Consider the following 57,671-nt stretch of genomic DNA (forward strand, 5'->3'; position numbering starts at 1 on the left):
TGCGCAGGTCCAGCACCAGGCCGCGCAGCTTCTTGCCGTTGTCCTTGCGCAGCTTGGCCAGGGCCTTGCCCACTTCCTCGCCGGTCTTGACCTGGAACTGGGTGATGCGGATATAGCCATAGCCGCTTTCCAGCAACTGGCTCTTGACGCTCTTGACCTGGATCACGGCGCGGGCCAGGGTCACGTCGAAGGGCGTGCCGCCGTCGCGCACCAGGGTCAGGGTGATTTTCTGGCCGATCTTGCCGCGCATCTTGTCGACGGCCTCGGTCATGGTCTGGCCGCGAGTCGGCGCACCGTTGATCTTGACGATCAGGTCGCCCGCCTCGATGCCCGCGCGTGAAGCCGGCGTGTCGTCGATGGGGGAGACCACCTTGATGAAACCGTCCTCCTGGCCGACCTCGATGCCCAGGCCACCGAACTCGCCGCTGGTGCTCTCCTGAAGCTCCTGGAAGTCTTCCGGACCCAGATAGGCCGAGTGCGGATCGAGGTTGCTGAGCATGCCCTTGATGGCGTTCTCCAGCAGGGTCTTGTCGTCCACCGGCTCGACGTAGGCGGCCTTGATGCGGTCCATGACCTCGGCGAACGTGCGCAGTTCGTCCAGCGGCAGCGGCGCCTTGGCCGTCACCTCGGTGGCCGGCACGGCCGCCGGCTTGGCGGCCTTGACCGGCTCGGCGGCGGTGGCCATGGGCGCACCGACGACCAGGGCGATGGTCAGGGCCAGCTGGGTGAGGCGAGACGAGTGCAGCATGTCGAACGAACTCCTGATCCTGTAGGCGCTCCCGCTGGAGCATCGACGCGGCCCTGGGCGGGCAGCGCCGTGATGTTGTCGATGCCTAGCCTCGGCACCATTGCGCAGGGTCGGTAGGCCGGCCCTGCTGTCGAATCGCGAAGTACAAGCCCGCGCTGTCCTGTCCGCCGCTGTCGCCGACGGTGGAAATGGCCTCACCGGCCTTGACGATGTCCCCGGCACTCTTGAGCAGGCTCTGGTTATGGCCATACAGGCTCAGGTAACCATTGCCGTGGTCGAGAATGACCAGCAGCCCGGCGCCACGCAACCAGTCGGCGAACACCACGCGCCCACCATGCACGGCGTGCACCTGGGTGCCGGCGGCGGCAGCGATCATCACCCCGTCCCACTTGGCCCTGGCATCGCCGCCACGGGTATCGCCGAAGCGTGCCAACAATCGACCGTTGACAGGCCATGGAAGTTTTCCGCGGGCTGCGGAAAAGGCGCCGCCGTAGCTGGCGCCATCGCTGGAAACCAGCGGGCCGAGCACGGTACGGGCCTTCTTCGGTGGCGGCTCGGGCGCTTCGGGCGCCTCGCGGCGAGCATCGGCCAGGGCCTGTTCGCGGCGCCGCTTCTCCTCTTCCTGGCGTGCCAGCAGGGCTTTGCGCCGGGCTTCCTCGGCTTCACGGGCCTGCCGCGCGAGGGTTTCCTCGATGGTCTTGAGCACCTGGGCGAGGTCGGCCTGGTCCTGCTCGCGCGCTTGCAGCTTCTGGTCGCGGGCCTTCAGGTCGCTGTCGAGCTTGGCCAGCACCTGCTGACGCTTGCCGCGCTCGGCTTCGAGTGCCTGGCGACGGGTGTCGAGTTCGCCGCGCTGGGCCAGCAACTGCTCCTGCTGGCCGGAAATCTCCAGCTCCACGTTGGCCAGCTGGCGCAGAGTCTCGTTGAAGGTGCGCAGTTGCTCCAGGCGCGCCTTGCTCAGGTAGTCGTAGTAGGTGAGGGTGCGGGCGAACTTTTCCGGGTTCTGCTGGTTCAGCAGCAGCTTGAGGTATTCCTCGCGACCGCTCTGGTAGGCCGAACGGGCCTGGATGGCGATCAGTCGTTGCTGTTCAGTGCGGGCGGACTGGAGTTTTTTTTTCTCGTGGTCAAGGCGCTCCAGTTCGCCCTCGGTCTTTTTTAGCGCTTGTTGCAACGCCTCCACCTGCTTCTCGAGGTTGCCGATATCGGTCTCGGTGGACTTCAGGTCTTTCTGCACGCCGGCTTTCTCTTCCTGGAGCTTGCCCAGGGTCTTCTTGAGCTCGGCGATGTCCTGGCGAGTGGCGTCCAACTGTTGCTGGGTCTGGGCCCGCTCGTCGGCGACGGCCGGACCTAGCAGGCATGACAGGGCGAGGAATATGAGGGCGCGGCGCATGGATCGGGCGTACCAGGGATGGAGACTGGGCTAGTATGCCCGCCTGGGCCTGCAAAAAAAACGCCTGGCGTCGACCTCGATCGCTCCTGCGTCAGGAAAGACAGGTCCACCGTGAGGTTTTTCCTGGCCGTGTGTCAGAAACCACCTCTTATTGAGGGGGGAGTCGCTTGCTTACCCTTTCAGGCCTGCCGCTTGGCAAAAACCTGTGACTTCTCCATTCCCCTCAAACGTCGTGCGAGACGCTCCATGTCGCTATGCGCCCCCCTGGCCGTGTCAGCCCGCTGGCTGCTGTGCTTCGGCCTGCTCCTGATCGCCATCAGCCCTTCCTCTGCCGCGTCCACCGGGCAGGACAGTTGGTACCTGCAAACCAGTGTCTACACTCGACATTTCAGCCACGACCCGACCCACAACGAACGTCAGGAACTGATCGGCCTGGAGCGCGATCGGGCCGACGGGCTGCTCTACGGCGTGGCCACCTTTCGCAACTCGTTCCGCCAGCGCTCGGTCTACGCGTACGGCGGCAAGGCCTGGGAGCATGAACGCTGGCCGGTCTACGCCAAGCTCAGTGCCGGCCTGCTGCACGGCTATCGCGGCAAGTACCGCGACAAGCTCCCGCTCAATCGCTTCGGCGCGGCACCGGTGATCATTCCCGCGGCAGGTGTGCGGCTGGGGCCGGTGGGCGTTGAGACGGTGCTGCTGGGGGGCAACGCGATGATGGTCAATGTCGGTTACAGGTTTCGCTGAAGGCTGGAGATGCAAAAGCCCGATGCCAGGCATCGGGCTTCGCGGCACTGCTTGCGCTCGCGGCCGTCAGGCGTCGAGCAGGATCGACGTGCCGGTCATTTCCTCAGGCTTCTCCAGGCCCAGCAGCTTGAGCATGGTCGGCGCCACGTCGGCCAGCACGCCACCCTCGCGTACCTTGACCTTGCGTTGGCCGACATAGATGAACGGCACCGGCTCGGTGGTGTGCGCGGTGTGCGCCTGGCCGGTGGATTCGTCTTCCATCTGCTCGACGTTGCCGTGGTCGGCGGTGATCAATGCCTCGCCCCCGACCTTTTCCAGCGCGGTGACGATGCGTCCCACGCAGTTGTCCAGGGCCTCGACCGCCTTGACCGCAGCGTCGAACACGCCGGTGTGGCCGACCATGTCGCCGTTGGCGTAGTTGACCACGATCACGTCGAAGCGCTGCTGCTCGATCGCTTCGACGATGCGGTCGGTGACTTCCGGCGCGCTCATTTCCGGCTGCAGGTCGTAGGTGGCCACCTTCGGCGATGGAATCAGGATGCGCTCTTCGCCTTCGAACGGTTCCTCGCGCCCGCCAGAGAAGAAGAAGGTCACGTGGGCGTACTTCTCGGTTTCGGCGATCCGCAACTGGGTCTTGCCATGCGCGGCCAGGTATTCGCCCAGCACATTGTGCAGGCTGGCCGGGGCGAAGGCCGCCGGGGCCGGGATCTTCGCCGAATACTGGGTAAGGCCGATGTAGGCGGCCACCTTCGGCAGGCGCGCGCGGGGGAACTCGTTGAAGTCGGGCTCGACGAACACCCGCGACAGCTCGCGGGCACGGTCGGCGCGGAAGTTCATGAAGATCACCGCATCGCCGTCTTCGACCCTGACCGCCTCGCCAATGCGCGTGGCCTTGACGAATTCGTCGCTCTCGTCACGGGCGTAGGCCGCTTGCAGGCCCGCCACTGCGGTGTCGGCGCTGTAGTCGGCGGTGCTGTCGACGATGAGGTTGTAGGCCGCGCTGACGCGGTCCCAGCGGTTGTCCCGATCCATGGCGAAATAGCGCCCGATCAGGCTGGCGATGCGTCCCTTGCCCAGCCGGGCGAAGGTCGCATCGAGCAGTTCCAGGGACGACTGGGCGCTGCGCGGTGGCGTGTCGCGGCCATCTAGGAAAGCGTGCAGGTAGATCTTCTCGGCGCCGCGTTGCGCGGCCAGCTCGGCCATGGCGACGATGTGGTCCTGGTGGCTGTGCACACCGCCATCGGACAGCAGGCCGAGCAGGTGCACGGCCTTGCCGGCCGCCACCGCCTTGTCCACCGCGCCGGTGAGCACCGGGTTGTGGAAGAACTCGCCGTCGCGGATGGCCTTGGTGACCCGGGTGAAGTCCTGGTACACCACGCGGCCGGCGCCGAGGTTCATGTGACCGACTTCGGAATTGCCCATCTGCCCGTCCGGCAAGCCCACGTCCATGCCGGAGCCCGAGATCAGACCATGGGGCTGGGTGGCGCGCAGGCGGTCGTAGACCGGCGTGTCGGCGGCGAGGATGGCATTGTATTCGCGGCTTTCGCTGTGACCGAAACCATCCAGGATGATCAGGACCAGGGGCTTGGGGACGTTCGTCATCGATCAAACTCACGGTTGTTCAAAGAGGATAGAAACCCGCATTTTAGGGGAAATCCGCCAGAGGCGGCGAATATTCCTCGGGCCAGGCGACCGGCGCGCCGCGCAGATGCATTTCGCGCCGGCCGGGCGGGCTTTGGCGGGCCTGGGTGGCTGTGTATACTGGCCGGCATTTTCAATCGCCTGGAACACCCCTGATGGTTGCTCACCTGATTCAATTTGCGACAGATCACTTCATCCTGGTTGCGATCTTCTTCATTCTGCTGATTCTGCTGCTGGTCAACGAGATCCGCCGCGGCGGTCAGAGCCTGAGCAATGGTCAGCTGACCGCGCTGGTCAACGCCGACAAAGGCGTGGTGATCGATATCCGTGCCCCCAAGGACTACGCGGCCGGGCACATCGTCGGCGCCGTGAACATCCCCCAGGACAAGGTCGCCAGCCGCATGGGCGAGTTGGACAAGCACAAGGACAAGACCCTGATCATCGTCGACGCCATGGGCCAGCATGCCGGCACCGTGTGCCGCGACCTGCTCAAGGCCGGCTACACCGCCGCCAAGCTCAGCGGCGGCGTGTCCAGCTGGAAAGCCGACAACCTGCCCCTGGTGAAGTGATATGCAACCGGTCATCGTCTACTCCAGCGACTACTGCCCCTACTGCATGCGCGCCAAGCAACTGCTGGCGAGCAAGCAGGTGGCCTTCGAGGAAATCCGTGTCGACGGCAAGCCACAGCTGCGCGCCGACATGACACGCAAGGCCGGCCGCACCTCGGTGCCGCAGATCTGGATCGGCGACACCCATGTCGGCGGTTGCGACGACTTGTTCGCCCTGGAGCGTTCGGGCAAGCTCGACGCCCTGCTCGCGGGCTGATTCACGCCCCTTTCCACCCATTTCAGAAAAGGATCTGCCATGACTGACCAACAGACCAACGGCGCTGCCGAAGAGAACAGCCCGCAATTCTCGCTGCAGCGCATCTACGTGCGTGACCTGTCGTTCGAGGCGCCCAAGAGCCCGCAGATCTTCCGCCAGCAGTGGGAGCCGAGCGTTTCGCTGGACCTGAACACCCGTCAGAAAGCCCTGGAAGGCGACTTCCACGAAGTGGTGCTGACCCTCTCGGTCACCGTCAAGAACGGTGACGAGGTGGCGTTCATCGCTGAAGTGCAGCAGGCCGGCATCTTCCTGATCTCGGGCCTGGACGCGCAATCGATGAGCCACACCCTGGGCGCGTTCTGCCCGAACATCCTGTTCCCGTACGCCCGCGAAACCCTGGACAGCCTGGTCACCCGTGGTTCGTTCCCGGCGCTGATGCTGTCGCCGGTGAACTTCGACGCGCTGTACGCCCAGGAGCTGCAACGCATGCAGGAATCCGGCGAGGCGCCGTCGCTGCAGTAACCGCTGCGCTGGCCCACGAAAAAGCCCCTCGGGTCGATCCCGAGGGGCTTTTTCGTTTGCGCCGTGTCGTCTCAGCCGAACTGCTTCTGCTGTTGCTGCTGCCTGGCCACCGCTTCGGAGGCCGACACGTAGGCGTCCTGGAATTCGTCGCTCTCCAGCCAGGCCATGGTGGCGGCTTCGTCGGCACCGTCGAGCCAGGCGCGGTAGGCGGTGAACACCAGCACGATGTAGTCGGTGGCGTGCTCTTCCTTGTGGCCCTTGAGCACCAGCGCCAGCAGCGGGTCGACCAGGAACACCGAGATCATCGCCACCAGGCCGGTCTCCTGGGCTTCTTTCATCTTCTCGAACAGCGCGTCGTAGCTGCCCGACTCCATGGCCTTGCTGTACACCTGCTCGACGCTGGTGCTCTCGCCGGTGCTGGCCTTGACCGCCTGGCCGCTGCGCACCATGCGGTTCTGCTTGGCCTTGGAGGCGGCGCGCTTGGCGCGTTTTTGCTGCTTGGTGTTCGAAGCCATGCTGTGAATCCTTGGGACGAGTTGGCAAAAACGCGTATTGAAGCCTAGTGCCGGCGTTCTGGATAGAGCCTGGGTGTATCAGAAACTGTAGGTGCCACTCACCACCAGGCTGCGCGGGTCGCCGAACTGGATCTGCGCGGCGCTGGTGGCCGAGGCGTAGTAGGTCTTGTCGGTGAGGTTGTACAGCGCCGCGCGTACGTCCCAGTCACGGGTACGGAATCCGCCCAGGGCGTCCCAGCGCGCATAGCCCGGCAGCAGGGTGGTGTTCTGGTTGTCGGCATAGCGCTGTCCCACCAGGGTCACGCCGGTTTCGCCATACCAGCCCAGCTCCGGTTTCCAGGTGAGGAACAGGCTGGCGTTGCGCCGGGCCACGTTGCTGACGCGGTTGCCTTGCAGGCCGTTGTTGTCCTTGACGATGGTGGCGTCCTGCACGCCGATGCCGCCACGCAGGTACCAGTTGCCCACCACGTTGCCCTGGGCAGTCACTTCCACGCCACGCGAACGCTGCAGGCCGGTGAGCACGGTGAGACCGGGGTCGTTCGGGTCGCTGGTACGGCGGTTGTAGAGTTCCAGCTCGTAGACGGCCAGGGTGGTGCTCAGGCGGTCGTCGAGCCAGTCGCTCTTGAGGCCCACTTCCTTCTGGCGGGTATTCTCCGGCCCGGTCTCGTTGGCGTTGCCGGCTGCACCAGGGGTGATGCCGATCAGGCCGCCGCCCACGGGCGAGTAGGTCTTGCTCCACGAGGCGTAGAGCGAGTGGTCCTGCCAGGGCGAATAGACCACGCCGAGTCGGGGGCTGGTGCTGTTGTCGTCCTGTTTTTCGGAAATGCCGCGCAGCCGGTTCTGGGTCTGCACCTCGAACTGATCGAAGCGAAGGCCGGCCAGGACCTGCCACTGGTCGTTCAGGCGAATCTGGTCCTGAAGGTAGACGCCACGGCTGTCGACCTCGGTGTGGTTGTAGCTGGACGCCACCATGGGACCATTGTGCTGCAGGTGGCGGTTGGGACGGTTCAGGTCCAGGGCGGGTACGGCCTGGCCGCCGGCGGCTACGGTGCGGGCGGTGTACAGGCGTGGGTCGCGGCGCTGGTTGCCGAACTCGACCCCCAGCAGCAGCTTGTGCTCCAGCCCCCAGGTGCTGACATCACCTTCGGCCTCGAGGTTGTTGAACAGGTTGCGGGTGTTCATGTCCTGCTGCCAGCGCTGGCGGGTGACCCGGTTGGTGCTGGCGGTGTAGCCGGTCAGGTAGGTGTTGTCGAATTCGCTGTCCAGGGTGAACAGGCTCAGGGTATGGCGCAGTTGCCAGTTGTCGCCGAGCTGGTAGTTCAGTCGCGAGCGCAGCGACTGGGCGCGGTCGTCGATGAAATCGCGCTGCGTGTCGCCATAGGTGGTGCTGCGGCCGACATCCGCCGGGCGCCCCGCGACGCCGGGGACGCCGCGGTCGGGCGTGCGGTTGTAGCGGCTGTATTCGTATTGCACCAGCCAGTTCAGCTCGGGGCTCAGCTGCCAGCTCAGCGAGGGCGCGAACAGCTGGCGACTGCCATCGACGCCATCGCGAAAGCTGTTGCTGTCCTGGTTGCCCAGGTTCAGGCGCACGCTGATGTCATCGTTGAGGTCGGCGCTGAGGTCGGCGTACAGGCTGCGCAGGTCTTCGCTGCCGCCCTGGACTTCGACGGTGGAGCGGCGACCATGCTCGGGAGCCTTGCTCACCCGGTTGACGATGCCGCCCTGGCTGCCGCGGCCATACAGCACCGCTGCCGGTCCCTTGAGCACCTCGATGCGCTCGATGTTGTGCAGGTCGCGCACGTACTGGCTGTCGTCGCGCACGCCGTCCAGGTAGAAGTCGTTGCTGGCATCGAAGCCGCGAATGCGCAGACTGTCGAAGCGCGTGTCGGCACCGCTGCTGACGTTGGGAATGCCTTCGAGGGCCTTGCCCAGGCTGTTGCTGCCGTAATCCAGGACATTGGCAGCCTTGACCGTGTCGATGGCCTGGGGCACGTAGCGCACGGGCGTGGAGGTGCGTGTGGCGGTGCTCACCTCCTTGACGCGGGGGTTGTCACGTTCGCGTTCGCCGTCGGCCGAAATGGAAATGTCCGGCAGGGTGGTGGCGGCGCTGGCCAGGCTGGCGCTGAACAGGAGGGAAACGCCCAAGGGCATGGAAGGCAGGTAGCGAGGGGCACGCATGCAGTGGCATCCGACAAGTGGTCGATAAAGGGATGCGAATGGTAATGCTTGCTATTTGCTATTGCCTGGCTATTTGTAAAGACCCGGGACGACGTATGTATCAATTTGTAACTAAGCGTTCAGGTGTACCCGACCTGAATGCGGGATCCACTTGGCAGATGTTTCAATCGCTACCGCCTGCGTTGAAACAGAAGGAATACCTGGCAACGCCGCCACCCGCACTGTTTTACACCAGCGCGCAACGAGAATTTGGTTATATCAACCTGCATTTCACGTTTTTTTGACATCCCTGCGGACTCGCAGCTAGGATTCGGCCTCTACGCCTGCCGGCCATCCCTTGGCCGAGCGCCGGACGGGGTGCGCGACCTGTGAAAGGCGCGTCGCCTGCGGTTTGGATACACGCGTCGAACCTACGAAGGGGCGTTGGTTCCTGGCGTTTACATCGCAGAGCGTTCTGATTCAGTAATAAGGAAAACAACATGTTGAATACAAGGATCAGCCTGGTTGCGCTGGCACTCATCGCCGCCACCCAGGCCCAGGCCAACGACCAGGCCGAGAGCAAGGGTTTCATCGAGGACAGCCACGCCAACGTCCTGCTGCGCAACGCCTTCATCAACCGTGACAAGAAGCACGGCGACAACGACCAGTCCCAGTGGGGCCAGGGTGTGATCGCCAACTTCTCTTCCGGCTTCACCCAGGGCACCGTGGGTGTCGGCGTCGATGCCTTCGGCCTGTACGCCCTGCGCCTGGACGGCGGCAAGGGGCGCAACGGCGGCGGCGGTATCGACTTCTTCAAGCGTGAGAACACGCCGAACGCCGAAGGCCGCAGCGACGCGGCGAACGACCTGGCCCGTGCCGGCGGTGCGGTCAAGTTCCGCATTTCCAACACCGTGCTCAAGTACGGTGACCAGATGCCGGCGCTGCCGGTGCTGCAGTACGACGACTCGCGCCTGCTGCCGGAAAGCTTCACCGGTACCCTGATCACCTCCAAGGAGATCAAGGGCCTGGAACTGAACGCCGGCCGCTTCACCCAGGAAGCGCGCAAGAGCGCCCAGCACCGTGACAGCGGTGGCCTGAAGTCGATCAACGTGCTCGGCGGCAGCTACAAGTTCACCGACAACTTCACCGCGTCGCTGTACACCGCCGACAACGAAGACGTCATGAAGCGCCACTACCTGGGCCTGAACTACGTCTTCCCGATCGCCGCCGACCAGTCCCTGACCCTGGACTTCAACGGCTACAAGTCGGACATCGACAGCAAGTACGTGCGTGAAGCGGGCCTGAACGGCGACCGCAACACCATCTGGAGCCTGGCAGCCACCTACGCCTACGGTCCGCATTCCTTCACCCTGGCGCACCAGCGCAGCACCGGCAGCACCGGCTACAACTACGGCTGGTACCAGAACCAGGGCGGCGTCGGCGATGGCGGTTCGACCATCTACCTGGCCAACTCCTACTGGTCCGACTTCAACGCCGAGGACGAGCGTTCCTGGCAGCTGGGCTACGGCCTGGATTTCAGTGCCTTCGGCATCCCGGGCCTGACCTACAAGGTCGCCTACGTGGTGGGTGACAACATCAACACCCGTACCGTCGACACCCCGCAGGGCTGGGGCGAGGGCAAGGAGCGCGAGATCTTCAACCAGGTGCGCTACGTGGTCCAGGAAGGCCCGGCCAAGGACCTGTCGATCAAGCTGCGCGGCTCGTTCCTGCGCACCAACGACGCGGTTCGCCGGAACGGCTACAACGACGACGGCAACGAAGTACGCGTGTTCGTCGAGTACCCGATCAGCATCTTCTGATCTGGCCTGGCGTCACCCGCAGCCCCGGCATTTGCCGGGGCTGTTTCGTTTTACGGCCAAGGTTGCGAGGGGGCGAACCCACCGCTACGGGTTTGGCAACGTCAGGGCCAGTGTCTTCCAACTGCCCTTGCGCTTGCGCTCGATCAGTGAGGTCAAGGCCTTGCCGGTCGGACACTTGGTGAAGGCCACCGGGGCCAGTGTCAGCAGGTAAACGCTGTCCGGTGTGGGTGTTCGACTGTCCGCCGCTTTGTTCCAGGGCTTGTCGACCGTCAGCAAGGCGTCGGCCTTCTCGGGCCAGGCCAGGTCGGCGAATCGCGGGTCGCTGCGCAGGATCAATGTGCCTTCACTCAGCGGCGCCTCCTCGAAGGTAAGCGCAGCCAGGCGCTCCAGCAGGCTGACCGGGAAGCGACGGGCCGCATCGTCGGGGATTCCGGCCTGAGGTAGGGGCCACTCGCCTGGCAGGCAAAGGCACAATTCGGTCATCGGCGTGGCCTGGTACAGGCCAGTGGTGAACAAGAGCTTGTGGGTGGTCTTGCCGTCGATCAGGCTGATGTGCAGGTCGATGCGCGAGTCGTCGGTCGGGGGCGAAAAGGCGGCGGGCAGCACCTGCCCAAGGGTCTGGTCGACGAAGTTGACCAGGGTATGCGCTGCACTGTCTTCGACGGTGGTCTCGGGATCCTGCGTGCCGTGGGCGCCGTTGTCTTGCAGCAGCCGCTCGGTGCTTGGGTGGCCCCACACACGCGTTGCGTCCAGAGGGCTTCTGTTGAGGTAGAGGTGCAGCCGATCAGGGCGTGCGCCTCGCTCAAGCAACAGCGTCACCACTTCGTCGTGGCCACCTTGGGCGGCTGCGTACAGGGGCGGGCGCACACTCCAGGGCGAGCCGTCTGGCCAGGCACCTGCGTCCAGTAGGCATGTGCACGTTGCCAGATCGCCCTCGCTGGCTGCCAGTGCCAGCGCGGTTGCGTGGCCGCCATCGATGAAGGTTCGATTCGGCTCCAGGCCTGCGTCCAGCAATAGCGCGCAGATTTCGTGCTGGCTATTTCGGGCCGCGATGTGCAGTAGGCTTTGCTCGTCGTCCTTGCCGTAGCGGGGCAGGGTCAGCAGATCCGCATGTTTCTGCACGAAGGCACGTACTTTCGAAACCTTGCCCTCTGCGATGTCCTCGTACAAGCGACGCAGTTCGGCTTCGTGCTGTTCGAAGAGTGGCTGGGCGTCCCTCATTTGCTGAGTTCTCCTGCTGTAAATACTTTGCTCAACTCGGAAATTTACAGACGCTCGAAGACTTTTTTGGCCAAAGCGACGCTGTGGGTCACATGGCCTGAATCGACCGCTATGGGTTTGGCAACGTCAGGGCCAGTGTCTTCCAGCTGCCCTTGCGCTTGCGCTCGATCAGTGAGGTCAAGGCCTTGCCGGTCGGACACTTGGTGAAGGCCACCGGGGCCAGTGTCAGCAGGTAAACGCTGTCCGGTGTGGGTGTTCGACTGTCCGCCGCTTTGTTCCAGGGCTTGTCGACCGTCAGCAAGGCGTCGGCCTTCTCGGGCCAGGCCAGGTCGGCGAATCGCGGGTCGCTGCGCAGGATCAATGTGCCTTCACTCAGCGGCGCCTCCTCGAAGGTAAGCGCAGCCAGGCGTTCCAGCAGGCTGACCGGAAAGCGTCGTGCCGCATCGTCGGGGATTCCGGCCTGAGGCAGGGGCCACTCGCCTGGCAGGCACAGGCACAATTCGGTCATCGGCGTGGCCTGGTACAGGCCAGTGGTGAACAAGAGCTTGTGGGTGGTCTTGCCGTCGATCAGGCTGATGTGCAGGTCGATGCGCGAGTCGTCGGTCGGGGGCGAAAAGGCGGCGGGCAGCACGTGCCCAAGGGTCTGGTCGACGAAGTTGACCAAGGTCTTCGCTGCACTGTCTTCGACGGTGGTCTCGGGATCCTGCGTGCCGTGGGCGCCGTTGTCTTGCAGCAGCCGCTCGGTGCTTGGGTGGCCCCACACACGCGTTGCGTCCAGAGGGCTTCTGTTGAGGTAGAGGTGCAGTCGATCGGGGCGTGCGCCTCGCTCAAGCAACAGCGTCACCACGTCGTCGTGGCCACCTTGGGCGGCTGCGTACAGGGGCGGGCGCACGCTCCAGGGCGAGCCGTCTGGCCAGGCACCTGCGTCCAGCAGGCATGTGCATGTTGCCAGATCGCCCTCGCTGGCTGCCAGTTCCAATGCAGTGGAGTGACCATCGTCCAGGCAGGTCCGGTTGGCATCCAGACCTGCGTTGAGCAGTAGGGCGCAGATTTGGGTCTGGCGGGCACTGGCGGCCATGTGTAACAGGCTTTGCTCATCGACTTCGCCGTAGCATGGCAGGGTCAGCAAGTCGGAATACTTCTCCGCAAAGGCGGCCACCTTTGCCAGTTTGCCTTCAGCAATGTCTTCATACAGTCGATCAAGTTTGGTTTCATGCTTTTCGTAGAGTTTCTGCGCTTCGTTCATTTGTTGATCGTTCCCCCTCTGAAGGCTTTGCCCAATCTGGCGAGCGCTCGCTCCACGGCTGGCGTCCCTTTTGCATCGGCTTTCTGAAGGCGCTCGTAGACTTTCCTGGCCGAAGCGACGCTGTGCGTCCCACGGCCATTCTCCGCCCAGGTGAAATTCTTCAAATCCGTATTCAGGTCGATCTTGTGCTTCTTCATGATCGCCTGGGCATTGAGGATGTAGTCGCGATTTTCCTGCTTCCAATTTCGCGGTGCATATTCGCGAACGATATGGTGGCGATGCGGCCGGACCATGTTGGTCGGTTTGGTCGCATCCAGCTTCGCCATGTCCTTTTGGTTCAGCCTGCAGACCTCCAACCCTAGCGGATCGATCCAGGTCGCGGGTGTCGGAGCGTACTGATACAGATTCAAACCGCCCGCCAGACCAATCGGATCAGGCTGTGTGAAACGGCCGATATCCGGGTCGTAGAAGCGGAAGGTGTTGTAGTGCAGGCCTGTTTCTCGATCCAGATATTGGCCTTGCATGCGCAGGTTCTGTTCCTGGGCGAGGCCGTCCTGGCGAACCTCCTGCACGGTGTTGCCCCACACCTGGTAGCGGGCCTGCCACAGCAGCTGGCCGGTGTCGTCGCTCAGGCGTTCCGGCAGGCCGTTGAGGTCATTCTGGTAGTGGTGCACCCGCTGGTGAGGGCCTGTGCCCTCGATGCGCGCCAGAGGCTCATGACTGTCCTGGTCGTCATAGAGATAAAGGCTGTGCTGGCCATGACGGACTTCCTCCAGCAGGCGGTAGCCATCCCAGCCGAAGCGCGAAAGGCCCAACTGGCGCCCCGTCTCGTCGAATTCGCTTTTTTCGATACGCCGACCCAAAGGGTCGTAGGCCATGCGCACGATTCGCTCGCGGCCGTGGTTGCGGCTGCGCACTTCGATCAGGCGATTTGCCACTAAACCGGTCCACAGCGCCGCCCTTTTCATCTCCGCCAGAGATGTTCGCGACGGGTTTGCTTGCGCTCTTCGATGTGCTCAAAATCGGAAAAGCTCACTGGATCCGAGGTTGGCCTGTGCTGACTTGATCGGGGAATCCCTGGGCTTTAGTGTGTGGCTACTGCGCCAAAAGTTCGGGATACTCGCCGAACCAGTACGTCATAGCCTTGGAGTTCATGCCGTACTCGCCTCTCCAGAAGTCCACCGGATAGCTCCAGTCCGAGGAGCGCGAGCTGCTGGGCGATAGGCCCTGATTGGTGAAGCGCTGCAACAGCCCTGGGTGCTCAGGCGTTTGCAGAATGCCGCAATGTCCGAGCAACTCAATGAAGCTGCGTGCCTCTTCGTCGGTCATCTTCACGCCTTTGAGCTTGCGTAACGACTTGAGCAGGTCCTTGGGCCTGGCATTGTCAGGTAATTCGCGGATCATCTGAAAGATGCTGCTCAAGAGCGGTAGCGTGGCGGGGGGCGAAGCTTCGGTCGCTGCTGCCTGTTGCAGGAAGTACGCAATTTGAGCGATGTCCCCGCTGAGTACAGAGCCGCACTGATAACGGATTCTGTTCAATTTGACGAAGTCTACTTCCAGCGGATCGAATGCGCTGCATACCTGACAGTTGTACTGGTTGGTCACCGTGAATGGATGATCGGGAAAGTGCGTGGCACTGGCCAAGGCAGAGAGGGCCGCACGCAGCTCGGCTCGGTTGTTTTCCACGCCCTCCAGGAACATCCGCACAATATGTGCCTTGTCGGCCTCGGCACGTGCCTTGAGCAACCATTGGACGGCATCATCGTGGGAAATATCCCTGGCATCTGGTGCAAGACCTGCGTCCTTGAGTACCGGGTCGATCGGGCCGCCCTTCCTGTAGGCTTTCAAGGCCTGACGGATAGCAGCCAGTTGCTCGCTCTGGGTCATTTTCCACATGTCCTCGTATTAGGCTTCTTGGGAGCAGGTTTCTTGTCGAGTACCGCTAACTCACTGACATTTTCAACCCCTGCCTTTCGCAGGAAGGTATTGGCTGAGTCCCTCATCCCTTGACCGCGCTCGGTCAGGGCCTTGGCATCCGAGATGCCGTTGATCTTGTTACCACGTACTTCCGGGCTCTTGCGCCCCAAAAGCGTGTTCTCACGGATCCCCGCATCTTCGATTCCCCTGACCACGTCCTTAGGGGTGCCATGCGGCGTGACCTGGTTGATCTGATCACCATATTTGAAGCGAGCGCCATCGCTTCCCGTGGTCTTGCCATGTCGACGCATCACGTCTTCGAGGGTGGCGTTGTCTGACGCTCGTCCGTGATAGTAGGCCTTGCCTTCTCTGTCTGTGAGAATGTAGTTCCAGTCCAGGCCGTGCGGATCAATCCATGTGAGGGGGTTCGGCGCATACCGATAAAGGTTGATCCCGCCCTGCAGACCTATTGGGTCTGGCTGGGTGAAGCGGCCCGTCTGTGGATCGAAGTAGCGGAACAGGTTGTAGTGCAAGCCCGTCTCGCGATCCAGATATTGACCTTGAAAGCGCAGGTTCTGCTGCTCCGCGAACTGACTGTCGCTGCGCTCGGACAACGTGGCGCCCCACGCCCGGTAATCGCACTCCCATAGGGTATGACCATCGACATTGCTCAGTTCCACGGGCTGGCCATTGAGATCGTTCTGGTAGTAACGCACGCGCTGGTGCTCACCACTGCCGTCGATCCGGGCCAAGGGCTCGTATCCGTCCGCATACAAGTACAGCGTCGCCTGTCCATTGCGTGTTTCGCCTAGCAATTGCAGCCCGTCCCAGACGAAGGCCGTGCTGGCGAGCAATTGGCCCCGATCGTCGTACTCGTCCTTGCCCACGCGCCGGCCCAGCGGATCGTAGCGCATGCACACACGACGCTCGCGGCCGGGTGTCCCTCCACGCACCTCATGCAACCGGTCCTGTGCATCGTAGCGGCAGACCTGCAAACCGTGTTGAAGGCTGCGACGCTCGACCATGCGGCCGAACCCGTCGTACCTGTAGCGTTTGTCCTGATAGCTGAGCAACTGATTGTGGCGGATCAGTGCGCCTGGCGTGTCGCTCAGGTTGCCGGCAGGGTCGTAATGAAAGACCTCCATCTGTCCGGCAACGTCCGATTGGCAGGCCAAGATTCGACCGCTGGCATCATGACCCTGAAACATGTGCTGATCCCTGCCCGGGCGTTGGAAGTAGCGCGCTGCCAGGTTATCCAAGTCATCGAATTCGAAGCGTTGTTGCCATGACGCCGGGCCATGCCCTGCCATATGTGCATCGCGCCTGAGTCGGGCGCGAAGACGTCCGCAGCGGTCATATTGTAGCGTGGTGATGACGCTGCCCTGGCTGCGGCTGGTCTCGCGGTGCAGCCGATCACGTTCGAAGTCGCAGATCACCAGACCATCGAGATTGATCTGGTGCAAGTGCCCGCTCCCATAGTAGAGGCGGTTGATCGTACGACCGTCCGATAGCTGGGTCTGAATCAGGTTTCCCAGTGGGTCATAGCGATGCTGAAGTGCGCCGCCGTCGGACACCTCAGCGATGCGTTGGCCCACGGCGTCGTACTCGTAAGCCACCTGCTGCATCTCGCCGAGCGTATCGGTGAAGGTAATCGCCAGTAGTCGATCGAGCGCATCGTAGCGGTAGTCGGTGGACCCATCGTCGGTGTGGTAGCCCACTAGGCGTCCTGCGGCGTCACGCAGGCAGTGATGACGAATTGGCGCTTCTTGACTTCCGGGCGTGGGTTGCCAATCCAGTTCCAGCAGCGCGCCGAGGGCGTTGTAACGGTAGCCCTGGCTACTGTCGTCCAGGTTGTATTGACGAACCATGCGATCGCCCGTGTCCCATTCGAAGCGGTAGCGTTCACCGTTTTCGTTGATCAGGCTCACTGGTCGGGCGAAATCGTCGTACTCCAGCAACACGCGGCGCCCGATCGGATCGCGATGCTCGACCAACTGGCCGTGCGCATCGTAGCGATACAGCGTCTGGTGCCCGAGCGGATCGCTGTAGGTCGAGAGCAGGCCTGCATTGTTGTAGCTGTAGCGATGCACACGGCCGTCCGGTTCGACATGCTCGATCACCTGGCCCAGCAGATTGTGTCGATAGGTGCTAACGTCGCCACAGGCGTTGATGAGGCTTATCAAGTGGCCATAGGGGTCATATTCCAACCGCGTGCGGTATCCGGAGCAGTCCACCTGCTCCACTAACTGGCCCAATGTATTCCAGCGCTGCTGACGGACGTGCCCTAGTGCGTCCTCATGGGCGATGACTTGTCCGTGTTCGTCATAGTGATAGTGGGTGACGTGTCCGAGTGGATTGGTCTGGCTGATGCAGTTGCCCCGCTGATCGTAGCGGTATTGCCAGCGGTTGCCTGCGCGGTCGAGTTCCTCGCGCGGCAGGCTCCAGTGTTCCAGCCAGAGGGTCGATTCACTGCGGCCCAAGGGATCAACGGTTTCAGCCAGATTGCCAGATTCGTCATAGAAGAATTGCCAGCTACCGCCTAGCGGATCTGTGGCACCGAGCAGTTGGCGGTCATCATTCCATTCGAACGTCCAGCAGTTGCCCTGGGTATCGGTGTAGCGCAGTACTTGGTACTGCGCGTTCCACTGGCGGCTGCTTGTACGACTCAGGTGATCCGTCACTTCAGTGAGCCCGGCGGCAATGTCGTAGCGCAAGTGATAGCGCTCACCTTTGTCGGTCCAGTGGCATACGACCCGGTCGCCATCCTCGTACGTCGCCCATTCGTAGAAACAACGCAGTCCGGCGGGTGTCAGGTGCTGGGTCAGGCGTCGCTGCTGATCGTAGGCGAAGCGGCGCTGTACCTGGTCGAGCGAGTTGCGCACTTCGCTGAGGTCGCCGTAGTTATCGTAGTCGTAACTGGCAAGGATCTGGATGCTGCCGTCTTCTAGCACACGCTCAATGCGTCCGACCCTTCGTGGCCAGCGCGCGTGCGCAAGCAGCGAGATCCGTACGCGGTCGAAGGTGTCGCGCAACTGTGTCAGGCGGCCCTGATCGTCGTAATCGAGGTAGATTCGGTTGTCGTTACGATCGCCTAGCGTGCTCAGGCGCAGCAGGCTGGCGTCCTCCGGTGCCGGCTCGAACAGGCGGTACAAGCCGCTGCTGATGTCTTCGATCAGTAGCTCACCATTCTGGGCGCGTCGCACGCTTATGCCCTCTCCGGCGCTGAACACAGCATCGCCCAGCGCAATCTGCCCCATGTCGATGACCCGTGCCTGCTCGTCCTGATAGAGCAGGCGATCAGCTTGGATGCGCACCGAGACTTCGTAAGGCACGCTCCAACTTGCACCGAACAATCCGTCTCGACGCTCGTCCCGACTGTTGTAATAGCGTTGCCAGTCGATGGGCAGCAGAGTTGGCAGCGCAAAGTCCATGTCCATCGGGCCAGCCAGGATCTTGGCGCCGGTCGGTGCGTGTACCGGGTTGGGTGAGCCCGCCATGGCGCGGGTCAGGGCACTGGTCACTTCGCTGGTCACCAACGAAGTCACGCCGCCCACCAGCATGCAGCCAAAGCGGCTGTAGAACTTGCCGCCGCGGCCGCGCAGCATCAACAGGGCAGTGATCGCCAGGCCGATTCCAGGGGTCTTGCCGCTGCGGATTTCCCGAACCACGATAGGTTCGCCGCCAATGCGCACATTGTCGGAAATCGAGCCCGCATCGACGATAACTGCTTCGCAAGTGCTGCGGTCGCCACTGCGGCAGGCCGGATGACCGTTGATCAGTACCTTGCTCGAACCTTCCGCCAGATACTGGGGTGGCATTGACGGATGCTTGCTGCAGAGGACCTTGTCGTCCTCGGCCTGTTGCGTATTGGCCGCCGGACTGGCGACGGTCGGCCGCCATATCTGCGAGAAGAAGCCTTTGGCCATGTCGAGGAAAGTTTCTTCCTGCTCTGCGCCTGCCTCAGCCTCGGGGGCCGCTGCCATTGGTTGTGCAGGGCCGGTGACGATACCGGCTGCGCGCGCGGCGCGTTTGCCATTGGTCCTGGTATTGATCGATCCTGTGAGAATCTCGGCTTGTACGCTCGGCGGAAACAGGGCGTTGCCGATGCCCTCGCATAATCGGCTCAGCCCTGTGTCGGCCCCAGTCTTAGCCATGACCACCCCGACTATCAGACCCACCACGGCCCCCAGCACGAAGCATCCAAGCCCTCCGGTGGCGACGGTAATGCCCAGCGCTGCCGCCACTGCAGCGGTCGCCAGCGCCCCGATGGCCACGTTGGCCGCCACTTCCAGCACGCCCCCGACGATGTCGGCCATCATCGAGGTGTGCATCAGCGCGTCGCCCTCGCGCGCGGCCCAGAATGCGTCCGACATGCCGGTTCAGCCCAGGTTGTCGAAGTCGAGCGACTGCTTGATGGCGGCCCAGTGCGACGCCTCGGCCTCACCCAAGGGCGAGGGTTTGACGTAGCTCAGGGCGAACATTTTGCGCGTACCCGGCAGCACCAGCGCCAGTTGGTACTGGTAGACCTTTTCCTGACCCTTGCTGAACTGGCTGCTCAGCTCGATGGCCTCGATGTCCTGCGCAGCGCCCACCTTCACTGGCTGAGCTGGCTGGAATTGCAGGTCCTTGACCTGCTGTTGCAGGCGCTGCAACTGACCGTCGAAGTTGCTGTGCAGGGTTTCTCCGTCCTCTAGCAGGCTGCGGCTGATGACCAGCGAGGTGCCCAGCGCCTCGAAGCGCAGGATGTTGATGCTGGTGTCGCGGACCTCGGTGTTGGGCAGCGCCAGGCGGAATTCGTTGAGGCGGTAGTTCATGAAAGGTCTCGTTACTTGCCTGAGTTCGGAAAGAGGGCTTTGACCGCGTCGTCGATGTCCTTCTTCACACCTTGTTTGTCCGGTGAGGTCTGGGCGCCGCTTCCGACATTGAGATCCAGGGTGCCATCTGTGTTGATTTCCCCGTCTTTACTCGCGTGGAAACTGAATTGCTCGCAACTGATGTTGATTTGGCCGCTGGCGTTGAGCTCGATCACGCTTTTGCCACACACAAGGCGCAGGTTTTCGCCCACCTCGATCAGATAGCGGGTGCTGACGCTATCGGTCTTGCTGGCGCCCACCATCAGCATGTCGTCACGGCGCACCGCCCTGATTCGGTCCATGCCGATGGTGATGGTTTCCATCATGGCCACCGTCTGCACCCGGCTGGCACCCACCGACAGCGTCTCGTTCTGTTCCACCACCGTGTCCATGTTGCGCTCGGCGTGCACGTACAGCTGCTCCTGCCCGCGCTTGTCTTCCATGCGAATCTCGTTGAAGTTGGCCGGGCTGCCGCCTTTGCTCGAACGGCTCTTCATGCCGCTCTGGGTGGCACTGCCGGGCAGGTCGTAGGGCACGGTCTGCTCGGCGTTGTACACCCGTCCGGTGATGATCGGCCGGTCCGGGTCGCCCTCGAGGAAGCTCACGATCACTTCCTGGCCGATGCGCGGGATCTGCATCGAGCCCCAGTTCTTGCCGGCCCAGGCCTGGGAAACGCGGATCCAGCAGGAGCTGTTCTCGTTGGACTGGTCGTGGCGGTCCCAGTGGAAATGCACCTTCACCCGGCCATACTGGTCGGTCCAGATTTCCTCGCCGGACGGCCCGACCACCACGGCGGTCTGCGGTCCCTTGACCAGGGGGCGCAGGGTGCTGCACACCGGGCGGTAGCTCTGCTGCGCATCGATGCAGCTCAGGGTGCTCTCGAACTGCGCCGCGCCGCTGCCGCCACCGGTTTCCAGGCGCTCCTGGACCACGTAGTAGCGCGCGGCGACGATCAGGTATTCGCGGTTCTGGTCCTGGCGCGAGAAGCCGCTGAGGCTGAACAGGTGGCCACTGCCCAGACCACGGGCGTTGCCACGCAGCTCGACGCGCTCGTGCAGGCTCTGCAAGGATTCCAGGCGCGTGCGCGCGTAGTGCTCGCCATCCTGGGTCTGCTCGTAGGCGCCCGGGTAGTCGTACAGCGGGTAGTCGCCGGCCTGGTGCGGGCGTGGCATGGCCGAGCGCACGTCGATGCGCGCGCTAGGGCGCTGGAAGTCGTAGTCGTTGAGCTCCAGCGAGCCGGGCTGTACCTCCTGCGCCAGGTGCCAGTCGTTGATGTGGTCGCGTTCGCGGTGCTGGCCATCGGGCGGATAGAACGGCACCGACTCGTAGCCGGGCGCCTTCTGGTGCGCGCCGTAGGCATCGGCCAGCACCAGCACGTGACGCTCCTGCTCGTGGCGGAAGTAGTAGTAGATGCCTTCTTCTTCCATCAAGCGGCTGACGAAATCGAAGCTGGTCTCGCGGTATTGCACGCAGTATTCGCGCTCGCGATAGCTGCGGCTCAGGGCGTCCTCGAAGTCCGAGAAGCCTAGGTCGCGGAACACCTGCTTGATGATCTGCGGCGCGCTCAGGTGCTGGAAGATGCGGCAGTCGCTGGTGCGTGTCAGCAGCCACAGCCAGGGCCGCAGGGTCACCCGATAGCTGGCGAACTGGCCGCGGTCGACCGACTGGCTGCAACGCGCGACGATGCCGTGGAAATGCCGCGCGCCCATGCCGCTCAGTTGCAGCGACAGGCCCATGGGCTTGCCCAGCAACTGGTTCAGGTCGATGGCCGGATCGTCGCTGGTCAGTTGCAGTTCGTAGTCGAACAGCCGCCCCAGTTCCTCGCTGCCGCCCATCTCGGCGAGGATCAGCACGTTCGGCCCCAGCGGGCTGTTGATCTGCGCCAGGCGCGTGGTTTGCGTGAACAGCATGATGGATCCTGTGGGCGCGGGCCCTAGTGGGCCGCGCCGAAGTCGTAGTGCAGGTCGTTGTCAGGCGCGCTGATGTGCACACTGGCCAGTGGCTTGCCCTCGAGCAGGCGCGTGAGGAACTCGCGGCTCATGTCCGGCAGCAGGCCATTGGTCAGGATGGTATCGATCATGCGCCCGCCGCTTTCGGTTTCGGTGCAGCGCGAGACGATCAGTGCCACCACCGCGTCGTCGTAGCTGAAGCCGACCTTGTGGGTGGCCTCCACGCGCTTGCGGATGCGCTCCAGTTGCAGGCGGGTGATGGCCTGGAGCATGGCGTCGCTGAGCGGGTAGTAGGGAATGGTCACCAGGCGGCCGAGCAGCGCGGGTGGGAAGATTTCCAGCAGCGGCTTGCGCAGCAGGGTGGCCACGGCATCGGGCTCGGGCAGGGTCTGCGGGTCCTTGCAGATGTCGGCGATCAGCTCGGTGCCGGCGTTGGTGGTGAGCAGGATCAGGGTGTTGCGAAAATCGATCTGGCGGCCTTCGCCGTCTTCCATGACCCCCTTGTCGAACACCTGGAAGAAGATCTCGTGAACGTCCGGGTGGGCTTTCTCCACCTCGTCGAGCAACACCACGCTGTACGGGCGTCGGCGCACGGCCTCGGTCAGCACGCCACCTTCGCCGTAGCCCACATAGCCGGGCGGCGCACCCTTGAGGGTGGACACCGTGTGCGCTTCCTGGAATTCGCTCATGTTGATGGTGATCAGGTTCTGCTCACCGCCATACATGGCCTCGGCCAGCGCCAGGGCGGTCTCGGTCTTGCCCACGCCGGAGGTGCCGGCGAGCATGAACACGCCGATCGGCTTGTTGGGGTTGTCCAGCCCGGCACGGGAGGTCTGGATGCGCTTGGCGATCATCTTCAGCGCGTGGTCCTGGCCGATGATGCGCTTGGCCAGGTGGCTGTCGAGGTTGAGCACGGTCTCGATCTCGTTGCGCGCCATGCGCCCGACCGGGATGCCGGTCCAGTCGGCGACCACCGAGGCCACCGCCTGGTAGTCCACGGTGGGCAGGATCAGCGGGCTCTCGCCTTGCAGGGCGCTGAGGCGGCGTTGCAGGTCGACCAGGGTGGCGCGCAGTGCATGGCTGGCCTGGGTGTCCACGTCCTGGTCGACCACGCCCACCTGTTCGCGCAGGGTGGCGCGGGTGGCCAGCAGTTCATCGACCAGGGCCTTTTCCTCGGCCCAGCGGCCTTCCAGGCCCAGCAGCCGCTCGCGTTCCTCGGCCAGCAGGCCGTCGGCCTGGGCCTGGCGCTGCGCAGTGTCGACGCCGATGGCCGCCTCGCGGGCGATGATCTGCAACTCCACCTCCAGCGCCTCGATGCGCCGGCGGCTGTCGTCCACCTCGGCGGGCACCGCATGCAGGCTGATGGCCACGCGCGCGCAGGCGGTGTCCAGCAGGCTCACCGACTTGTCGGGCAACTGGCGCGCCGGAATGTAGCGGTGCGACAGCTTGACCGCCGCTTCCAGCGCCTCGTCGAGGATCTGCACCTGATGGTGTTTCTCCATGGTCGAGGCCACCCCGCGCATCATCAGCAGCGCCTTGGGCTCGCTCGGTTCGTCGACCTGCACCACCTGGAAGCGCCGGGTCAGCGCCGGGTCCTTCTCGATGTGCTTCTTGTACTCGGCCCAGGTGGTGGCGGCCACGGTGCGCAGGCTACCGCGAGCCAGCGCCGGCTTGAGCAGGTTGGCCGCGTCGCCGGTGCCGGCCGCGCCACCGGCGCCCACCAGGGTGTGGGCTTCGTCGATGAACAGGATGATCGGCTTGGGCGAGGCCTGGACGTCTTCGATGACCTGGCGCAGGCGCTGTTCGAACTCGCCCTTCATGCTCGCGCCGGCTTGCAGCAGGCCGACGTCCAGGCTGCGCAGTTCGACGTCCTTGAGCGCTGGCGGCACGTCGCCGGCGACGATGCGCAGGGCGAAGCCTTCGACCACCGCGGTCTTGCCCACCCCGGCCTCGCCGGTGAGGATCGGGTTGTTCTGTCGGCGGCGCATGAGGATGTCCACCAGCTGGCGGATCTCTTCGTCACGCCCGACGATGGGGTCGAGCTTGCCGCTGCGCGCCTGCTCGGTGAGGTCGACGGTGAAGCGCTTGAGCGCCTCCTGCTTGCCCATCGCCGCCGGCGCCACGGCGCCGCTGGCTTCGCCCGGCACGCCGGCATCGAAGCCGTCGTTGGCGGCCAGGCCATTCTCCGGCGAGTCGCCCACGTACTCGTCGAAGCGCTCGCTCAGGGCTTCGACCTTGAGCTTGGCGAATTCGCCGGACAAGCCCAGCAGCGCGTTGCGCAGGCTCGGGGTCTTGAGGATGCCCACCAGCAGAAAGCCGGTGCGCACCTGGCTCTGGCCGAACATCAGGCTGCCGTAGACCCAGCCACGCTCCACGGCTTCCTCGACCTGCGAGGACAGGTCGGTGATCGAGGTGGAGCCGCGCGGCAGGCGGTCCAGGGCATCGGTCAGGTCACGCGCCAGGCGCGCCGGCTCGACGTTGAACTGGCGCACGATGCGGTGCAGGTCGCTGTCCTGCAATTGCAGCAGCTGGTGCAGCCAGTGCACCAGTTCCACATAGGGATTGCCACGCAGCTTGCAGAACACCGTGGCGGCTTCGATGGCCTTGTAGGCGACGCTGTTGAGTTTGCCGAACAGCGCGGCGCGACTGATTTCACCCATGTTCCTGACTCCTTGTGCGAGGGGGTTCGGCCGATTGCTCGGCGTAGTAGCGGGCCAGCTTGAGGTCGTTGGCGTCCTGTGGCGGTTGGCCGAGCCAGGTGTCGAAGCCCAGGCGCCGGCCGGCGTCCAGGCGCAGTGCAGGCACCTGGTCGCGGGCCAGGATGAGGTTCAGGTCCCAGTCCAGCTCGTGGCCCTGGTACTCGGCCACCCAGGCGGCCAGCTCGATGAAGGCCTGCCCGCCCGGCAACAGCGCGTGGTACTGCGCCAGGCTCAACGGGCCCAGGCACAGGCGGAACTTGTGCTGGCGATCCCACACATGCCGGCCCAGGCACAGGTCCACGCCCAGGCGGTTGGCCTGCACGCCCAGGCGGCTGCGCTCGGGCAGCTCCAGCCATTGGCCGACATATTCCTCGATGCGCACGGGCACGTCGAAGTAGCTCGACAGGATGCTGCACAGCCCGTCCGGGTAGCGTGTCTGCGCTGCCAGATGGCCGGAGTAGTGCAGCTTGGCGGTGTGCGGCAGCGGGCCATGGTGGTGGAACTCGGGCTGGCCACGGCCGCTGAGGGCGGCCAGGCGCGCGGCCCAGTAATCGTCATCGGGACGGTCGTGGCTGACGGTCGGCCGAGCCTCGGCCCAGGCGCGATAGAACAGCGTCAGCAGGCGATGATGGAAGATGTCCAGGAAGCGCTTGCTGGTGTGGTCGGCGTGGTTGCGCTGGCGCTCGCGCAGGTATTCGGTGAGGTGCAGCGGCAGCGGGCCGTTGGGGCCGCCCAGGCCGAAGAAGAACTGCTCCAGGCGCGCCGGCCCGACCTCGCCCTGGCTGACCGAGGCCAGGGTGGCGGGGGCGAAGCTGCAATCCAGGCGCTGGCCCAGGCGTACCGGCTCGTCGGCCAGGCGCTGGGCGTGGCCGAAGCGCGGCAGCTCGGGGTGCTCGGCCTCCAGGCGCCGCAGCGCCTGGAAAAAGTCGAACGACCAAGGCTCGGCCTGCATCGCCTCGAGTATGTTCACAGGGTCGGCCTGCGTCCGGGCTGGGCTTTCCATCGCATGATCTCGCCGCGCTCGCGGGTGCGCAGCACGGTTTCGGTGAAGCTGTTGATGGACACGTAGCGGCTGAGGAAGCGCTCGAACACGGCCCCGAGCAGGAACACGCCGGTGCCGCGGAAGGCGTTCTCGTCGAATTCCAGGGTGATTTCCAGGCCGCGGCCGAAGACGATCGGCCCCGGCAACGGCAGGCGACGGGTGCAGGGCTTGGCGTTGACCTCGCGCAGCCCGTCGATCTGCAGGTGCAGGGCGCTGTCCTGGCTGTCGCCGTACAGGCGCAGCAGCTCGCGCAGGGCCGCGGCGCCCTGGCCCTGCTCGGTGAGCGACAGGTAGTTCAGCGACAGCTGGCTGATCAGCCGCCAGGCGCGGTTGTCGTGGGCGTGGCTGGCCTTGGGTCGGCTGGGGCCGGCCAGGCAGCGCACGGCCGAGACCGGGGCGCTGTCGGCCAGGCTGAAATCGCTGCGGCCATCGCCCACGCTCATGAACAGCGGCAGGTCGCGGTTGCTGCACAGGGCGCTGATGCCCAGCTGGCGCAGGTCATGCCGGTACGGTGCCTGCTGGCCATCGACCAGGCTGATGAAGGTCTCGCTGCCCATGTAGCTGGAGCGGGTGCCATTGCGCCGCTGTTCGCTGGACAGCACGCGCTGCTCGCGGCGCAGGATGTAGTAGGCCTGGTCACGACCGTAGCGCGAGGGGTCGCGCACGGCATAGAACGGCAGGAAGCTCTGGTCCACACCGGTGCCGTGGCCGGTGACGGCTTGCAGCGAATGGATCTCGAAGTCGGTGGGCCGGGTGCGGTCGGCGATCACATGGTGTTCGTGGACCTTGTCGGTCAGGTGAATACGGTCGACGCGACGTGGGAACAGGTTGATCGCCGGGGTGCAGAAGGGCACCAGGCGTTCGGCGCTGACGCTGCTCTCCAGGGTCGGGTCCAGGCGCTCGAACAGCACCAGCAGCTCCAGTTCCTGACCCTGGCAGCGCTGGACCGCGCGGCCCAGGCCGGCGAAGTCGACAAACAGGAAACGCTGCGGCAGGGCGAAGTATTCCTGCAGCAGGCGGTAGCCCTGGAATGCTTGCGGCACCACAGGCAAGGCCGCCTCGCTGTCGTCGAAGCCACAGGGGCGCAGGGCCTGTTCCAGCGGGATGCGCTCGACCCAGTCGGCGCCGGGCTGGCGCACGAACACCGCGCAGGCGCAGCCCAGCAGTTGTTCGTAGAGCCGGTAGGGCGTCTCGTCGGCGCCGTTGAGGTACAGCGGCAGGTGCTCCAGCGGCAGGCTGGAGAAGGGCATCTCGGCGCCGCTGCGCAAGGTCAGGCGCAACGCCGCACGGGCCTTGGGCTCGCTCGCGGCGAGGCGGCCGAGCACGGCGCCGGGGTTGCCGAAGTATTCGGCCCGGGCCACTTCGAGCGGCCACAGGGTGACGTCCTGGGTGCTGCGAAATTCACACGGCGTCTGCGAATCGCGACCCAGGTTGGCGCGCAGCACACTGCCGCGCGGCAGCGGGAAACCGGCGCTGAGCGAGCCTTCGTCCGGGTCGGTCTGCAACTGCACGATGGTCATCGACGGGGTCGGCGCCAGGTAGTGCGGGTAGGCGATTTCCAGCAGGTTGTGGGTGAAGGTCGGGTACTCGGCGTCGAGCTTGAACTGCACCCGCGCCGTCAGGTAGGCGAAGCCTTCGAGCAGGCGCTCGACATAGGGGTCGGCGCATTCGATGCCCGACAGCGTCAGGCGCCCGGCGATCTTCGGGTATTCCCGGGCGAATTCGGCGGCGCTTTCGCGGATGTGCCGCAGTTCCTGGTTGTACAGCTCCAGCAGGCGCGGGTTCATGAGCGTCTCCGACGATCGGCAGGGCCGACGCGCACCTGGCCGGACTCCAGGTCCAGGTCGGTCTGCAACAGCAGCGGCAGGGCGGCAGGCTGCGCCCAGAGATCGCCCTCGATCTCGAAGCTCAGGGCATTGGCGTTCATCTCGGCCGGTGCGGCCAGGGCCCGTACCCGCAGGGTGTGGGCGAGGATGCGTGGCTCGTAGGTGGCGATCGCCTGGTGGATGATGCGCTCGAGCGCCAGCAGGTCGATGTTGGTGGCGCAGTTGCCCGCCAGCGCCGGCAGGCCATAGTTGACCACCGAGGTGCCCGCCGGGGTGTTCAGGGTGTCATCGCTGTCCAGCAGCGAGGTGGTGTTCAGCAGCCAGGCCAGGTCGCGCAGTACCGATGCCTTGAGCTGGTGCAGGGACAGCACGCGCTTGTCCGGGGCTTCCTGCGGGTTGCCGGGATCATCGTCGGTCAGACGATCGAGCAACGAGGGTTGCAGGCGGTCTCGGGCGGCGATGTCGGCGACCACGGTCGGGGATTTCCTTGAGCGAGTGGGGAGGGGCGATCACGGCTGAACAGGCTCCTGCAAGGGGAGCCCGCCCGCGATCGCGCCCGGTCCTGCGATCAGATCTTGACGTTCTGACGCACGTTCCAGCCGTACTTGATCGCGCCGCCGTCCTTGGTGCCGTCGGCTTTCTGTGGCTGGTAGTCCACGGTGACCTTGGCGAAGTTCAGGGTGACGTTCTCGGTCAGGCGGTCATCGGTGCCCGAGCCACCAGTGCTCAGCGAGCTGATGATCACTTCCTCGAGGTTGATGATCAGGTACTCGACCTGGCTTTCGCCACCGGCCTTGCGCACGGTCAGCTTGACCTTGTCGATGTGCTTGCCGCTGGAGCAGTGGGCCATCAGGTTGGGGCTGGACTTGTCCACGTACTTGGTGATCGACAGGTCCTGGATGTTGACCTTGCCGGCACCGCCGCCGCTGCCCATGTGCATGTTGCCGGACTGGGACATGCCCCAGCTCCAGTTCAGCACGTCGATTTCTTCCTTGTGGGCCTTGTCTGCGGACTCGCCCTTGATGTCGCCGATCTTGATGAAAATGTCTACAGCCATGATGTCCTCGGTATTTCGCGTCGGTTGGCGTTCGTCGTGAGGTCGTACAGCCCTGGAAGCGCGGCGTCACCTGCCGCACACAGGTGACAGGCGGGCGACGGCGCCCCATGAGGGTTCAGCGTCGATCAGGCCCCTTTGGCCGATGGCAGCTTCGAGACCAGGCGCAGCGACACGGTCAGCCCTTCGAGCTGATAGTGCGGGCGCAGGTAGAAGCGCGAGTTGTAGTAGCCAGGGTTGCCCTCGATTTCCTCCACCACCACTTCGGCGGCGGCCAGCGGGTGCTGGGCCTTGGTGGTCTCGCTGGAGTGCGCCGGATCGCCGTCGACGTAGTTCAGGATCCAGTCCTGCAGCCAGCGCTGCATCTCGTCCTTTTCCTTGAACGAGCCGATCTTGTCGCGAACGATGCACTTCAGGTAATGGGCGAAGCGGCAGGTGGCGAACAGGTACGGCAGGCGCGCGGCCAGGTTGGCGTTGGCGGTGGCGTCCGGGTCGTCGTACTCGGCCGGCTTCTGCAGCGACTGGGCGCCGATGAAGGCGGCGAAGTCGGTGTTCTTCTTGTGCAGCAGCGGCATGAAGCCGTTCTTCGCCAGCTCTGCCTCGCGGCGGTCGGAAATGGCGATCTCGGTGGGGCACTTCATGTCCACGCCACCGTCGTCGGTGGGGAAGGTGTGCGCCGGCAGGCCTTGCACTTCACCGCCCGACTCCACGCCGCGGATGCGCGAGCACCAGCCGTAGTGCTTGAACGAGCGGTTGATGTTCACCGCCATCGCATAGGCCGCGTTGGCCCAGGTGTACTTGCTGCTGTCGGCGCCGTCGGTGTCTTCCTCGAAGGCGAACGCCTCCACCGGATCGGTCTTGGCGCCGTAGGGCAGGCGTGCCAGGAAGCGCGGCATGGTCAGGCCGATGTAGCGCGAGTCTTCCGATTCGCGCAGCGAGCGCCAGCCGGCGTATTCCGGGGTGGTGAAGATCTTGGTCAGGTCGCGCGGGTTGGACAGCTCCTGCCAGGAGCCCATGCCCATCACGGTCGGCGAGGCGGCGGCGATGAACGGCGCGTGCATCGAGGCGCACACTTTCGACAGCTCGCCCAGCAGCTCGACGTCCGGCGGCGACTGGTCGAAGTAGTAGTCGCCCACCAGGCAGCCGTAGGGCTCGCCGCCGAACTGGCCGTACTCTTCCTCGTAGAGCTTCTTGAACACCGGGCTCTGGTCCCAGGCGGTGCCCTTGAATTTCTTCAGGGTCTTGTGCAGGTCGGTCTTGGAGACGTTGAGCACGCGGATTTTCAGCTGCTCGTCGCTCTCGGTGTTGTTGACCAGGTAGTGCAGGCCGCGCCAGGCGCTTTCCAGCTTCTGGAAATCATCGTGGTGGATGATCTGGTTGACCTGAGCGGTGAGCTTGGCGTCGATGGCCGCGATGATCTGCTCGATCGAGCCGATGGCGTCGTCGGACACCAGGTTGGTCTGGGCCAGGGCCTGTTCGGCGAGGGTGCGCACGGCGCTTTCCACCGCTTCCTTGGCCCGCTCGGTCTTGGGCTTGAACTCCTGCATCAGCAGGCTGGCGAATTCGCTGGTCTGCTCGGTGCTGGCCGGCTGGGCCTGGTTGTCGCGCATCGTGTCGGTCATGGCGGGCTCCTCAGGCGCTCGGCTCGTTGTCGGCAGGTTTCGGGGCGCTGGCCAGGGCCTGCAGCAGGGCAGGGTCCTTGATGGCCTTGAGGATGATGTCCTCGGCGCCGGTCTTGCCGTCCATGTAGGTCAGCAGGTTGGCCAGCTGGGTGCGCGCCTCCAGCAACTGGTTCAGGGCATCGACCTTGCGCGCCACTGCGGCGGGGCTGAAGTCGTCCATGCTCTCGAAGGTGATGTCCAGGCTCAGGTTGCCGTCGCCGGTCAGCTCGTTGGGCACGTTGAAGGCCACGCGCGGCTTCATCGCCTTGAGGCGCGAGTCGAAGTTGTCGACGTCGACCTCCAGGAACTTGCGGTCGGCCACGGCCGGCAGCGGCTCTTCGGGCTTGCCGGCCAGGTCGGCGAGCACGCCCATGACGAAGGGCAGCTGGACTTTCTTCTCGGCGCCGTACAGTTCGACGTCGTATTCGATCTGCACGCGCGGCGCGCGGTTGCGCGCGATGAATTTCTGGGAGCTGTCTTTGGCCACGTGGTTCCTCCTGGTCGCCGCTGGGGCGCGTTCGTTCGTTGCGGCTGTCGGTGGTATCAGTCGTCCTGTGGCCCACGCAGGTTTTCGAACTGCGAAAGGCCATCGGGAATCAGGTCGCGCACGATGGTCGCGAAGTCGGCGTCGACCAGGTTCTTGGCCCGGCGCAGCAGTACCGGCAGCGGGCTGGAAGGTTCGTGGCGGGCGTAGTACTGAAGCAGCCGATCCAGGCATTGGCGTACGTCGTCGCGGCTGTTCACCTCGCCAGGGCGCGCGGCGGGGCGGGCGTTCGCGGCGCTGGCCGGCGTGGGCGGTGCATCCGCGTACGGCTGTGGGTCGGCCTCGGTCGCTGCGGCCGAAGGCGCGCCGCCTGGGGCGTAGTCGGCCAGCACTTGCTGGGCCAGGCGCAGCGGCTGCTTGAGCGCGCTCAGGTCCACGCCCGCGGCCGAACCAACCTGGTCGCTGACGCGGCGCTCGATGGCTTCGCAGGCCTCGCGGGCCTGGGTCAGTGCCTGGCGGGTCTGTTCGAGCTCGTCGGGGTCGGCATCGCGCAGGGCGGCGGCCAGGGCTTCGACGCTCAAGTCTTCGCTGGCGAAGTGCTGCAAGCCGGCGGCGTGCAGGGCGGCGCGCAGGGTCACCGGGCCGAAGGCGCGCGAGCGGGCCAGCACCGCTTCGCGCAGCAGCGCGATGTTGGGTTCGCAGGTAAGGCCGGCGAGGGCGTTGATGCGTACAGTGGGGTCGTTGTCGTCGGCGGCGTCCAGCTGCGGGTGCAGGTGCAGCCAGTATTCACCGAGCAGGTCGCGGATCAGCTCCAGGCTCGCGGCGAGGCCGACGAAGCCGTTCAGCGCGAGGTTGGACTGGACCAGGAAGTGGGTGATGCGCAGGTCCTTGCTACGCTCCAGCAGGCGCTCGCAGGACTGTTCGATGGCGCGCCACTGGGGCGGCTCGGCCGCTTGTACCGCATCGCCCATGACTCGCTCCGGACGCCCTTGGGCATCGCGTTCGAGTTGCAGGAAGTCCGCATCGTATTCCAGGTCTTCACCGCACGGGAAGTCGTCTGAAACAGCGGCTAGCAGTACCTGGGAGTTCACCAGAAATCGATCTCCATATCGGCCCGTGGCGGGGCTCAGCAGAGGGTGCCGTCTACCGAAGTTGCAAATGTGAACAGGGTCACAGAAAAATCCAGAACTTCCGGGCGTGATATCGGACTGATATCGGTGCCAGAGGTTCAAAGTTGCGCATTTATGGTTTATTTCCAAAATGCTGTCAAGGTAAGCTAAGCACCTCTAAACAGGGGTGTGATCGTTTCAGCAAAACTTCAGCACGGTGCCAAAGGCGACATGATGATGAAGCGTTGGTGGGGTAGAGTGTGGAATTTTGCAGGGATAATAGACGCATTTCCCGTGACACGCTTGCATCGTTCAGGTGATCGGTTTCGTAGGGCGCCCATCCATCCATTTGAATGGAATCAGATTAAACAGGCTATGCAGGAGGCGTGATGGCACTTTGCCTAACTATCACTAGTTACCACAAGATTACGCCTGGGCAGCGCCCGGACATTACCGTGGATACCGGTGCAATCAGCATTGGAAGAAGCCCTGAAAACGATTGGACGTTGCCGGACCCGGAACGGCTGGTATCTTCCAGGCATTGTGTCGTTCAGTTCCGCGACGGTCGTTACTATATAACCGACAGCAGCACCAACGGCGTCGAGCTGGTGAATGCCGGCGTGCGTCTACGGCGCGGAAACAGTGAACCGCTGATGGACGGCGAAGTTATCCGTATCGGTGAATACGAAATTCAGGCGCGCATCGATTCGGGGTTTTCCGTGGAGGCCGTCAGCCAGCCCGGCGCGCAGAGCTTCGAGGCGTTGATGGCCAATCAGGTCGCGGCTGCCAGTGCACCCGTGGCGCCTGTTCCCGTCTCGTTTCCTCAAGGGGCGTCGAGTCACGACACGCTGCCGGACCTGTTCGACTTCCTTGGCCCCTCCAGCGTGCCACCCGCCAGCCAGCCCGATCATGTCCCGGCGCAGCAGCACGATTTCCGACCGCCTGTTCCCGTGGCGCCTGCACCTGCTCCACCGCCGCCTACGGCCCCCTCGGCTCCGGCGGCCGGGGTGATCCCAGCCGACTGGAACCCTTTCGACGATGCGCCCGCGCCGGCACCGACGACGCCCGAGGTGGCGCCCGTGCTGCCGCCGCTGCCCGCCTTCGAACCGACGCCGCCGCCCGAGCCCGCACCGCTACTCGCACCGGTTGCACCTGCCGCACCCGTTGAGCCAGCCCTTGCACCTGTCGCGCCAGCCCCCGCTGCCGCGCCCGCGAGCGCTACGGGCATGGCTGAACCGGCGTTGCTGCAGGCGTTCCTGCGCGGTGCCGGCATCGAGCACCTGCGCATCGACGCCGACGATGCCGCCGCGCAGATGGAAGCAGTGGGCCGCAGCTACCGGTTGATGGTCGAAGGCCTGATCGACGTGCTGCGCGCGCGCGCCAGCCTCAAGGGCGAGTTCCGCATGCAACAGACCACCATCGCCCCGGTGCAGAACAACCCGCTGAAGTTCGCCCCCAATGCCGACGAGGCGCTGCTGCTGTTGCTGCGCCAGGGCAGCCAGGCGTTCATGCCGGCCGACCAGGCGGTGCGCGATAGCTTCGACGACTTGCGTGCGCACCAGCTGGCCGTGATGGCGGGCGTCGAGGCGGCCATCAAGCACCTGCTGGTGCGCTTCGAGCCTGGGCAGTTGGAGGGCCGCCTGGCACCGGCAGCCGGCCTCGCCAAGCTGTTCGGTGGCTCGCGTCAAGCCCACCTGTGGCAACAGTTCACCGAGCTGTACGGGCAGATTTCGCGCGAGGCGCAGGATGATTTCCAGGACCTGTTCGGCCGCGAGTTCAGCCGCGCCTACGAGGCGCACAACGCCCGATTGCAACGCTCCTGAGGCACGGCCTCGGAGCAGGAAGAATTCCAGTACGTCATGAGGACGAACATGAGAGCCACACGACTGATCGCAGCCCTCTCCCTGGTGCTGCTCAGTGCTTGCAGCAAGGATGCGCCGGCACCGGCGCCGGCCGACGACGGTGCGCCCGGCGTGACCCTGTACTTCAGCGCCGCCGCCGGGCTCAACCCAGGCGCCGACGGTAGCGCGGCGCCGGTGCGGGTGCGGGTGTTCGAGCTCAAGAACGCCGCGGCCTTCGAGCGGGCCGACTATTTCGCCCTGGCCGAGCGCGCCCAGGCCACCTTGGGTGCGGACCTGATCGACCAGGATGAAGTGCTGTTGCAGCCGGGTCGGCAATTGCAGCTGGACCGGCCGCTGAATCCGGCCACCCGCCTGGTCGGTCTGGTGGTCGGTTACCGTGAGATCGACCGCGCCCAGTGGCGCAGCGTACTGCCGGTGCCACCACGCGATTACCAGATCAGCCTCGACGTGCGCGCCGTACGCAGCGCCGTCGCCACCCCACAACCTGCCCCTGCGCGCTAGCCGACGGAGTCATCATGTCCTGGAACAACCGTGTGGTGTGGTCGGAAGGCATGTTCATCACGACCCAGCACTTCCAGCAGCACGACCGCTACCTGGAACATCTCATCGATGCCCGCAGCCGTCCGCTGTCGGCCGCCGCGTGGGGCTTCTCCGAACTGCTGGTCGACCCGGGGCTGCTGGCCCAGGGCAAGCTGGCGATCGTCAGTGCCCGTGGCCTGCTGCCCGACGGCACGCCGTTCGACATTCCGCGCGACGACCTGCCGCCGCCGCCGCTGGAAATCCCCGATGACCTGCGTGACGCGGTGATTCACCTGGGCCTGCCGCTCAAGCGCGCCGGTGCCCGCGACACGGTCGACACCGGCGAGCCGCTGGAGGGCGCGCGCTACGTGTCCAGCGTCAGTGAAGTGCGCGACGACAACGCGCCCTTCGAGAACCGCGCGCCGCTGGCCCTGGGCAGCCGTGCGCTGCGCCTGCTGACCGAGCGCGAAGGGCTGGGTGACCACGCCGCCCTGGGCGTGGTGCGCATCCGCGAGAAACGCGCCGACCGCGCCCTGGTGCTCGACGACAGTTACATCCCGCCGCTGCTGGATGTGGCGGCCAGCAACCCGCTGGCGAACTTTCGCAGCGAACTGCTGGGCCTGCTGCACCAGCGTGGCGAGGCCCTGGCCGGGCGCGTGGTCGCCTCGGCCAATGGCGGGGCGTCGGAGATCGCCGACTTCATGCTGCTGCAACTGGTCAACCGGGCGCAGCCGCTGGTCGAGCACCTCGGCCAGTTGAGCCCGTTGCATCCCGAACGCTTGTACAGCGAGCTGGTGGCCCTGGCCGGCGAGTTCGCCACCTTCACCCAGGACGGGCGTCGACCGGAGAGCTTCCCGGCGTACCAGCACGACGACCTGGCGGCCACCTTCCAACCGCTGATGGCCTCGCTGCGCCAGGCCCTGTCGATGTTGATCGACAGCAAGGCGGTGGCCATTCCCATCGTCGAGAAGGCCTACGGGGTGCACGTGGGCATGCTCGCCGACCGCAGCCTGCTCGACAGCGCCAGCTTCATCCTGGTGGTGCGTGCCGACGTACCCAGCGAGACCTTGCGCAGCCGCTTCGGCCAGCAGAGCAAGATCGGTTCGGTGGAGCACATTCGCGACCTGGTCAACCTGCAACTGCCGGGCATCGGCTTGCTGCCGTTGCCGGTGGCGCCGCGGCAGATTCCGTTCCATGCCGGCTCCACCTACTTCGAACTCGACCGCGGCAGCGAGCACTGGAAGCAGTTGCAGCACTCCGGCGGCTTCGCGTTCTACGTGGCGGGCGAGTTCCCGGGGTTGAGCCTGGCCTTCTGGGCCATTCGAGGGTAGGACGATGGGCGTCTGTCGACAGCGGTCAGCGCGGGCCGTAGGGCCGGTTTCACAGGTGAACGAGGGGCGAACTCATCGCTCGTCGGCTTTTTTCCACGGATGGAGATCGCGCCGCGATGCAGCCTGACGATCCGCAGGGCCACGACCGTACCCAGTTCATGCCGCGCCCCGGCGGCCGCGCGCCCGCGTCGGCGGCGCCACCCACGGCCGCGCCGCCCCCGCCGCTGAACGTACCGGCCGAGCCGCTGGCGCCCGGCCAGGGCGCTGGCCTCAACCCCTTGGAGCAGGCCGCCGGGCCCTTGCTGGCGCTGCTCACGCGCCTGCGCAACACCATCGCCCATCCGGCGCCGGCCAGCCTGCGTGCGCAGTTGCTGGCCTATCTGCGCCAGTTCGAGGAACGTGCCGAGGCCGCCGGGGTGCCGCGCAACGAAGTGCTGCTGGCCCGCTATGCCTTGTGCACCGCGCTGGACGAAGCCGTGCTCAGCACGCCGTGGGGCAGCGGCAGCGACTGGGGCAAGCAGAGCCTGCTGATCACCGTGCACAACGAGGCCTGGGGCGGCGAGAAGACTTTCCAGCTGCTCGAACACTGCCTGCAGAGCCCGCGCGAGCGCCTGAACCTGCTGGAGCTGCTGTACCTGTGCACCAGCCTCGGGTTCGAGGGCCGCTACCGGGTCATGAACGGCGGCCGTGCCCAGCTCGAAGCGCTGCGCGAACGCACGGCCGCCGCCATCCGCAGCGCCCGTGGCGAACGCGAGCGCGAGCTGTCGCCGCACTGGCGCGGGGTGACCGTCAGCCGTGATCGCCTGGCGCAGTTCGTGCCGCCCTGGGTGGGCCTGGCCGTGGCGCTGGCCCTGCTGTTGCTGCTGCTGTTCGGCCTGCGCCTGATGCTCGCCGCCGATGCCGAACCGGTGTTCCGTGGCATCCACGCGCTGGGCGAGATCCCGGTGCAGGCCATGGACCGTCCGGTCGTGCAGCCCAAGCCGGTGGAGCGTCCGCGCCTGGCCGGTTTCCTGGCCGAGGACATCAAGGCCGGGCGGGTCGCCGTGGAGGACGCAGTGGACCGCTCGGTGGTGACCATTCGCGGCGACGAACTGTTCGCCTCGGCCAGCGCCAGCATCAAGGGCGACTTCGAGCCGCTGTTGCAGCGCATCGCCGCAGCCGTGGCCAAGGTCAAGGGTAACGTCCGGGTCACCGGGCACAGCGACAACCAGCGCATCGCCACCATTCGCTTCCCCTCCAACTGGGCGCTGTCCCAGGCCCGCGCCGAAGAGGTCAAGGCGCTGCTGGCGGCGCGTACCGGTCAGCCCCAGCGTTTCACCGCGCAGGGGCTGAGCGACACCGAGCCGCTGGCGTCGAACGACACCGCGCAGGGCCGGGCGAAGAATCGTCGGGTGGAAATCACAGTGCTGGCGGAGGGTGTCGAGTGAAGGCGTTGATCGGTTTCGTCATTCGCTGGGTGGTGCCGGTGCTGGGGCTGATCGCCCTGAGCCTGATCATCTGGTTCCTGGGTCCGTTGCTCGATGCGCTGGCAGCGCCCGCGCCGCGCTGGATCCTGATCGTGCTGCTGTTCGCGGTATGGATCGCCTACCGTACCTGGCGCATCGTCCAGGCGCGCCGGCAGGCTGCCAAGGTGCTGGAAAGCGTGGCGGCCGAAACCGCCCCGGACCCCACCAGCCTGGCCACCGCCGAAGAGCTGGCGACCCTGCGCCAGCGCATGGACGAGGCCCTGGCGCTGCTCAAGAAAGCGCGCCTGGGGGGCGACGAGCGGCGCAACCTTTACGAGCTGCCGTGGTACGTGATCATCGGCCCGCCCGGGTCGGGCAAGACCACCGCGCTGGTCAACTCTGGCCTGCATTTTCCCCTGGCCGCGCAGCTGGGCGAAGGCGCGATCCGTGGCGTAGGCGGCACGCGCAATTGCGACTGGTGGTTCACCGATCAGGCCGTGCTGCTCGACACGGCCGGCCGCTACACCACCCAGGACAGCCATGCGCAAGTGGACAAGGCCGCCTGGCTGGGCTTTCTCGACCTGCTCAAGGCGCAGCGCTCGCGCCGCCCTATCGACGGCGCCTTCATCGCCATCAGCCTGTCCGACCTGCTGCTGGGCAGCGATGCCGAACGCGCCGCCCATGCCAGCGCGATCCGTACCCGCGTGCAGGAACTGTACGGCCAGCTCGGCGTGCGCTTCCCGGTCTACCTGATGCTCACCAAGCTGGACCTGGTGCCGGGCTTCATGGAGTTCTTCGACGACCTGAGCAAGGAAGAACGTGCCCAGGTGTGGGGCATGACCTTCGCCCTGGACGACGGTCAGCAGGGCGACGGACCGCTGGCCCAGTTCGAGGAGGAATTCGCCCTGCTCGAACAGCGCCTGAACCAGCGCCTGGTCGAGCGCCTGCAGCACGAGCGCGACCCGGCCCGGCGCGACCTGGTGTATGGCTTCATCCAGCAGTTCGCGGCCCTGCGCGGCAACCTCAAGGCCTTCCTCGACGGCGTGTTCAAGCCCAACGCCTTCGAGGCACGCGCCCTGCTGCGCGGGGTGTACTTCACCAGCGGCACCCAGGAAGGCAGCCCCATCGACCGGCTGATCGGCAGCATGGCCCAGAGCATGGGCCTGGACCGCGCGCACCTGGCGCGACAGACCGGCACCGGGCGCAGCTACTTCATCGAGAAGCTGTTCACCGCCGTGGCCTTCGCCGAACGCGGGCTGGTGGGCAGCGACCCGAAGGTGGAGCGCCGGCGCAAGTGGATCGCCCGTGGCGCCCTGGCCCTGAGCGTGGCGCTGGTGCTGGTGGTCGGCACGCTGTGGACCCTCAGCTACCGCGCCAACCAGCAGTACATCGCCGAGGTGGACAGTCGCCTCAAGCCGTTGGGCAAGACGGTGCAGGAGCTGAGCCCGGCGCAGCGCGAGGTGCTCGAAGTGCTGCCGCTGCTCAACGCCGTGCGCCGCCTGACCGACGACCCGCCGGCCTGGGCCGAGGGCCTGGGGTTGTATCAGGGCGACATGCTCGAAAGCGAGTCCGAGAGCGTCTACCGCAAGCTGCTGATCGCGGTGTTCGCCCCGCGCCTGGTCACCCGCATCGAAGAGCAGCTGTACGCCGGTGGGCCCTCGGATTACCTCTACGAAGGCCTGAAAGCCTACCTGATGCTGGCCGACGGCGAGCACTACGACCCGGACTTCATCAAGGCCTGGATCAGCCTGGACTGGGAGCGCCACCTGCCGCGCGACCTGGCTCCCGATCAGCGCCAGGCCTTGGAGCAGCATCTGGCGGCGCTGTTCGACAAGCGCCCGCCCAATGCGCGGCTGGACCAGCGCCTGATCGACGACACCCGGCGCCAGTTGCAGCAATTGCCGGTGGCGCAGCGGGTGTACGACCGGGTTAAGCGCCAGAAGCTGCCGACGGACGTCAGTGACTTTCGCCTGAGCGACGCGGCCGGCCGCGATGCCGCGCTGGTGTTCCAGCGCAAGAGCGGCAAGCCCCTGACCGATCCGTTGCCGGGCCTGTTCACCGTCGACGGCTACCGCAAGGCGTTTCTCGCCGCGAGCCTGGCCCACGCCGAGACCCTGGCCGAAGAGCGCTGGGTGCTGGGCCGTGAGCTGAGCGAGGCCAACGATGCCAAGCGCCTGGCCGACGACGTGCGTCAGCTGTATTACCAGGACTACATCCGCCAGTGGGACGCGCTGCTGGCCGACCTGGACTTCGTGCCCATCACCAGTGCCGGGCAGGCCGCCGACGTGCTGCGGGTACTGTCCGGGCCCACGTCGCCCTTGAAGAAGCTGCTCCAGGCCGTGGCCAAGGAAACCGATCTGCAGCAGCCTACGGTGATCGACAAGGCCCAGGCCAAGGTGGAGCAGGCTGGCGTCGATCAGCTGCGCCAGCGCCTGGGCGGCCTGCTCGGCGATACCCCGGTGCCTGGCACCGAGGCGCAGGCGCATGAAGTGGATCCGGTGACCGCGCACTTCGCCGACCTGGCCGAGCTGGTGGAAACCGGCGAGGGTCAGCCCAGTTCGCTGGACGGCCTGCTGGCCGATCTGAACGCGTTGTACGTGCAGGTCAGCGCGATGGTCGGGGCCAGCGGCGAAGCGCTGCTGGGCGAGGCCAAGAACCAGGCCCAGGCCGCCTCGCAGCGGGTCTCCCTGGGCGCGGCGCGACAGCCGAAGCTGGTCCAGACCCTGGTCGGCTCGGTGGTCGGGTCCACCAACGCCATCGTCATGGGCGGGGTGCGCAACCAGCTCAACGCCGCGTGGACCAGCGAGGTGGTCAACGTCTACCGCCAGTCCCTGGCCGGGCGCTACCCGCTCAGCGCCGGCAGCCCGCGCGATGCCACCCTGGAAGACTTCGGCCAGTTCTTCGGCGTCGGCGGGGTGATGGACAACTACTTCCGCAAATACCTGCAACCCTACGTCAACACCGCCACTTCGCCCTGGAGCTGGCAGCCGGGGGCGGCGCAGAAGCTGGGCATCGGCGCAGGCGTGCTGGGCACCTTCCAGCGCGCCGCGAGCATTCGCGATGCGTTCTTCCGCACCAGTGGCGGCCTGCAGCCGGGCGTGCGCTTCGAGCTCAAGCCGGTGGCCATGGACGCCTCGATCACCCAGTTCCTGCTCGATCTCGATGGCCAGCAGGTCAGCTACGACCACGGCCCGAGCCGGCCGGTGTCGTTGCAGTGGCCGAACCCGAACAGCATCGGCGTGGTGCGCCTGTCCATCACCCCGCCGTCGGCCAGTGGTCGCTCCGGGCTGACCCTGGAGGGGCCATGGGCGTGGTTCCGTCTGCTCGACCAGTCGGACCTGAGCGCCGGGGGTTCGCCCGAGCGCTTCAACCTGCGCCTGCGCGTCGACGGCGCCAGCGTGTCCTACGAGCTGCGTGCCAGCAGCGCCTTCAACCCGTTCCGCAGCCGAGTGGTCAGCGGTTTCAGCCTGCCGGAGCATTTGTGAATCACGTCGGTTTCTATGGAAAAGTGGCCTGCCGCGGCGATTTCGTCAGCCGCGACCTGCCGCAGACCTTCATCCAGCCCTGGGACCAGTGGCTGGCCGCCGGCCTGCAAGCCAGCCAGCGGCAACTGGGCGAGCAGTGGTTGCAGGCCTACCTGGTCAGCCCGCTGTGGCGATTCGTGCTGGCGCCGGGCGTGTGCGGGCCTCAGGCGGTAACCGGTGTGGTGATGCCGAGCATCGACCGCGTGGGGCGCTACTTTCCGCTGACCATCGCCCAGGTGCTCGATCCGCAGACCTCGCTGGCCGCGCTGGTGGGCGGGCGCGACGCCTGGTTCGAGGACGTCGAGGCGATGCTGCTGGCCACCCTGGAGGAGGGCGCGGCATTCGAGGCGTTCGAGCGCGCGATCAGGCCCTACGATCCCGATGGCGGGCTGCCCGTCAGCGCCGTGACCGAGCCTGCCATCGGCGGCCTGCAACGCCTGGGGGTGACCACTGCCCAGGCCCGCGAGCGGGCGCTGGCCGAGTGCGCCTGCGCAGGCATGAGCCTGTGGTGGGGACGCGGTTCGGAACACATCGCCCCTGGGCTGATGCGCTATCCCGGGCTGCCACGCGCCGAGCATTTCGCCGCCTTCCTCACCGGCACCGAGGGCGCGGGCTCATGAGCACCTTGCACTACAGCGCGGCCAGCTACAGCCATGTGGGCATGGTGCGCAAGATCAACGAAGACGCCTGCCTGGACCTGGCGGTGGATGGCCTGTGGGCCGTGGCCGATGGCATGGGCGGTCATGCCGCCGGTGATTACGTGGCCAGCCTCACCGTCGACAGCCTGCGCCAGTTGCCCCTTCCGGCGCCGCTGGAGGAGCGGGCGCGAGTGGTGCGCGAGACCCTGGTGCGGGTCAACCATGCCGTGCGCGAGGAAACCCGCCGCCGTGGCGTGGCGATGATGGGCAGCACGGTGGTGGTGCTGGCGGTGCGCGGCGACCAGGGCATCGGTCTGTGGGCCGGAGACAGCCGGCTGTATCGCCTGCGCGACGGCCGCCTCGAGCGGCTGAGCCACGACCACAGCTATGTGCAGGAATTGCAGGACAGCGGCCTGCTCAGCGAGGCCGAAGCCCGCGTGCACCCGCGCGGCAACATCGTCACCCGCGCCATCGGCGTGGAGGACCGCTTGGAGTTGCAGAGCGTGAACCTGCACGTGCAACCCGGCGACACCTACCTGTTGTGCAGCGACGGCCTGACCAAGACCGCCGAAGACCCCGAAATCGGTGAGGTGCTGCACCACGCCGACCCCTATCAGGTGGTGCGCGGGCTGGTCCATCTCGGCCTGACCCGTGGCGCCCCCGACAACATCACAGCCGTGGTGGTGAAGGCCAATTGAACGACATCCCCGACATGCACATTCCCGGCTTCGACATCGACGGTGAAATCGGCCAGGGCGCCATGGCTAGTGTCTACCTGGCCACCCAGCGCTCGTTGCAGCGCAAGGTGGCGCTCAAGGTGATGGCCGCCAGCCTTGCCGCCGACCCGAGCTTCTGCGAGCGCTTCCTGCGCGAGGGCCGCACCCTGGCGCGCCTGGCGCACCCGAACATCGCCACCATCCATGACATCGGCAATGTCGAGACGCTGTACTACATGGCCATGGAGTACCTGCCCGCCGGCACGCTCAAAGAGCGCATCGCCGCCGGCCTGGACCCCGAGCAAGGGCTGCTCTACGTGCGCCAGATGGCCCAGGCGCTGGGCTATGCCCACGCCCAGGGCCTGGTGCACCGCGACGTCAAGCCCGCCAACATCCTGTTCCGCGCCGACGGCACGGCGGTGCTGTCGGACTTCGGCATCGCCAAGTCGCTGGACGACCACACCCAGTTCACCCAGGCCGGTTTCGCCGTCGGCACGCCGAGCTACATGAGCCCGGAACAGGCGCGCGGCCTGGAGATCGACGGCCGCGCCGACCTCTACGCGCTGGGCGTGGTGCTGTACGAGATCCTGGTCGGCAAGCTGCCGTACGGGGGCATCGACGCCCTGTCCACGGCGCTGGCGCACCTCACCGAGCCGTTGCCGGAACTGCCCATCGAGCACGGCCGCTACCAGGACATCCTGCACGGCCTGCTGGCCAAGGACCCCAACGCGCGCTTCGCCGATGCCGACGCGCTGCTTGCGGCCCTGGACCGGCTGCCGGCCACCGACGACCTGACGCTGATCAGGCCGCTGCCCTTGCCTGCGCAGGCTCCGACGCCCGCGCCTGCGCTGGGCGGCCTGACGCCGGTTTCCATCGACATCCCCAGTGCCGCGCCAGCGCCCATCGAGCCGCCGCCCATCGTCCGCGAACCGTCGCCCGCCGCCCCTGCGCCCGCGAAGAAAAAGCCGCCCTTCGCCCTGCTCGCCGTGGCCATCGCCGCGGCGCTGGGGCTGGCGGCAGGCGGCTACTGGCTGTTCAGCGGCAGCGCCACGCCCACGGTCGACGCGCCCGCGGCGCAGACCCCCGCCCAGGCCACCACGGCGCCACCCTTGGTCCAGGCCCCCTCGGACGACAATCGCCCGCTGCTGATGCCCGGCAAGAAAACTCTGTTCCAGCGCGTACTGACCAAGCCCGGCGCCCGCTTGAGCGATGCGCCTGGCGGCGCGGCCGGGGACGCCCTCCCGGCGTTCTCGGTGCTGTACGTGTACCAGCGCAAGGACGTCGACGGCCAGGCCTGGGTGCAGGTGGGCGCCGCCAGCGATGGCCAGCGCGAAGGCTGGCTGGCCGCCGAGCAGACCAGCGACTGGAAGCAGAGCCTTGTGCTGAAGTTCACCGAACGCTCCGGCCGCGCGCCGGTGATGTTCCTGCGCAAGCCCGACGACGTGCAGCAGCTGCTCGACGACAGCAACCGTGCCCGCGCGCAGCTGCTCGACGCGCAGAACGATCCGGCCAAGGCGCCCGAGGTGCTGGCCCTGGAGCCCACGGCCAGCGCCGTGCCGCAGCAGCAATTCTACCTGATGCCGATCTTCGACTACCGCGAGAGCTTCGATGCCGATGGCCAGCCCGCGCAGTTGCTCAACATCGCCTCGATCGACCCCGGCAGCGCCGGCGCGGCACCGGCCGACGCGCCCAAGGCGACCCCGGCCGCCAGCGCGGCCAGCGTCGACAACAACTTCCGCACCGGCATCGTGCTGGTGGTGGACACCTCGGTGTCGATGCAGCCGTACATCGACCGCGTCCGCCAGGTGGTCAGCGAGTTGCAGGCGCAACTGGCCGAGCGCGGCGAGCTGGACAGCGTCAGCTTCGGCCTGGTGGGCTTTCGCAACAGCGTCAAGCGCACCCCTGGCCTGGAGTACCTGAGCAAGACCCTGGTGACCCTGGACGAAGGCCGCGACCCGGCCCGCTTCCTCAAGGCCGCCTCGCAGGTGAAGGCCACCACGGTGTCCAGCCAGTCGTTCAACGAAGACGCCTTCGCCGGGGTGATGCAGGCGGTCAATGGCATGGACTGGTCCGGCTATGGCGGGCGTATCGTGCTGTTGGTCACCGATGCCGGCGCGCTGCGCCAGAGCGACCCGCAGAGCAGCACGCAGATGAACGAAGCCGAAGTGCGCCAGGCGGCGCTGAGCAAGCAGGTGAAGATCTACGCCCTGCACCTGCGCACGCCGGCTGGGGTCAAGAACCATGGCTCGGCCGAACAGCAGTACCGAGTGCTCACCGCCGACGCCAACCCGCGCATCGGCGACCTCTACGTCGGCGTGCCGGGCGGCGAAGTGAACGCCTTCGGCGAGCGGGTCAGGGAGATCGGCTCGACCTTCGCCGACCTCGTTCACCAGGTACGCAACCAGCAGCCGCAGAAGGCGCCGGAGCTGGCCGCAGGTTCCAGCCTGGCGGCCAAGACCCAGGCCATCGGCTACGCCATGCACATGGACTTCCTCGGCCGGCACAGCGCCAGCCAGGCCCCGCAGCTGGTCAGCGCCTGGACCGCCGACCGCGACCTGACCAACCCGGCGCTGCCCACCCTGCAAGTGTGCGTGCTGCTCACCAAGTTGCAGCTCAACGACCTGCAGCAATCGCTCAAGCTGATCGTCGATGCCGCGCGCAAGACGCGTAGCTCGCCTGGCGATTTCTTCAACGAGATCGCCAGCGCCAGTGCCTACATGAGCCGCGACCCCAGCGCCCTGACCAAAGGTGCCAACCTGGCCCAGGGCGGCGTGCTGGGCGAGTACCTCGACGGCCTGCCGTACCGCAGCAAGTCGCTGAGCATGACCCAGGACCTGTGGCTGTCGCTGTCGGTGGCCGAGCAGGAAGACTTCATCGACGAGCTGGAGTCGAAGATCCGCCTGTACGAGACCTTCCACAACGACATGGCCAACTGGGTGCGCTTCGGCAATGCCGAACCGGGCGATGCTCTGTACCGCGTCCCGCTGTCGACGCTGCCGTGATGATCGACCTGCACGGCGTGCGCAAGACACGCGGCCACGGCGCCCAGCGCTACAGCCTGGCGATCGACGATCTGCAACTGGCGAGCGGCGCGCGGGTGGCGCTGGTCGGCCCCAGCGGCTGCGGCAAGAGCACCTTGCTCGACTTGCTGGCGCTGGTGCTGGCGCCGGACGCCGCCGAGCGCTTCAGCGTCGAGCTGGCTGGCAGCGCCGAGGACATCGCCAAGCTATGGCGTGCGCGCCAGCTGGATCACCTGGCGACCTTGCGCAGCCGGCACCTGGGCTACGTGCTGCAAGCCGGCGGGCTGCTGGGCTTTCTCGACGTGCGCAGCAACATCCGCCTGCCGCGTGAGCTGCTGGGCCTGGCCGACGACGGCAGCGTCGAACGCCTGGCCGAGGCCCTGGATGTCGCCGACCAGTTGCACAAGCGCCCGGTCGAGCTGTCTCTGGGCCAGCGCCAGCGGGTCAGCTGCGCCCGCGCCCTGGCCCATGGGCCGACGCTGTTGCTGGCCGACGAACCGACCGCCGCCCTGGACCCGATCAATGCCGAGCGGGTGATGCAATTGCTGCTGCGCCAGGCCGACACGTACCAGGTGACCTGCGTGATCGCCACCCACGACGAGCGCCTGGCCCGCGAGGCCGGTTTGCGCATGCTGCGCCTGCACTGCCGGCGCGATGCCGATGGCGGGGTCACGGCGACCCTGGAGCAGGCCGCCTGATGCGCCCGCTGCTGATCGCCAGGCTGGCCTGGCAGGATTACCGCCAGGACGCGCGGCTGTCGGCCTGCGCGGTGCTGGCGCTGGTGGCGGTGATCGCGCCGCTGCTGGTGCTGTTCGGCCTGAAGTTCGGCCTGATCGGCAGCCTCACCGAGCGCTTGCAGCGCGACCCTGGCGTGCGCGAGATCATCGCCCTGGGCGGCGGGCGCTTCAACGCCGAGTTCATCGCCCGGCTGGCTGCGCGCCCCGACGTGGCCTTCGCCATCCCACGTACCCGGCAGATCGCCGCCACCGCCGAGCTGCTGCTGCCCGCGCAAGGGCGCGGGGTGACGGTGGAGATGCTGCCGACCGCTGCGAACGATCCGCTGCTCGATGGCGCCGTGGCGCCGAATGCAGCGGACCTGCGCGATGTGGTGCTGAGCTACACCGCCGCTGAAAAGCTCGGCGCCCGGGCGGGTGATCGCCTGCTGGCCAGTTTCAGCCGTCGCCAGGGCGGCGAGGTGCAGTGGCGCCAGACGCCATTGCATGTGCGTGCGGTGCTGCCACTGGCGTCATTCGAACGCGACGGCCTGTTCGCCTCGCTGGCCCTGCTGGAGGCCGCCGAAGACTACCGCGATGGTCGCGCCGTGCCGGCCCTGGGCTGGGACGGCGACAGCGCCGCACCTGCGGCCCGGGTTTATCCGGCCTTCCGCCTCTATGCCCGCACCCTGGACGACGTGGAACCGCTGCGGCGCTTCTTCGCCGAACGCAAGCTGCTGGTCTCGACCCAGGCGGCGCAGATCGCCCAGGTGCAGTCGTTGGGTCGCAACCTGGACCTGGTGTTCTGGATCATCGCCAGCCTGGCCGTGGCCGGTGCGGCGGCGGCGATCGCGGCGGGCGCGGTGGCGGCGGTGGAGCGCAAGCAGCGCGAGCTGGCGGTGCTGCGCCTGCTGGGCCTGGGCACCGCCGCGCTGCTGCTGTTCGTGGTGCTCCAGGCGCTGTACAGCGGGCTGCTGGCCGCCGCCCTGGCGGCACTGCTGTACCTGCTGGCCGAGCAGGGCCTGAATCGCGTGTTCATGCAGGTGCCGGGCGAGTACGCCGCGCAACTGCTGCCCGTGCACTATGTCGTCGCCCTGCTGTCCGTATTGCTGGCCAGTACCACCGCTGCCGCCCTGGGTGGCTGGCGTGTGGCGCGTATCGACGCTTCGCAAGGAATTCGAGATGTCTGACCTTCGCCCGACGCTGACCGCCCTGGCCGTCACCGTGCTGACCGTCACCGCCCTGAACTTGGCGGCCTGCTCGCCGGCCGACGGCGACGATAAATCCAAGGCCGCTTCCGCGCCTTCGGCAACCACTGCTGCCGAGCCTGCCGCCACCGCCAAGCTGGACAATCCCAAGCCGCTGCCCGACGACGTCAGCCTGCCGTTGCCCTGCGGCGGCGAGATCGTCTTCCGCCAGGTGTACGTGCTGGCCCAGGGCAGCCTGGACGACCGCGAGGTCAACCTGGGCTATCCCTTCAGCGAAGGCGAGGCGGGCTACAAGCAGTCGTTCATCTCCGGCTATCGCCGCGACTTCATCAACGGCCAGTTCAGCCTCCAGGACCTGTCGCCCGCCTGGCAGAAGCAGGTCGCAGGCAGCCTGCCGAAGGTCGCCGCCGACAGCCCGCTCAAGCCGATGATGTACTTCATCGGCAAGTACGAAGTCACCGCCCGCCAGTACGCTCAGGTGATGGCCCAGGCCCAGTCGCTGGCCAGCGGCGAAGCGGCGCCGGCGTGCGAACCGGTCACCGAGGCGGCCGGTCGGCTGCCCAAGGTCAAGCTGTCGCGCTTCGAGGCCGAGCGCTTCGCGGCGGTGTACAGCGCCTGGCTGATGCAGCATCACCGCGAGCTGCTGCCGGTCAGCGGCCGCGGCAGCCAGGCCGAGGATGGCGGGATCGGATTCGTGCGCCTGCCCACCGAGGTGGAGTGGGAATTCGCCGCCCGGGGCGGCTCGGCGGTCAGCCGCCAGCAGCTCGACGGGCGGCTGTTCCCGCGCCACGTCGAGGGCAGCGACAGCGACGGGCCGTTGTCGGACTGGGCGGTGTACAACCAGGTGGCCGGCGGCACCGGCCAGGCCGCGCGGCTGATGCCCATCGGCACCAAGCTGCCCAACCCGCTGGGGCTGTTCGATGTGATCGGCAATGCCGCCGAAATGGTCCAGGAGTCGTTCCAGCTGGTCCACGCCGGACGGCGCCAGGGCGCCTATGGCGGTTTCGTGGTCAAGGGCGGCAACTACCTGGAAGGCGAAACCACGCTGTTCACCGGCATGCGCCGCGAATACCCGCTGTTCGGCGCCGACGGCACCGAGCAGCGCAACGAAACCACCGGTTTCCGGTTGGCCATCGGCGCGCTGTCGGCGCCGCGCTCGCGCTATCAGGAGCTGTTCGAGCAGTGGCAGAAGGAAGGCCGCCTGGCCGGCCTGACCGACGACATCGCCGCCGCCGACGACCCCACCCAGCGCCTGGACGCGATCATCAAGGCCTCCACCGACCCGCGCCTGCAAGGCGAGCTGGGCCTGGTCAACGAAGAGCTCAAGCGCAACGTGTCGCTGATCGCCCGCCAGCGCGAGGAAGCGGCCGGCAACCTGATCCAGTCCGCCGCGCTGGTGGCCGAGACCATCAACAACTACAACATCCGCCTGACCAACCTGCAGAACACCCAGGCCAAGGCCCAGGCGGCCGGCGACCAGACCAGCGCCAAGCTGTACGGCGCCGCCATCGCCAACGGTCGCAGCGCCCTGGACGGCGCCCTGGCGATCTACATCGACAACCTGGCCAGCGGCACGCGCTACACCGATGCGGTGATCCAGGCGCAGTTCCAGCAGGTCAAGCAGGAACTGCAGCGCAAGCCAGTGCTGGGCCGCAGCCTGGAGGCGCGCGCCACCCTGTTCGTTCGCCATGTCGGGGAGTACCGCCAGAATCGGCGGGCAGACTCGGCGACGATCCTCAAGGAGCTACTGGCCTCGGCCGCCGCCCGACCCGACACCCGAACCCCATGAACCCAACCACCGGTCGGCATGACGCTGACCGGGTCTAGACCACCCGAGAGAGAAACGACCATGCGCATGAAACGCACCTCCCTGATCTCCGCCTCCAAGGCCCGAGCCGCCCTGTTGCTGGCCGCCGGTTTCAGCAGTGTGCTGCTGACCGGCTGTGCCGGCTCGCCGGTCTCCAAGGTCGGCGCCAGCACCCAGGTGGAGTACTACCCCAACTGCTACGAGCCGGTGCAGCACCTGCGCTCCACCGACGGCGACATGACCCGCTCGGTGGCCACCGGCGCTCTGCTCGGCGCGGTTGGCGGCGCCATCACCGGTGCCCTGGTCGACGGTGACAAGCGCGGTCGCAACGCCGCCATCGGTGCCGCCGGCGGTGCCCTGGTGGGCGGCGCGGCAGGCTACTACACCGAGCGTCAGAAGCAGATCAGCGACGACAAGCAGCGCATCGCCTCCTACGCCGCCGACATCGACAAGAGCGCCGCCGACCTGGACCGCACCACCCAGTACGCCAAGGCTTCCCAGTCGTGCTACCAGCGCGAGTTCGCCAGCCTGATCCAGAACCGCAAGGCCAACCGGGTCAACGACACCGAGGGCCGCAAGCGCCTGGCCGAGATCGTCGCCGGGCTGCAGGAATCCAACAACCTGCTGACCGCCGTCAACGGTCGCCTGGGTGAGAACCTGGACAACTACACCCAAGCCTACGAGCAGGACCTCAAGCAGGTGGGCGTGCAGCGCTCGCAAGTGGTCGCCGCCGTGGAGCCGCCGAAGGCCACCGGCAAGAAGACCAACAAGAAAGCCACTACCGCCAGCAGCAAGGTGCCGACCGAAGCGGTGGCCACCGAGAAGACCCTGCAGAACGCCAGCAGCAAGAAGGCCCAGGCCCAGCAAGTGGCCAAGGCCGGTTCCGACCAGGTCAACAGCATGTGCCGCAACCCGGACATGGGCGACTGGGCGCCGGTGCCTTGCCCGAACGTCTGAGGCTGACGCTGTAGGGGCGCCGCGCGTCCCCGTCAGCACCGGCATGGCGCCCCGGCCAACCGCTCCCTCACGGGCGCAGGGGCGCTTTCCAGGCAGCACCGGGCCTTCCGGTGCTGCGCTGCGACCCAGGCCCAAGGCCTCGGCGCGCAGCTGAGCAAGGAATCATTCAATGACGGATCTTCTGGTCAACCAACTGGCCAATTCTTCGCAGTTCATGGCGCGGCAGCGTCTTCAGTCACGAATCAACCTGCCGCAGATGTTCGCTGCAATCGATGCCGATCCCCGCATCGTGGGAGCAGGCGTCGTTTATGTGGATGCCGATTACAACGTCGTCACCCTGCGTGAGTTCCAACCCATCTGCAGCATCAAACCCAAGCGTGTCATTCTGCGCGAAATCAAGAAGTACCAAACGCCTGCACAATATACCGAGCAGCTACAGAACAATCCGCGAGAAACACGTGTTGTAAAGGAGGCCGTCAACACGACGCTTTCCTGCGCGGGCGCCATCATCGGCTGGTGTGTGGTGTTCAGTGGCACCATTGCAGCACCCTTCACGGCAGGTACCAGTTTGGTACTCACGTATATCGGGGGAGCCGCAGCTACGGCGAGCACGGCTCAGTGTCTGATCGGCGGAGTGCGTACCGTGCGCGAGGTAACTAATCCTGCTGCCAACGACGCGATGGACGATAGCAAGTGGTATCAAGCGACATCTACTGTACTGGATGCCGTCTCGCTCATGGGTGTGGGAGCCTCGGGCCTGACGACACTCAAATATCTTCAGGTTCACAAGGCAGCGACGGGCCGTAGCTGGTTCGAACTCACCAAATCCCTAAGCCGCCAGCAACGCAAGGCGCTGACCGACGAGTTGCTCTCGCTCAAGCATCCGTCACTCACTCCCAAACAGCTCAAGCTCCAGCAAGCGGCAGGGACGATGACCAAGCGATACACGCCAACACAGATCAACCACGCTACCCAGACGCTCTTGCGCGACTCGCTGGGCGCAACGTTCGGCCTCGCGGGCAGCTCGACGGTTCAGAGCATCGCGGTGGGGCTCTACGAGGAAATCGAGTGATGATGAAACTCAGCGCTTTCCAAACGTTCATGCAGCGTTATTTTCCCATCTTCCTCATGGGTTTTTTCGCTAGCATCGTGGCGATGGCCCTGGCAGTTGCACTCTGGGTCGATAGTCATTGGCGCAATCACCCGGACAACCCCCTTTACACCCTGCTGATCTGTGGTGTTCTGACATTGCTGCTGTGTATTGGACATTTTGCGATGATTCGAGGCTTGAGAAGGGCGATCTGGATAGTACTGTTGTCGCTGACGCTCACCTGGCTCATGGCCTTGAACCTCATTGGCTCGGGATTGAACTCGATTCTCCTGTTCACCGTGGTGACGATGCCATGGCTGGCGGTGCTGGTATTGAACAGCTCTCGTCATCGCGAGATGCGCCGCCGCCTGATAGAGCTGCGCGGGGAGCGGTCGTCATCATCATGAGCGCTGAGAAGGATGATGATCAATCGCCCGATAAGCGAGTGCTTCCATCGTCAAGCCGCCACTTCGTGATGTTCATCACTGGCTTTTTACTGTCCTGCTTCGCTCTCAGCGGTGTGGTCTCCCTGACTTTCGCCACTTACTGAATCACCGCGCCAACACCACCGTGGCCACCAACCCACCTCCCTCCCGATTCGCCACCTGCAACGCGCCGCCATGGCTGGCGGCGATGCGCTGGGCGATGCTCAGGCCCAGGCCGTAGCCGCCGGAGTTCTGGTTGCGCGAGCTGTCGCCGCGCACGAACGGGTCGGCCACGGTACTCAGCAAGGCCGCATCGATGCCCGGCCCGCGGTCCTCCACGTGCAGGCGTACCTGCGTGGCCTCGGCTTCCAGCCGTACCGACACCTTCCGACCATAACGGAGGGCGTTGACCAGCAGGTTCTGCAAGCACCGTTGCAGCATCAGCGCATCGACGCGCAGCCGGCCAATGCTGCCGCTGACCGGCAGCGGCTCCTCGACGCTGGCCAGATCCGCGCATACCCGCGCCACCAGCCGATCCAGGTTCACCTCCTGCAACGTCAGTTGCTCCCCGGCCCGCAGGTAATCCAGCACCTGGCCGATCATCGCATCCATCTGCGCGATGTTCTGCCGCAACCGTTCCTTGTGCTCGCCGTCTTCCAGCCGCTCCAGACGCAGGCGCATGCGCGTCAGCGGGGTGCGCAGGTCATGGGACACGGCCGCGAGGAAGTAGGCCTTGTCGTTGACCATGGCGATCAGCCGTTGCTGCATGGCGTTGAACGCCTGGGCCGCCTGGCGCACTTCCTCCGGGCCCTCCAGCGGCAGCGGCGGCTGCTCCAGGTTGCGCCCCAGCCCCAGGGCGGCATCGGCGAGCCGGTGCAGCGGGCGCAGGCACAGGCGCACCGCCACCAGGCATACCAGCAGCACGGCGAGTATGCGCACGGCGTACACCCGCAGCAGGTAGTCGCTGATCAGCACCCAGGCCGACTCGCCGCTCCAACCCTGCAATTCCTCGCCGTCCACCAGCAACCAGTGGCCATCGGCCAAGGGCACGGCGAACTGCAGATGGGCCTGGGCGATGCGCAGGCCGAACAGGCTGCGCCACAGGACCGGTCGGCCCAGCTCGTCGGTGAGTTGCAGCTTGAGCACCTGCGCTTTCAAGGTATGGCCCAGCTCGTAGCTCAGCGCCTGGTTGAGCAGCAGCTCGATACGGCGTCGGCTGTGCGGGTCGCCCGGCTGCGCTTCGGGCAGCGTCTCGGCGCAGCGCAGGTGGTAGCGCGAGGGCAGGGGCGGGGGCGTGGCGTGGCAGTCGCCCTGGGCGATCAACGGCGCGCTGCGCGCCGCGATCAGCCGCACTGGCGCCTCGAACACCTGGGCGAAGCGCACGTCAAACCAGATGCTGCTCGACACCAGCTGCACCAGCAGCGTGCCGCTGATCATGATCAGCAGCAGCTGGCCGAACAGGGTGCGGGGCCACAGCCGGCGCAGCAGGCGCACTTCAGGCGTCCGGCCCGCGGGCGATGCTCAGCAGGTAGCCTTCGTTGCGGATGGTGAGGATCTGCGCACGGCCCTCGGCGCCGCGGCGCAACTGCTGGCGCAGGCGGCTGATGCACATGTCCACCGAGCGGTCGTCGGGCAGGTGGTCGCGGCCGAACGCGCTGCGGGTGAGCTGGTCGCGCGACACCACCCGGTCGTTGGCCTCCAGCAGCTCGCGCAGCACCCGGTAGTCCGAGCGCGGCAGGCTCAGGGCCTGGCCATCGGGCAGGGTCAGCAGGCGCTTGACGTGGTCGAGGCTGAAGCCGGCGAAGCGCTGCGCGGTACTGACGGGCTCTTCGAGCACAGCCTCAAAGCGTTGCGGGCGGCGCAGCACCGCCTTGATCCGCGCCACCAGCTCGCGTGGCTCGAAGGGTTTGGCCAGGTAGTCGTCGGCGCCCACCTCCAGGCCGATGATGCGGTCCAGCGTGCTGCCCTTGGCCGACAGCATGATCACCGCCAGCCCCGGCTGCGCCTGCAACTGGCGGCACAGGCTGAGGCCGTCCTCGCCGGGCAGCATGAGGTCCAGCACCACCAGGTCCACCGGCTGGCGGGCCAGTTGCTCGCGCATCTGCTCGCCGTCGGCTGCGGCCAGCACGGCGTAGCCGGCTTCGGTGAGGTAGTCGCAGAGAAGTTCGCGGATCTCGTCGTCGTCATCGACGACCAGCAAGGTCGTGCTCATTGCGGGGACACCTGTCTGGCGCGCGCAGCGGCGGCCGTTACGTTCCATTACATCCCCGTACAAGCCGGGCATGGAGCCCGGAGGGCACATCCCTAGAATCGTAGCAAAAACCATCTGCGAATACGAAACCTTCCCAAATGAATCCTTTGCTTCTTTCCAGCGCCACCGCCCGTTACAGCCGTGGCGGCAGCCGCCTCTCGCCGCTCGCCCTGTGCGTGGCCCTGAGCCTCTCCACCAGCGTTTTCGCCGCCGACACTGCGCCGCTCGAACTGGGCGCGACCACCATTGAGGATAGCGCGCTGCCTGCCGCCGACGCCACCGGCCAGCTCGGCTACACGGTCGAAAGCACCCGCAGCTCCACCGGCCTGGACCTCACCCCTCGGCAGACGCCGCAGTCGGTGACCACCATCACCCGCGAGCAGATGAACGATCGCGATATCCACAGCATCGAGCAGGCCCTGGAGACCGCCCCCGGCGTCAGCCTGACCAAGCTGGAAGTGGGCGGGCGCACCGAATTCCGCGCCCGTGGCTATGCCATCAGCAACTGGAAGCTCGACGGCCTGCAGATTCCCGGCGCCTCGGACTTCAGCGGCAGCGGCAACGCCCTGAACCTGGACCTGTACGACCGTATCGACATCGTGCGCGGCGCCAACGGCCTGCTCGGCGGCACGGGCGACCCGTCGGCCACCGTCAACCTGATCCGCAAGGCGCCCACCCGCACCTTCGGCGGCAGCGCCTACGCCACCTCCGGCAGCTGGGACAAGCGCCGCCTGGGCGCCGACCTGAACCTGCCGCTGTCCGCCGACGGCCGCCTGCGCTCGCGCTTCGTGGTCACCCAGCAGGACGGCAACTCGTTCCGCGACAACCAGTCCGACCGCTCCCGCGCCGCGCTGGCCAACTTCGAGTTCGACCTGGACGACGCCACCACCCTCGGCGCCGGCTACCAGTACGAATACAGCAAGGTGGTCGGCGGCGGCTGGGGCGCAAACATCCCGATCTGGTACGCCAACGGCAGCAAGACCGACCTGCCGCGCAGCAGCAACCTGGCGCCGAGCTGGAGCTTCGGCGAATACACCACCCGCACCACCTTCGGCTCGCTGCAGCACCGCTTCGACAACGACTGGACCCTGGACCTCAAAGGCTCCCAGAGCACCACCGAGGCTCTCAACCATCGCGGCCTGGCCAAAGTCAACTCGGCCGCGCGCGGCAGCTACCAGGGCTACTGGAACGAAGACGGCAGCGGCGCGGTGCTCAACGGCCTGCACAGCTCCAGCGACACCACCCAGCAATCGGCGCAGATCGACTTCTCCGGCCCCTTCCAGGCCTTCGGCCGCACCCACCAGGCGATGCTCGGCTACAACGACAGCCGCACCGTCGGCTGGTCGCCTGAGTACAACTGCACCATGGTCGGCGGCGGCCTGAGCAAGGCGGGCCTGGCCGGCTGCCAGTTCCGCATCAACAACGGCCTGCCCGTCACCGACTGGCGCAACGGCGTGGACGACGACTTCCAGATGCTCGCCTCGCAGACCGGTCGCCACACCAAGACCACCACCCGCCTGCAAGGCCTGTACGCGGCCACCCGCCTGAGCATCACCGACCCGCTCTCGGTGATCGCCGGCGCCCGCGTCACCGACTACTCGTCCACCACCCGCAGCGTCGCCGGCGCGCGCAGCAACCAGCAGAACAACGGCATCGTCACGCCCTACCTGGGCGCGGTCTACGACCTCGACGACACCTACTCGCTGTACGCCAGCTACACCGATATCTTCAACCCGCAGACCCAGGAAACCGTCACCGGCAACCGAGTCGAACCGATCCGTGGCCAGAGCTACGAAACCGGCCTGAAGGCCGCCTGGTTCGACGGCCGCCTCAACGCCTCCGCCGCGTACTTTCGCACCAAGCAGGAAAACAAGGCGGTGCTGGCCGACGGCCTGAGCACCCCGACCGGCAACGACGCCTACAAGGCCGGCTCCGGCCAGGAAACCGACGGCATCGACCTGGAGCTGGCCGGCGCCCTGACCGACCAGTGGAACGTCTACGCCGGCTACACCTACCTGCACTTCCGCCGCGTGGACAGCGACGGCCGCAGCGACCCCTCGCACCTGTTCAAGGCCTCCACCACCTATCGCCTGTCCGGCCCGCTGGACCGCCTGACCCTGGGCGCCGGCGTCACCGCCCAGAGCAACATCCGCGCCCTGTCCACGCCGGCCGGCCAGCCCACCAACGGCGTGAGCCGCAGTGCCACCGACGTGAACTGGTCCGGCTATGCGATCTGGAATGCCATGGCCAAGTACCAGGTGACCGACGACACCAGCGTCAGCCTCAACGCCAACAACCTGTTCGACAAGCACTACTACACCCAGTACGGGTTCTACGCAGGGGCGATCTACGGCGACCCGCGCAACCTGTCGCTGACGGTGAGCACGGCGTTCTGATTCGGCGCCCCCCCCTGCGCGCTCGACGGCCTGGGCGGTCCAACCCGCTGCAGGTCGTCGACGTCCGCCTATCACCCGAGCGCTACAGCCCGCGTGTGCGCCCAGACGAATTGAAGCTGGCTCCAGAAGGAAATCGGGAGCGCAGCATCGGGTATCAGTTAGATGTTTCGAATGTGGGGTTCATGGAGCGCACTCCTTTATAATGGATGATGAGGCCTTATCAGTATGTAAGTCTAATACAACTGCGGGTAAGAAGGGGCTTGTTGTTAATTAAATAATGCCCCGCATCTTGTTTCGTTGCGTTGAAAACGTCCTTCGAGTATTAAAGAGTTCGACGCATAGCTTGATTATTATTCCATATATGCCAATTCGTCTTTGTACGGTAGAACGGAGTCATAGAGTTGATGGTAGCCCTTGCCTACGGCTCCGTAGAACTGTGAAAGTTCAGGCGGGTTTTCGCCGACTTCTAATATGTGGTCATTCGCAATGCCGGGATATGGGTCGATAAAGATAATTTCCCTCAATCCCAGCTGATAGGCTTTTTTTGCGCAAAGTTCACAAGGGCTGGCAGTGGTAAATAATTTTCCGCCCTCAATCGCTGCACCACCATATTTCACAATTTGCAAAAAAGCATTCTCTTCGGCATGAAGTGATCTAGTGTGCACTTGGTTACCACGTGTACGTTCACTGCTAGCCAATCCGTTGCGGATATCTTTGAAGCAGTACGATAAGTTCTGGCCGCTTGATTCTAATGCGTCGGCTAGCTTTATAAGCTTTTTGCCAGCGCTTAGTCTGAATTCAGAATTTGTTCGCTCGTATTTACTATAGGCGACTGCGTCGAAATCGTTCATCAAACCCTTGAGTGACCTTAGCGAGCATGGAACCTGCCCTTTTGCTACATCATTCCACCCAACAGCTTTGACAGAGAAATCTGCATCAGTTACTACGGCACCCACCTGCCGAGAAACGCAGCCAGAGTTACTTTTGGCGGAGTATGCAATTTGCATCACTCTTTCCATTGATGTTGGTGAGACAAGGCCAGGGTGGAGCATTAACGCTACGTACCATGCCAACTGGGCCTTTAGTACATTGTTATTGTCAAGCTCACCTCTGGGATTGAATAGATGTATATCCGATATTTCAATGCATTGCTTAACGTTCTGGCTGATGAAGTCGGCGTGTGAGATCTTGGTTTTTCCTGACTCATGGTTATCAATTTCACGAAGCTTATCAGAGGTGAACTTGTGAATACTGTGTAGATAGGCCGCACGATCCTCATCAGGAGCATTGATCGATACAAGATAAAATGCAGAATATCTGTCTTTGAAGAATCTGGCTTCGTATGGGTTTCGAATTGCATCTATAACTATTAAAGCCTTTTCTTTTATGCTCCTAATGCCTTTGATTACCCTGTTTATAGTCTCGGGTAGATGAAAGACGCTGGCGGGCATAAAATCGACGGACTTGTAGTCTTTGTCGATGCATCCAATTTTTCTTATGGAGTTCCCTGCTGATTGATAAATCGACACATAAAGCGCGTTATCAATTTGTCTCAGCTCGTTTTTGAAGTCGTTTGTAAACTTTCTCATTAGCCGCAAGAAAGAAATAAATTTTTCCTTTTCTTTGTCTTGAAGCATGAACTTCTCTTCGTGATTTAATAGTTTACTCATTATAGATACAAATTTTGTTCTTATCTTGCTTTTTCCATAGGAGCCGTTTTCTAAAATTTCGACTAATTTGGTGTTGTCAATGGGGGCTTCAAGTGTTCCTATGATAAATGAAATAAGATCTTCGGTGTTCATTGATAACAAATAAGCTGATATTAAGTCGCTTACCTTTATCGAGTAGAACTGTACGATGTTTCGCTCGGCATAGCTTTTAAGTATTTCGTATCGCCTACCGTTTAAGCGTTCAAAAAAAGCCTTTCCTTTGTACTGAACGGCATTTAGGTCTGGGAAATTAGGATTGAGGCTCTCAAGAATGTTTGCCGCAGTAGTGCAGCCTGACCCGGTTCGGCCTGTTAATCCTATCACAACAAATTTGCTACGTGCTCTGAAAAGGGATGTTACTACTTCCCTGTTGTGATTTACCATGCTTCCTCCACTTGAATTGTTATAGGTTGTTTTCTGAAGTTTGGCTTCGCTTTATTAATTTCCCTGCGCAATCTGAGATCTATTTATTAACGGCTCTTGAGCTCTGGCTGGTCGGCGAAGTTTGATCATTCATCCCTATCTCCAAAACTGTATTGAGTAAGGAGAGGCGGTAGATGCAGTTATTTGGACTTACGGAAAAATCTACCTTTTATAACCTTAGTTAAACAGCTATTTAAACTATGACTAGCTCGAGCGA

43 protein-coding genes and 1 pseudogene (1 of these 44 only partly in view) are annotated in these 57,671 nt (G+C 65.2%); 21 read left to right on the plus strand and 23 right to left on the minus strand.

Going from position 1 to position 57,671, the window contains the following annotated elements; translation table 11 throughout:
* Together IAE34_RS18205 and IAE34_RS18210 are read right to left on the minus strand one after the other, a co-directional pair.
* Positions 1 to 748, minus strand: partial view of a S41 family peptidase gene (locus tag IAE34_RS18205; protein ID WP_200140369.1) — the 5' portion only. 578 nt of this gene lie to the left of the window's left edge; 748 of the gene's 1,326 nt are visible here — the first part of the coding sequence; the start codon lies at positions 746 to 748; its stop codon lies beyond the left edge, outside the window.
* A gap of 85 nt (positions 749 to 833) precedes the next feature.
* Positions 834 to 2,135: a murein hydrolase activator EnvC family protein gene (locus IAE34_RS18210; protein WP_200140370.1), complete on the minus strand. Its 1,302-nt coding sequence runs from the start codon at positions 2,133 to 2,135 to the stop codon at positions 834 to 836.
* A 246-nt stretch (positions 2,136 to 2,381) separates the two neighbouring features.
* Between IAE34_RS18210 and IAE34_RS18215 the strand changes: the two genes are divergently transcribed.
* On the plus strand, positions 2,382 to 2,879 hold the full coding sequence (locus IAE34_RS18215) for a sn-glycerol-3-phosphate transporter (RefSeq protein ID WP_200140371.1): 498 nt from the start codon (positions 2,382 to 2,384) through the stop codon (positions 2,877 to 2,879).
* Positions 2,880 to 2,945: 66 nt separating this feature from the next.
* On the opposite strand, the gene gpmI is transcribed toward IAE34_RS18215, so the two are convergent.
* Positions 2,946 to 4,481 carry a 2,3-bisphosphoglycerate-independent phosphoglycerate mutase gene (gene gpmI / locus IAE34_RS18220; protein WP_200140372.1) on the minus strand — a complete coding sequence of 512 codons (1,536 nt, stop codon included), beginning with the start codon at positions 4,479 to 4,481 and terminating at the stop codon, positions 2,946 to 2,948.
* Between the two features lie 194 nt (positions 4,482 to 4,675).
* Here gpmI and IAE34_RS18225 point away from each other — a divergent pair, with 194 nt between their 5' ends.
* Genes IAE34_RS18225 through secB form a run of 3 tightly spaced genes read left to right on the plus strand, consistent with a single transcriptional unit; the run spans position 4,676 to position 5,867 of the window.
* Positions 4,676 to 5,089 carry a rhodanese-like domain-containing protein gene (locus IAE34_RS18225; RefSeq protein ID WP_200140373.1) on the plus strand — a complete coding sequence of 138 codons (414 nt, stop codon included), beginning with the start codon at positions 4,676 to 4,678 and terminating at the stop codon, positions 5,087 to 5,089.
* Between the two features lies 1 nt (position 5,090).
* On the plus strand, positions 5,091 to 5,345 hold the full coding sequence (grxC, locus tag IAE34_RS18230; protein WP_200140374.1) for a glutaredoxin 3: 255 nt from the start codon (positions 5,091 to 5,093) through the stop codon (positions 5,343 to 5,345).
* Positions 5,346 to 5,384: 39 nt separating this feature from the next.
* Entirely contained in the window at positions 5,385 to 5,867 is a 483-nt protein-coding gene (gene secB / locus IAE34_RS18235) for a protein-export chaperone SecB (protein WP_200140375.1), read from the plus strand.
* Positions 5,868 to 5,938: 71 nt separating this feature from the next.
* Here the strand turns inward: secB and IAE34_RS18240 are convergent, their stop codons facing one another.
* Positions 5,939 to 6,382, minus strand: a complete 444-nt coding sequence (locus tag IAE34_RS18240) for a hypothetical protein (RefSeq protein ID WP_200140376.1) — start codon at positions 6,380 to 6,382, stop codon at positions 5,939 to 5,941.
* A 78-nt stretch (positions 6,383 to 6,460) separates the two neighbouring features.
* Positions 6,461 to 8,560, minus strand: coding sequence for a TonB-dependent receptor (locus IAE34_RS18245; protein ID WP_200140377.1), 2,100 nt, complete (start codon positions 8,558 to 8,560; stop codon positions 6,461 to 6,463).
* A 95-nt stretch (positions 8,561 to 8,655) separates the two neighbouring features.
* Between IAE34_RS18245 and IAE34_RS18250 the strand changes: the two genes are divergently transcribed.
* On the plus strand, positions 8,656 to 8,844 hold the full coding sequence (locus tag IAE34_RS18250) for a hypothetical protein (protein WP_200140378.1): 189 nt from the start codon (positions 8,656 to 8,658) through the stop codon (positions 8,842 to 8,844).
* 195 nt (positions 8,845 to 9,039) lie between these two features.
* A complete protein-coding gene (locus tag IAE34_RS18255; protein ID WP_200140379.1) occupies positions 9,040 to 10,359 on the plus strand; it encodes an OprD family porin in 1,320 nt (439 codons plus the stop codon).
* An 84-nt stretch (positions 10,360 to 10,443) separates the two neighbouring features.
* On the opposite strand, the gene IAE34_RS18260 is transcribed toward IAE34_RS18255, so the two are convergent.
* The 15 genes and pseudogenes from IAE34_RS18260 to tssA form a co-directional block, all read right to left on the minus strand.
* A complete protein-coding gene (locus IAE34_RS18260) occupies positions 10,444 to 11,580 on the minus strand; it encodes an ankyrin repeat domain-containing protein (protein ID WP_200140380.1) in 1,137 nt (378 codons plus the stop codon).
* 109 nt (positions 11,581 to 11,689) lie between these two features.
* Positions 11,690 to 12,826, minus strand: coding sequence for an ankyrin repeat domain-containing protein (locus IAE34_RS18265; RefSeq protein WP_200140381.1), 1,137 nt, complete (start codon positions 12,824 to 12,826; stop codon positions 11,690 to 11,692).
* Positions 12,823 to 13,758: pseudogene (locus tag IAE34_RS18270) on the minus strand (RHS repeat domain-containing protein); the annotation flags it as partial. The pseudogene IAE34_RS18270 and the gene IAE34_RS18265, both read right to left, overlap by 4 nt.
* 163 nt (positions 13,759 to 13,921) lie before the next feature.
* Complete coding sequence (locus tag IAE34_RS18275; protein ID WP_200140383.1) at positions 13,922 to 14,713, minus strand: hypothetical protein; 792 nt, start codon at positions 14,711 to 14,713, stop codon at positions 13,922 to 13,924.
* Entirely contained in the window at positions 14,710 to 19,062 is a 4,353-nt protein-coding gene (locus IAE34_RS18280) for an RHS repeat-associated core domain-containing protein (protein WP_325101000.1), read from the minus strand. Before IAE34_RS18280 ends, IAE34_RS18275 begins: the two co-directional genes overlap by 4 nt.
* Positions 19,063 to 19,122: 60 nt before the next feature.
* The gene (locus IAE34_RS18285) at positions 19,123 to 19,557 is read right to left on the minus strand and encodes a DcrB-related protein (RefSeq protein ID WP_200140385.1); all 435 of its coding nucleotides are present in this window, start codon (positions 19,555 to 19,557) and stop codon (positions 19,123 to 19,125) included.
* Between the two features lie 11 nt (positions 19,558 to 19,568).
* Positions 19,569 to 21,506: a type VI secretion system Vgr family protein gene (locus IAE34_RS18290; protein ID WP_200140386.1), complete on the minus strand. Its 1,938-nt coding sequence runs from the start codon at positions 21,504 to 21,506 to the stop codon at positions 19,569 to 19,571.
* 23 nt (positions 21,507 to 21,529) lie between these two features.
* A complete protein-coding gene (tssH, locus tag IAE34_RS18295) occupies positions 21,530 to 24,205 on the minus strand; it encodes a type VI secretion system ATPase TssH (protein ID WP_200140387.1) in 2,676 nt (891 codons plus the stop codon).
* Complete coding sequence (gene tssG, locus IAE34_RS18300) at positions 24,198 to 25,247, minus strand: type VI secretion system baseplate subunit TssG (protein WP_200140388.1); 1,050 nt, start codon at positions 25,245 to 25,247, stop codon at positions 24,198 to 24,200. The genes tssH and tssG overlap by 8 nt, the downstream gene beginning before the upstream one ends.
* A complete protein-coding gene (tssF, locus tag IAE34_RS18305; RefSeq protein WP_200140389.1) occupies positions 25,211 to 27,073 on the minus strand; it encodes a type VI secretion system baseplate subunit TssF in 1,863 nt (620 codons plus the stop codon). The genes tssG and tssF overlap by 37 nt, the downstream gene beginning before the upstream one ends.
* Complete coding sequence (gene tssE, locus IAE34_RS18310; protein WP_200140390.1) at positions 27,070 to 27,585, minus strand: type VI secretion system baseplate subunit TssE; 516 nt, start codon at positions 27,583 to 27,585, stop codon at positions 27,070 to 27,072. Before tssE ends, tssF begins: the two co-directional genes overlap by 4 nt.
* Before the next feature lie 95 nt (positions 27,586 to 27,680).
* Positions 27,681 to 28,169, minus strand: a complete 489-nt coding sequence (locus IAE34_RS18315) for an Hcp family type VI secretion system effector (RefSeq protein WP_200140391.1) — start codon at positions 28,167 to 28,169, stop codon at positions 27,681 to 27,683.
* Positions 28,170 to 28,294: 125 nt separating this feature from the next.
* A complete protein-coding gene (gene tssC, locus IAE34_RS18320) occupies positions 28,295 to 29,788 on the minus strand; it encodes a type VI secretion system contractile sheath large subunit (protein ID WP_200140392.1) in 1,494 nt (497 codons plus the stop codon).
* Positions 29,789 to 29,798: 10 nt separating this feature from the next.
* Positions 29,799 to 30,314: a type VI secretion system contractile sheath small subunit gene (tssB, locus tag IAE34_RS18325; RefSeq protein ID WP_029613826.1), complete on the minus strand. Its 516-nt coding sequence runs from the start codon at positions 30,312 to 30,314 to the stop codon at positions 29,799 to 29,801.
* A gap of 56 nt (positions 30,315 to 30,370) precedes the next feature.
* Complete coding sequence (tssA, locus tag IAE34_RS18330) at positions 30,371 to 31,402, minus strand: type VI secretion system protein TssA (protein ID WP_200140393.1); 1,032 nt, start codon at positions 31,400 to 31,402, stop codon at positions 30,371 to 30,373.
* 407 nt (positions 31,403 to 31,809) lie between these two features.
* On the opposite strand from tssA, the gene tagH reads away from it, so the two are divergent.
* The 14 genes from tagH (at position 31,810) to IAE34_RS18400 (ending at position 50,657) form a co-directional block, all read left to right on the plus strand.
* Positions 31,810 to 33,243 (plus strand): type VI secretion system-associated FHA domain protein TagH, encoded by a 1,434-nt coding sequence (gene tagH, locus IAE34_RS18335; RefSeq protein ID WP_200140394.1) that lies wholly within the window; start codon positions 31,810 to 31,812, stop codon positions 33,241 to 33,243.
* A 48-nt stretch (positions 33,244 to 33,291) separates the two neighbouring features.
* Complete coding sequence (gene tssJ / locus IAE34_RS18340) at positions 33,292 to 33,783, plus strand: type VI secretion system lipoprotein TssJ (protein ID WP_200140395.1); 492 nt, start codon at positions 33,292 to 33,294, stop codon at positions 33,781 to 33,783.
* A gap of 14 nt (positions 33,784 to 33,797) precedes the next feature.
* Positions 33,798 to 35,132 carry a type VI secretion system baseplate subunit TssK gene (tssK, locus tag IAE34_RS18345; protein WP_200140396.1) on the plus strand — a complete coding sequence of 445 codons (1,335 nt, stop codon included), beginning with the start codon at positions 33,798 to 33,800 and terminating at the stop codon, positions 35,130 to 35,132.
* Between the two features lie 116 nt (positions 35,133 to 35,248).
* On the plus strand, positions 35,249 to 36,559 hold the full coding sequence (locus IAE34_RS18350; protein WP_200140397.1) for a DotU family type VI secretion system protein: 1,311 nt from the start codon (positions 35,249 to 35,251) through the stop codon (positions 36,557 to 36,559).
* A complete protein-coding gene (gene tssM, locus IAE34_RS18355; RefSeq protein WP_200140398.1) occupies positions 36,556 to 40,062 on the plus strand; it encodes a type VI secretion system membrane subunit TssM in 3,507 nt (1,168 codons plus the stop codon). The genes IAE34_RS18350 and tssM overlap by 4 nt, the downstream gene beginning before the upstream one ends.
* Complete coding sequence (gene tagF / locus IAE34_RS18360) at positions 40,059 to 40,721, plus strand: type VI secretion system-associated protein TagF (protein WP_200140399.1); 663 nt, start codon at positions 40,059 to 40,061, stop codon at positions 40,719 to 40,721. The genes tssM and tagF overlap by 4 nt, the downstream gene beginning before the upstream one ends.
* Positions 40,718 to 41,437 (plus strand): PP2C family protein-serine/threonine phosphatase, encoded by a 720-nt coding sequence (locus IAE34_RS18365; protein WP_200140400.1) that lies wholly within the window; start codon positions 40,718 to 40,720, stop codon positions 41,435 to 41,437. Before tagF ends, IAE34_RS18365 begins: the two co-directional genes overlap by 4 nt.
* 14 nt (positions 41,438 to 41,451) lie before the next feature.
* Entirely contained in the window at positions 41,452 to 44,457 is a 3,006-nt protein-coding gene (locus tag IAE34_RS18370) for a serine/threonine-protein kinase (protein WP_200140414.1), read from the plus strand.
* Complete coding sequence (locus IAE34_RS18375) at positions 44,457 to 45,173, plus strand: ABC transporter ATP-binding protein (protein WP_233631226.1); 717 nt, start codon at positions 44,457 to 44,459, stop codon at positions 45,171 to 45,173. Before IAE34_RS18370 ends, IAE34_RS18375 begins: the two co-directional genes overlap by 1 nt.
* Positions 45,173 to 46,378, plus strand: a complete 1,206-nt coding sequence (locus IAE34_RS18380) for an FtsX-like permease family protein (RefSeq protein ID WP_200140402.1) — start codon at positions 45,173 to 45,175, stop codon at positions 46,376 to 46,378. Before IAE34_RS18375 ends, IAE34_RS18380 begins: the two co-directional genes overlap by 1 nt.
* Positions 46,371 to 48,185: a formylglycine-generating enzyme family protein gene (locus tag IAE34_RS18385; RefSeq protein WP_200140403.1), complete on the plus strand. Its 1,815-nt coding sequence runs from the start codon at positions 46,371 to 46,373 to the stop codon at positions 48,183 to 48,185. The genes IAE34_RS18380 and IAE34_RS18385 overlap by 8 nt, the downstream gene beginning before the upstream one ends.
* 60 nt (positions 48,186 to 48,245) lie before the next feature.
* Positions 48,246 to 49,160 (plus strand): type VI secretion system-associated lipoprotein TagQ, encoded by a 915-nt coding sequence (gene tagQ, locus IAE34_RS18390; RefSeq protein ID WP_442793217.1) that lies wholly within the window; start codon positions 48,246 to 48,248, stop codon positions 49,158 to 49,160.
* 169 nt (positions 49,161 to 49,329) lie between these two features.
* Positions 49,330 to 50,232 (plus strand): NAD synthetase, encoded by a 903-nt coding sequence (locus IAE34_RS18395; RefSeq protein WP_200140405.1) that lies wholly within the window; start codon positions 49,330 to 49,332, stop codon positions 50,230 to 50,232.
* Positions 50,232 to 50,657: a hypothetical protein gene (locus tag IAE34_RS18400; protein WP_200140406.1), complete on the plus strand. Its 426-nt coding sequence runs from the start codon at positions 50,232 to 50,234 to the stop codon at positions 50,655 to 50,657. The genes IAE34_RS18395 and IAE34_RS18400 overlap by 1 nt, the downstream gene beginning before the upstream one ends.
* Before the next feature lie 144 nt (positions 50,658 to 50,801).
* Here IAE34_RS18400 and IAE34_RS18405 read toward each other — a convergent pair whose 3' ends face one another.
* Complete coding sequence (locus IAE34_RS18405; RefSeq protein WP_200140407.1) at positions 50,802 to 52,169, minus strand: ATP-binding protein; 1,368 nt, start codon at positions 52,167 to 52,169, stop codon at positions 50,802 to 50,804.
* A 1-nt stretch (position 52,170) separates the two neighbouring features.
* A complete protein-coding gene (locus IAE34_RS18410; RefSeq protein WP_200140408.1) occupies positions 52,171 to 52,887 on the minus strand; it encodes a response regulator in 717 nt (238 codons plus the stop codon).
* A gap of 137 nt (positions 52,888 to 53,024) precedes the next feature.
* On the opposite strand from IAE34_RS18410, the gene IAE34_RS18415 reads away from it, so the two are divergent.
* Complete coding sequence (locus IAE34_RS18415; RefSeq protein WP_200140409.1) at positions 53,025 to 55,322, plus strand: TonB-dependent siderophore receptor; 2,298 nt, start codon at positions 53,025 to 53,027, stop codon at positions 55,320 to 55,322.
* Between the two features lie 350 nt (positions 55,323 to 55,672).
* Here the strand turns inward: IAE34_RS18415 and IAE34_RS18420 are convergent, their stop codons facing one another.
* Positions 55,673 to 57,415 (minus strand): anti-phage dCTP deaminase, encoded by a 1,743-nt coding sequence (locus tag IAE34_RS18420; protein WP_200140410.1) that lies wholly within the window; start codon positions 57,413 to 57,415, stop codon positions 55,673 to 55,675.
* Positions 57,416 to 57,671 lie beyond the last annotated feature (256 nt).

The organism is Pseudomonas sp. S30 (genome assembly GCF_016518545.1).
Lineage (GTDB): Bacteria > Pseudomonadota > Gammaproteobacteria > Pseudomonadales > Pseudomonadaceae > Aquipseudomonas.

Excerpts from the sequence above, each read along its gene's own strand:
- IAE34_RS18375 (WP_233631226.1), top strand. The coding sequence starts at position 44,457 with ATGATCGACCTGCACGGCGTGCGCAAGACACGCGGCCACGGCGCCCAG.
- IAE34_RS18395 (WP_200140405.1), top strand. The coding sequence starts at position 49,330 with ATGACGGATCTTCTGGTCAACCAACTGGCCAATTCTTCGCAGTTCATG.
- IAE34_RS18280 (WP_325101000.1), bottom strand. The coding sequence starts at position 19,062 with ATGATGGCCGACATCGTCGGGGGCGTGCTGGAAGTGGCGGCCAACGTG.
- tssF (WP_200140389.1), bottom strand. The coding sequence starts at position 27,073 with ATGAACCCGCGCCTGCTGGAGCTGTACAACCAGGAACTGCGGCACATC.
- tssG (WP_200140388.1), bottom strand. The coding sequence starts at position 25,247 with ATGGAAAGCCCAGCCCGGACGCAGGCCGACCCTGTGAACATACTCGAG.
- IAE34_RS18215 (WP_200140371.1), top strand. The coding sequence starts at position 2,382 with ATGTCGCTATGCGCCCCCCTGGCCGTGTCAGCCCGCTGGCTGCTGTGC.
- IAE34_RS18385 (WP_200140403.1), top strand. The coding sequence starts at position 46,371 with ATGTCTGACCTTCGCCCGACGCTGACCGCCCTGGCCGTCACCGTGCTG.
- gpmI (WP_200140372.1), bottom strand. The coding sequence starts at position 4,481 with ATGACGAACGTCCCCAAGCCCCTGGTCCTGATCATCCTGGATGGTTTC.
- IAE34_RS18255 (WP_200140379.1), top strand. The coding sequence starts at position 9,040 with ATGTTGAATACAAGGATCAGCCTGGTTGCGCTGGCACTCATCGCCGCC.
- IAE34_RS18365 (WP_200140400.1), top strand. The coding sequence starts at position 40,718 with ATGAGCACCTTGCACTACAGCGCGGCCAGCTACAGCCATGTGGGCATG.
- IAE34_RS18265 (WP_200140381.1), bottom strand. The coding sequence starts at position 12,826 with ATGAACGAAGCGCAGAAACTCTACGAAAAGCATGAAACCAAACTTGAT.
- IAE34_RS18285 (WP_200140385.1), bottom strand. The coding sequence starts at position 19,557 with ATGAACTACCGCCTCAACGAATTCCGCCTGGCGCTGCCCAACACCGAG.
- IAE34_RS18410 (WP_200140408.1), bottom strand. The coding sequence starts at position 52,887 with ATGAGCACGACCTTGCTGGTCGTCGATGACGACGACGAGATCCGCGAA.
- grxC (WP_200140374.1), top strand. The coding sequence starts at position 5,091 with ATGCAACCGGTCATCGTCTACTCCAGCGACTACTGCCCCTACTGCATG.
- IAE34_RS18260 (WP_200140380.1), bottom strand. The coding sequence starts at position 11,580 with ATGAGGGACGCCCAGCCACTCTTCGAACAGCACGAAGCCGAACTGCGT.
- IAE34_RS18315 (WP_200140391.1), bottom strand. The coding sequence starts at position 28,169 with ATGGCTGTAGACATTTTCATCAAGATCGGCGACATCAAGGGCGAGTCC.
- IAE34_RS18245 (WP_200140377.1), bottom strand. The coding sequence starts at position 8,560 with ATGCGTGCCCCTCGCTACCTGCCTTCCATGCCCTTGGGCGTTTCCCTC.
- tssJ (WP_200140395.1), top strand. The coding sequence starts at position 33,292 with ATGAGAGCCACACGACTGATCGCAGCCCTCTCCCTGGTGCTGCTCAGT.
- IAE34_RS18225 (WP_200140373.1), top strand. The coding sequence starts at position 4,676 with ATGGTTGCTCACCTGATTCAATTTGCGACAGATCACTTCATCCTGGTT.
- IAE34_RS18370 (WP_200140414.1), top strand. The coding sequence starts at position 41,452 with ATGCACATTCCCGGCTTCGACATCGACGGTGAAATCGGCCAGGGCGCC.
- IAE34_RS18240 (WP_200140376.1), bottom strand. The coding sequence starts at position 6,382 with ATGGCTTCGAACACCAAGCAGCAAAAACGCGCCAAGCGCGCCGCCTCC.
- IAE34_RS18290 (WP_200140386.1), bottom strand. The coding sequence starts at position 21,506 with ATGCTGTTCACGCAAACCACGCGCCTGGCGCAGATCAACAGCCCGCTG.
- tssC (WP_200140392.1), bottom strand. The coding sequence starts at position 29,788 with ATGACCGACACGATGCGCGACAACCAGGCCCAGCCGGCCAGCACCGAG.
- IAE34_RS18400 (WP_200140406.1), top strand. The coding sequence starts at position 50,232 with ATGATGAAACTCAGCGCTTTCCAAACGTTCATGCAGCGTTATTTTCCC.
- tagQ (WP_442793217.1), top strand. The coding sequence starts at position 48,246 with ATGCGCATGAAACGCACCTCCCTGATCTCCGCCTCCAAGGCCCGAGCC.
- tssK (WP_200140396.1), top strand. The coding sequence starts at position 33,798 with ATGTCCTGGAACAACCGTGTGGTGTGGTCGGAAGGCATGTTCATCACG.
- secB (WP_200140375.1), top strand. The coding sequence starts at position 5,385 with ATGACTGACCAACAGACCAACGGCGCTGCCGAAGAGAACAGCCCGCAA.
- IAE34_RS18415 (WP_200140409.1), top strand. The coding sequence starts at position 53,025 with ATGAATCCTTTGCTTCTTTCCAGCGCCACCGCCCGTTACAGCCGTGGC.
- IAE34_RS18250 (WP_200140378.1), top strand. The coding sequence starts at position 8,656 with ATGTATCAATTTGTAACTAAGCGTTCAGGTGTACCCGACCTGAATGCG.
- tssH (WP_200140387.1), bottom strand. The coding sequence starts at position 24,205 with ATGGGTGAAATCAGTCGCGCCGCGCTGTTCGGCAAACTCAACAGCGTC.
- IAE34_RS18275 (WP_200140383.1), bottom strand. The coding sequence starts at position 14,713 with ATGACCCAGAGCGAGCAACTGGCTGCTATCCGTCAGGCCTTGAAAGCC.
- IAE34_RS18350 (WP_200140397.1), top strand. The coding sequence starts at position 35,249 with ATGCAGCCTGACGATCCGCAGGGCCACGACCGTACCCAGTTCATGCCG.
- tagH (WP_200140394.1), top strand. The coding sequence starts at position 31,810 with ATGGCACTTTGCCTAACTATCACTAGTTACCACAAGATTACGCCTGGG.
- IAE34_RS18210 (WP_200140370.1), bottom strand. The coding sequence starts at position 2,135 with ATGCGCCGCGCCCTCATATTCCTCGCCCTGTCATGCCTGCTAGGTCCG.
- IAE34_RS18380 (WP_200140402.1), top strand. The coding sequence starts at position 45,173 with ATGCGCCCGCTGCTGATCGCCAGGCTGGCCTGGCAGGATTACCGCCAG.
- IAE34_RS18420 (WP_200140410.1), bottom strand. The coding sequence starts at position 57,415 with ATGGTAAATCACAACAGGGAAGTAGTAACATCCCTTTTCAGAGCACGT.